The organism is Gramella sp. Hel_I_59, assembly GCF_006714895.1.
In the GTDB taxonomy this organism is placed as follows: domain Bacteria; phylum Bacteroidota; class Bacteroidia; order Flavobacteriales; family Flavobacteriaceae; genus Christiangramia.
This window is the reverse complement of sequence record NZ_VFME01000001.1, coordinates 1,614,804-1,672,474: the sequence shown is the minus strand read 5'-3', so window position 1 is coordinate 1,672,474 and position 57,671 is coordinate 1,614,804. Positions and strand designations below refer to the sequence as shown.

51 protein-coding genes, 2 tRNA genes, 3 rRNA genes, 1 other RNA gene and 1 pseudogene (2 of these 58 cut by a window edge) are annotated in these 57,671 nt (G+C 38.7%); 28 read left to right on the top strand and 30 right to left on the bottom strand.

The features are described from left to right. Positions 1-654, bottom strand: the 5' portion of a protein-coding gene (locus JM79_RS07600; RefSeq protein ID WP_141877571.1) for an alpha/beta fold hydrolase. Its footprint begins 342 nt before the window's first position; 654 of the gene's 996 nt are visible here — the first part of the coding sequence; the start codon lies at positions 652-654; its stop codon lies beyond the left edge, outside the window. 256 nt (positions 655-910) lie between these two features. Here JM79_RS07600 and JM79_RS07595 point away from each other — a divergent pair, with 256 nt between their 5' ends. Further along, positions 911-3,631: a PAS domain S-box protein gene (locus JM79_RS07595; protein ID WP_141877570.1), complete on the top strand. Its 2,721-nt coding sequence runs from the start codon at positions 911-913 to the stop codon at positions 3,629-3,631. Next, positions 3,618-4,019 (top strand): response regulator, encoded by a 402-nt coding sequence (locus tag JM79_RS07590; RefSeq protein WP_141877569.1) that lies wholly within the window; start codon positions 3,618-3,620, stop codon positions 4,017-4,019. The genes JM79_RS07595 and JM79_RS07590 overlap by 14 nt, the downstream gene beginning before the upstream one ends. A 156-nt stretch (positions 4,020-4,175) precedes the next feature. Here the strand turns inward: JM79_RS07590 and rpsA are convergent, their stop codons facing one another. The 4 genes from rpsA to lon form a co-directional block, all read right to left on the bottom strand. Next, entirely contained in the window at positions 4,176-6,026 is a 1,851-nt protein-coding gene (gene rpsA / locus JM79_RS07585) for a 30S ribosomal protein S1 (RefSeq protein ID WP_141877568.1), read from the bottom strand. 176 nt (positions 6,027-6,202) lie between these two features. Next, positions 6,203-7,375 carry an MFS transporter gene (locus JM79_RS07580; RefSeq protein ID WP_141877567.1) on the bottom strand — a complete coding sequence of 391 codons (1,173 nt, stop codon included), beginning with the start codon at positions 7,373-7,375 and terminating at the stop codon, positions 6,203-6,205. Beyond that, positions 7,376-8,068, bottom strand: coding sequence for a (d)CMP kinase (cmk, locus tag JM79_RS07575; RefSeq protein ID WP_141877566.1), 693 nt, complete (start codon positions 8,066-8,068; stop codon positions 7,376-7,378). It lies immediately after the preceding gene. A 91-nt stretch (positions 8,069-8,159) separates the two neighbouring features. Then, positions 8,160-10,610 carry an endopeptidase La gene (gene lon, locus JM79_RS07570; protein ID WP_141877565.1) on the bottom strand — a complete coding sequence of 817 codons (2,451 nt, stop codon included), beginning with the start codon at positions 10,608-10,610 and terminating at the stop codon, positions 8,160-8,162. Between the two features lie 210 nt (positions 10,611-10,820). Here lon and JM79_RS07565 point away from each other — a divergent pair, with 210 nt between their 5' ends. From JM79_RS07565 to JM79_RS07550, 4 genes are read left to right on the top strand one after another with little or no spacing between them, the layout of a single operon-like run. Further along, entirely contained in the window at positions 10,821-11,375 is a 555-nt protein-coding gene (locus tag JM79_RS07565; protein WP_260443396.1) for an RNA polymerase sigma factor, read from the top strand. Next, entirely contained in the window at positions 11,365-11,913 is a 549-nt protein-coding gene (locus tag JM79_RS07560) for a DUF4179 domain-containing protein (RefSeq protein ID WP_141877564.1), read from the top strand. The genes JM79_RS07565 and JM79_RS07560 overlap by 11 nt, the downstream gene beginning before the upstream one ends. Next, positions 11,894-13,015 carry a hypothetical protein gene (locus JM79_RS07555; protein ID WP_141877563.1) on the top strand — a complete coding sequence of 374 codons (1,122 nt, stop codon included), beginning with the start codon at positions 11,894-11,896 and terminating at the stop codon, positions 13,013-13,015. The genes JM79_RS07560 and JM79_RS07555 overlap by 20 nt, the downstream gene beginning before the upstream one ends. 25 nt (positions 13,016-13,040) lie before the next feature. Next, entirely contained in the window at positions 13,041-13,763 is a 723-nt protein-coding gene (locus tag JM79_RS07550; RefSeq protein ID WP_141877562.1) for a head GIN domain-containing protein, read from the top strand. 23 nt (positions 13,764-13,786) lie between these two features. Here JM79_RS07550 and JM79_RS07545 read toward each other — a convergent pair whose 3' ends face one another. Both JM79_RS07545 and JM79_RS07540 read right to left on the bottom strand, forming a co-directional pair. Further along, entirely contained in the window at positions 13,787-15,136 is a 1,350-nt protein-coding gene (locus JM79_RS07545) for an MFS transporter (protein WP_141877561.1), read from the bottom strand. Between the two features lie 61 nt (positions 15,137-15,197). Beyond that, positions 15,198-16,019 carry a M48 family metallopeptidase gene (locus JM79_RS07540; RefSeq protein WP_141877560.1) on the bottom strand — a complete coding sequence of 274 codons (822 nt, stop codon included), beginning with the start codon at positions 16,017-16,019 and terminating at the stop codon, positions 15,198-15,200. A gap of 187 nt (positions 16,020-16,206) precedes the next feature. On the opposite strand from JM79_RS07540, the gene JM79_RS07535 reads away from it, so the two are divergent. From JM79_RS07535 to lpdA, 5 genes are all read left to right on the top strand, one after another. Further along, on the top strand, positions 16,207-17,079 hold the full coding sequence (locus JM79_RS07535) for an alpha/beta hydrolase (protein WP_141877559.1): 873 nt from the start codon (positions 16,207-16,209) through the stop codon (positions 17,077-17,079). A gap of 27 nt (positions 17,080-17,106) precedes the next feature. Beyond that, positions 17,107-17,595 (top strand): peptide-methionine (R)-S-oxide reductase MsrB, encoded by a 489-nt coding sequence (gene msrB, locus JM79_RS07530; RefSeq protein ID WP_141877558.1) that lies wholly within the window; start codon positions 17,107-17,109, stop codon positions 17,593-17,595. 4 nt (positions 17,596-17,599) lie between these two features. Then, complete coding sequence (gene msrB, locus JM79_RS07525; RefSeq protein ID WP_141877557.1) at positions 17,600-17,992, top strand: peptide-methionine (R)-S-oxide reductase MsrB; 393 nt, start codon at positions 17,600-17,602, stop codon at positions 17,990-17,992. A gap of 16 nt (positions 17,993-18,008) precedes the next feature. Further along, positions 18,009-18,530, top strand: a complete 522-nt coding sequence (locus tag JM79_RS07520) for a collagen-like protein (protein ID WP_141877556.1) — start codon at positions 18,009-18,011, stop codon at positions 18,528-18,530. A 137-nt stretch (positions 18,531-18,667) separates the two neighbouring features. Next, positions 18,668-20,059, top strand: coding sequence for a dihydrolipoyl dehydrogenase (lpdA, locus tag JM79_RS07515; RefSeq protein ID WP_141877555.1), 1,392 nt, complete (start codon positions 18,668-18,670; stop codon positions 20,057-20,059). 160 nt (positions 20,060-20,219) lie between these two features. On the opposite strand, the gene JM79_RS07510 is transcribed toward lpdA, so the two are convergent. From JM79_RS07510 to JM79_RS07480, 7 genes and pseudogenes are all read right to left on the bottom strand, one after another. Then, positions 20,220-20,942 (bottom strand): diphthine--ammonia ligase, encoded by a 723-nt coding sequence (locus tag JM79_RS07510; RefSeq protein WP_141877554.1) that lies wholly within the window; start codon positions 20,940-20,942, stop codon positions 20,220-20,222. Next, positions 20,935-21,360, bottom strand: coding sequence for a type II 3-dehydroquinate dehydratase (gene aroQ, locus JM79_RS07505; protein ID WP_141877553.1), 426 nt, complete (start codon positions 21,358-21,360; stop codon positions 20,935-20,937). Before aroQ ends, JM79_RS07510 begins: the two co-directional genes overlap by 8 nt. Before the next feature lie 52 nt (positions 21,361-21,412). Continuing rightward, complete coding sequence (locus tag JM79_RS07500; protein ID WP_141877552.1) at positions 21,413-21,937, bottom strand: hypothetical protein; 525 nt, start codon at positions 21,935-21,937, stop codon at positions 21,413-21,415. A 120-nt stretch (positions 21,938-22,057) separates the two neighbouring features. Then, positions 22,058-22,591, bottom strand: a complete 534-nt coding sequence (locus tag JM79_RS07495; RefSeq protein ID WP_141877551.1) for a porin family protein — start codon at positions 22,589-22,591, stop codon at positions 22,058-22,060. A gap of 140 nt (positions 22,592-22,731) precedes the next feature. Then, positions 22,732-23,016 carry an outer membrane beta-barrel protein gene (locus JM79_RS16310; protein WP_347707206.1) on the bottom strand — a complete coding sequence of 95 codons (285 nt, stop codon included), beginning with the start codon at positions 23,014-23,016 and terminating at the stop codon, positions 22,732-22,734. A 384-nt stretch (positions 23,017-23,400) separates the two neighbouring features. Next, complete coding sequence (locus JM79_RS07485; protein ID WP_141877549.1) at positions 23,401-23,934, bottom strand: porin family protein; 534 nt, start codon at positions 23,932-23,934, stop codon at positions 23,401-23,403. Between the two features lie 130 nt (positions 23,935-24,064). After that, positions 24,065-24,634, bottom strand: a pseudogene (locus JM79_RS07480) (porin family protein). A gap of 146 nt (positions 24,635-24,780) precedes the next feature. On the opposite strand from JM79_RS07480, the gene xerD reads away from it, so the two are divergent. After that, positions 24,781-25,677 (top strand): site-specific tyrosine recombinase XerD, encoded by an 897-nt coding sequence (gene xerD, locus JM79_RS07475; protein ID WP_141877548.1) that lies wholly within the window; start codon positions 24,781-24,783, stop codon positions 25,675-25,677. Between the two features lie 77 nt (positions 25,678-25,754). Then, positions 25,755-26,702: an aldo/keto reductase gene (locus tag JM79_RS07470; RefSeq protein ID WP_141877547.1), complete on the top strand. Its 948-nt coding sequence runs from the start codon at positions 25,755-25,757 to the stop codon at positions 26,700-26,702. 65 nt (positions 26,703-26,767) lie between these two features. Here JM79_RS07470 and rny read toward each other — a convergent pair whose 3' ends face one another. From rny to JM79_RS07450, 4 genes are all read right to left on the bottom strand, one after another. Then, entirely contained in the window at positions 26,768-28,330 is a 1,563-nt protein-coding gene (gene rny, locus JM79_RS07465) for a ribonuclease Y (RefSeq protein WP_141877546.1), read from the bottom strand. A 52-nt stretch (positions 28,331-28,382) separates the two neighbouring features. After that, a non-coding RNA gene (ssrS, locus tag JM79_RS07460) (6S RNA) lies at positions 28,383-28,501 on the bottom strand. A gap of 51 nt (positions 28,502-28,552) precedes the next feature. Next, entirely contained in the window at positions 28,553-28,846 is a 294-nt protein-coding gene (locus tag JM79_RS07455) for a cell division protein ZapA (RefSeq protein WP_141877545.1), read from the bottom strand. A 6-nt stretch (positions 28,847-28,852) separates the two neighbouring features. After that, a complete protein-coding gene (locus JM79_RS07450; RefSeq protein ID WP_141877544.1) occupies positions 28,853-29,143 on the bottom strand; it encodes a hypothetical protein in 291 nt (96 codons plus the stop codon). Positions 29,144-29,328: 185 nt separating this feature from the next. Between JM79_RS07450 and JM79_RS07445 the strand changes: the two genes are divergently transcribed. Next, on the top strand, positions 29,329-31,017 hold the full coding sequence (locus JM79_RS07445) for a M23 family metallopeptidase (protein WP_141877543.1): 1,689 nt from the start codon (positions 29,329-29,331) through the stop codon (positions 31,015-31,017). A 67-nt stretch (positions 31,018-31,084) separates the two neighbouring features. On the opposite strand, the gene JM79_RS07440 is transcribed toward JM79_RS07445, so the two are convergent. Beyond that, positions 31,085-32,233: a cysteine desulfurase family protein gene (locus tag JM79_RS07440; protein WP_141877542.1), complete on the bottom strand. Its 1,149-nt coding sequence runs from the start codon at positions 32,231-32,233 to the stop codon at positions 31,085-31,087. Positions 32,234-32,320: 87 nt separating this feature from the next. On the opposite strand from JM79_RS07440, the gene JM79_RS07435 reads away from it, so the two are divergent. Continuing rightward, positions 32,321-33,346, top strand: a complete 1,026-nt coding sequence (locus tag JM79_RS07435; RefSeq protein ID WP_141877541.1) for a hypothetical protein — start codon at positions 32,321-32,323, stop codon at positions 33,344-33,346. Here the strand turns inward: JM79_RS07435 and JM79_RS07430 are convergent. Both JM79_RS07430 and JM79_RS07425 read right to left on the bottom strand, forming a co-directional pair. Then, entirely contained in the window at positions 33,343-33,891 is a 549-nt protein-coding gene (locus JM79_RS07430; RefSeq protein ID WP_141877540.1) for a Smr/MutS family protein, read from the bottom strand. The two genes, JM79_RS07435 and JM79_RS07430, sit on opposite strands and share 4 nt — an antisense overlap. Next, entirely contained in the window at positions 33,888-34,088 is a 201-nt protein-coding gene (locus JM79_RS07425; RefSeq protein WP_141877539.1) for a hypothetical protein, read from the bottom strand. Before JM79_RS07425 ends, JM79_RS07430 begins: the two co-directional genes overlap by 4 nt. Before the next feature lie 77 nt (positions 34,089-34,165). Between JM79_RS07425 and JM79_RS07420 the strand changes: the two genes are divergently transcribed. Genes JM79_RS07420 through JM79_RS07410 form a run of 3 tightly spaced genes read left to right on the top strand, consistent with a single transcriptional unit; the run spans position 34,166 to position 36,653 of the window. After that, positions 34,166-36,019: a T9SS type A sorting domain-containing protein gene (locus JM79_RS07420; RefSeq protein WP_141877538.1), complete on the top strand. Its 1,854-nt coding sequence runs from the start codon at positions 34,166-34,168 to the stop codon at positions 36,017-36,019. Beyond that, positions 36,016-36,309, top strand: coding sequence for a DUF2752 domain-containing protein (locus tag JM79_RS07415; RefSeq protein WP_347707205.1), 294 nt, complete (start codon positions 36,016-36,018; stop codon positions 36,307-36,309). The genes JM79_RS07420 and JM79_RS07415 overlap by 4 nt, the downstream gene beginning before the upstream one ends. Positions 36,310-36,326: 17 nt before the next feature. Beyond that, a complete protein-coding gene (locus tag JM79_RS07410; protein WP_141877537.1) occupies positions 36,327-36,653 on the top strand; it encodes a CCC motif membrane protein in 327 nt (108 codons plus the stop codon). A gap of 66 nt (positions 36,654-36,719) precedes the next feature. On the opposite strand, the gene rocD is transcribed toward JM79_RS07410, so the two are convergent. Further along, positions 36,720-38,003 (bottom strand): ornithine--oxo-acid transaminase, encoded by a 1,284-nt coding sequence (rocD, locus tag JM79_RS07405; protein ID WP_141877536.1) that lies wholly within the window; start codon positions 38,001-38,003, stop codon positions 36,720-36,722. A 174-nt stretch (positions 38,004-38,177) separates the two neighbouring features. On the opposite strand from rocD, the gene rlmD reads away from it, so the two are divergent. Genes rlmD through JM79_RS07390 form a run of 3 tightly spaced genes read left to right on the top strand, consistent with a single transcriptional unit; the run spans position 38,178 to position 40,840 of the window. Further along, entirely contained in the window at positions 38,178-39,587 is a 1,410-nt protein-coding gene (gene rlmD, locus JM79_RS07400) for a 23S rRNA (uracil(1939)-C(5))-methyltransferase RlmD (protein WP_141877535.1), read from the top strand. A 4-nt stretch (positions 39,588-39,591) separates the two neighbouring features. After that, positions 39,592-40,155 carry a DUF6452 family protein gene (locus JM79_RS07395; RefSeq protein ID WP_141877534.1) on the top strand — a complete coding sequence of 188 codons (564 nt, stop codon included), beginning with the start codon at positions 39,592-39,594 and terminating at the stop codon, positions 40,153-40,155. Next, positions 40,136-40,840: a DUF6048 family protein gene (locus JM79_RS07390; RefSeq protein WP_141877533.1), complete on the top strand. Its 705-nt coding sequence runs from the start codon at positions 40,136-40,138 to the stop codon at positions 40,838-40,840. Before JM79_RS07395 ends, JM79_RS07390 begins: the two co-directional genes overlap by 20 nt. On the opposite strand, the gene JM79_RS07385 is transcribed toward JM79_RS07390, so the two are convergent. After that, positions 40,837-41,994, bottom strand: coding sequence for a class I SAM-dependent RNA methyltransferase (locus tag JM79_RS07385; RefSeq protein WP_141877532.1), 1,158 nt, complete (start codon positions 41,992-41,994; stop codon positions 40,837-40,839). The two genes, JM79_RS07390 and JM79_RS07385, sit on opposite strands and share 4 nt — an antisense overlap. A gap of 107 nt (positions 41,995-42,101) precedes the next feature. On the opposite strand from JM79_RS07385, the gene JM79_RS07380 reads away from it, so the two are divergent. Further along, complete coding sequence (locus JM79_RS07380) at positions 42,102-42,785, top strand: ZIP family metal transporter (protein ID WP_141877531.1); 684 nt, start codon at positions 42,102-42,104, stop codon at positions 42,783-42,785. Position 42,786: 1 nt separating this feature from the next. Next, entirely contained in the window at positions 42,787-43,215 is a 429-nt protein-coding gene (locus JM79_RS07375) for a DUF4268 domain-containing protein (protein ID WP_141877530.1), read from the top strand. Between the two features lie 2 nt (positions 43,216-43,217). Here the strand turns inward: JM79_RS07375 and JM79_RS07370 are convergent, their stop codons facing one another. After that, complete coding sequence (locus JM79_RS07370) at positions 43,218-44,093, bottom strand: AraC family transcriptional regulator (RefSeq protein ID WP_260443395.1); 876 nt, start codon at positions 44,091-44,093, stop codon at positions 43,218-43,220. 242 nt (positions 44,094-44,335) lie between these two features. Here JM79_RS07370 and JM79_RS07365 point away from each other — a divergent pair, with 242 nt between their 5' ends. Next, entirely contained in the window at positions 44,336-45,859 is a 1,524-nt protein-coding gene (locus JM79_RS07365; RefSeq protein ID WP_141877528.1) for an aldehyde dehydrogenase family protein, read from the top strand. A 5-nt stretch (positions 45,860-45,864) separates the two neighbouring features. Then, positions 45,865-46,248: a DUF779 domain-containing protein gene (locus tag JM79_RS07360; protein ID WP_141877527.1), complete on the top strand. Its 384-nt coding sequence runs from the start codon at positions 45,865-45,867 to the stop codon at positions 46,246-46,248. 774 nt (positions 46,249-47,022) lie between these two features. On the opposite strand, the gene rrf is transcribed toward JM79_RS07360, so the two are convergent. From rrf to JM79_RS07330, 6 genes are all read right to left on the bottom strand, one after another. Beyond that, positions 47,023-47,132 (bottom strand): 5S ribosomal RNA (rrf, locus tag JM79_RS07355). Positions 47,133-47,289: 157 nt separating this feature from the next. Then, positions 47,290-50,123 (bottom strand): 23S ribosomal RNA (locus JM79_RS07350). 233 nt (positions 50,124-50,356) lie between these two features. Then, a tRNA-Ala gene (locus tag JM79_RS07345) sits at positions 50,357-50,430 on the bottom strand. Between the two features lie 122 nt (positions 50,431-50,552). Next, positions 50,553-50,626 (bottom strand) — tRNA-Ile (locus JM79_RS07340). 98 nt (positions 50,627-50,724) lie between these two features. After that, positions 50,725-52,254, bottom strand: a 16S ribosomal RNA gene (locus JM79_RS07335). The 16S, 23S and 5S rRNA genes sit together here with 2 tRNA genes alongside, the layout of an rRNA operon. A gap of 771 nt (positions 52,255-53,025) precedes the next feature. After that, positions 53,026-53,787, bottom strand: a complete 762-nt coding sequence (locus JM79_RS07330) for a DUF4294 domain-containing protein (protein ID WP_141877526.1) — start codon at positions 53,785-53,787, stop codon at positions 53,026-53,028. A 69-nt stretch (positions 53,788-53,856) separates the two neighbouring features. Here JM79_RS07330 and JM79_RS07325 point away from each other — a divergent pair, with 69 nt between their 5' ends. The 3 genes from JM79_RS07325 to JM79_RS07315 all read left to right on the top strand — a co-directional run. Further along, positions 53,857-54,945, top strand: a complete 1,089-nt coding sequence (locus JM79_RS07325; protein ID WP_185739468.1) for a M42 family metallopeptidase — start codon at positions 53,857-53,859, stop codon at positions 54,943-54,945. A gap of 127 nt (positions 54,946-55,072) precedes the next feature. Continuing rightward, positions 55,073-56,155: a DNA topoisomerase IB gene (locus JM79_RS07320; protein WP_141877525.1), complete on the top strand. Its 1,083-nt coding sequence runs from the start codon at positions 55,073-55,075 to the stop codon at positions 56,153-56,155. 40 nt (positions 56,156-56,195) lie between these two features. Beyond that, positions 56,196-57,671 carry the 5' portion of a DUF294 nucleotidyltransferase-like domain-containing protein gene (locus JM79_RS07315; RefSeq protein WP_141877524.1) on the top strand. It continues 447 nt past the right edge of the window, so 1,476 of the gene's 1,923 nt are visible here — the first part of the coding sequence; it begins with the start codon at positions 56,196-56,198; the stop codon falls past the right edge of the window.

The following is a 57,671-nucleotide window of genomic DNA, read 5'->3' as shown; positions in this document are numbered from 1 at the left end:
AATTTGTTGCTCATGCTCAATTTTTCTGTTATCCCCAAAACTTATTAAGCTAGCAATCTCGTAACCCCACGGAGTATTAAGCACAAAAGTCCCCGGTTGATCATCCTCAAGGTTTGGTCCCATATTTATAAGAGCATGAACATCTTCTGGGAATTCAGCAGCCAGCTTAAATGCCAGAGTACCTCCCGTAGATGTACTCATTATAATCACCTTTTTACCAATCTGCTTTCCAATGGCTAAAGCCTCCTTAGCGGACTCCCAGGCATTCTCTCCATTAAAATTATCCAGACTTGCCTGAGGCTCCAAACCGTGACCTGCCCAGCGAGCATAGTAAATGTTCGCGTTTAATTTCTTAGCAATATTTTTATTTACCGGATAACCATCCCGGTAACTACCGGCAAAACCATGCAGATAAATGATGCTATATTCTGTTTTGCCAGGTGTTTCTCCATACCATTCTATGCGAGCCTGGTTATCCTTGCGTGTTGGCTTTTTTGATTCTTTATCGTTAATGTAATTATCAAGTTCGGTTAGATTGGAAGCTATCATCGGAAGCTGTAGATCGTATTTCGGTTCCTCGGGCACTGGTCCGGTAAAGTATGTAACCGCCAGAACAAACACAAGAATAAGTACAATCCAGTATCTTTTTTTCATACTTCAATAATACTGAAATTTGACTAACCTCTTCGCTTCTACCTGAGCTAATTCTATACTAAAAATGATCAGTGAGGACTATTGTTCTTTCAAATTCCAGACAGCAAAATGTAATAACAACCTAATTTATGTTTAACATAAATCAACCAATTAATACCAAAATCCATGCATTTTTAAAATTTACTGTTGCTTAAACCGAAGAAAATATCTTAATTGCAGTAATAGTTTCCCCAATCTATTACCAACCTACGACCCTATGCAGAACGTGAGAGAACATGAAATCTCATTAATTATGCAAGAACCTCATGTTTTTGAATTTGTTCAAAAGTATGGCTTGCATGGATTTTTGATATATAAACCGGAAGAACCGGATTACATCTGGCTCAATATTCAAATATTGCGACACCTTGGATTCGCTCCTCCATCTCACATCTTGAAAAAAAGTAAAGCCGAGGAACATCTGAAGTTTTCGAACTGGAAAGAGTTACTTTTCAAAATTAAAAATGATCCCGGAAAGTCCGGTCAGATAAGGCTCAAAACGTCCAGAGGTCACTTCAGAAAATTTTCTTATAAAGTTATTCAGTTGCCTGACGGTGCATTCATCTTTGCTCTGGAAGAACAGAAGCAGAATGTTATTCAGCAATTGTCTGATAGTATAGCTGGTGGAATTAGCAGCGAGGAGATCAGCCAGATGAAAAAAAGGTTTGAACTCAAAAGGTTGTTTATAGAACAGGCTCCTTCTGCAATAGCCATGTTCGATAATGATCTAAAATATATTGCTGTTTCAAAACGCTGGTTAAAGGACTATCATATTGAAAATATCGATGTGGTTGGAAAATCACATTACGAGATCTTTCCTGAAATTGGAGAGGACTGGAAGAAAATACATCAGGAATGTCTTCACGGTTCGATACATAGCATGGATGAAGAATGTTTTGTTCGTGCAGATGGCTCAAAAAACTGGATCACCTGGGAGGTAAGACCCTGGTATAATTCTGAAAATCGAATTGGAGGTATCATCATGCATACCGCAGACATTACTGAAATTAAGAATAGTGAGGCGGAAAATCACCGCAAGCAAGAATTAATGGAGAAAGTGCTGGAGAGTGTTGATGTAGGTATAGTTGCATGTGATGCTAAAGGCAATCTTACTTTATTCAACCAGGCAACTAAAAACTGGCATGGTTTACCAGCTAAGCCGGTTCCCGTCGAAGAGCTATCCAAACACTATGGTTTATACAACGCAGATGGCGATCAAGAACTCAAGGAAAGCGAAATACCGTTAATTAAAACCCTTAATACTGGTGCGATCACGAACGACCTGATGAAGATCAGGCCTGTTTCTGGAGAAGAGGTTACAGTTTCGGTAAATGGTGTTCAGCTTTTCGATCAGGATGGTAAACTTGACGGAGCGGTAGTAGCTATGCACAACATTAATCATAGGCTAACTGCTGAAAAGAAATTACGCATTAGTGAGCAAACATTTCGTGGAAGTTTTGAGCATGCTGCTATTGGAATGGCCATTCTGGACGTTAGCGGCAATTGGCTTAGTGTAAATAAGAGTCTTTGCAATATTATAGGTTATACTGAAAAAGAACTTAGGAAACTAACATTCCAGGATATTACGCATCCAGATGATTTAAATAATGATTTAAACTTACTTGAGGAACTGGTTGCCGGAGATCGGGAGTTCTATCATATGGAGAAAAGATATTTCCATAATAATGGATCGATCGTATTTATCAAACTCGCCGTTTCCCTGGTGAGGGATCACAGGGGCGATCCACTACATTTTGTTTCTCAAATAACAGATATAACTAAAGAAAAGATCGCTGCAGAAAAGCTGAGACAAACTTTAAACAAACTGGAAGGTATCTTTAATGCGAGCACCCACGTTAGTATTATTTCAACAGATTCTGAAGGGCGCATAGAATCTTTTAACAAAGGAGCTGAAAGGATGCTTGGATACACCCAAACTGAAGTCTCTCAGCAATTGAACATTACTTCAATTCATGTATCTAACGAACTTGAATCCTTCTCCAAAAACCTCTTCAATGATCATGAAAACTATGATCTTCCGGAGTTTTTGAAAAAGATTTCAAACAGTAAAAAGTTGAAAAACAAGGACTGGACCTATGTTAGAAAAGATGGTACAGAATTTCCAGTTCAATTAGCCATTACTTCAATATCAGAAAATGATAAGAATATGGGTTACCTTTTTATGGCGATCGATATTACGAATTTAAAGCTAGTGCAGGAAGAACTTTCCAGCGTCATGAATATTACTCAGGAGCAGAATGCGAGACTAAAAAACTTCGCTCATATAGTTTCGCATAATCTAAGATCTCATTCCAGCAATATTGGAATGCTCCTAGATCTATCAATGCGTGATTACCCGGAATTGAAAGAAAATGAAATCTTCAGGCATCTAAATAATGCTTCTGAAAATCTTTCTGAAACCATTGAACATCTAAATGAAGTCACCCTGATAAACACTGCAGTAGAAGAAAACTTAGATGCAGTTAATCTTCATAAGAGTGTTGAAAACATACAGAATTCAATTACAGCGATAGCTGCGAAGCAAAAGGTTGAAATTTGTAATAATATAGAAAGAGATCTGCATGTTTTGGGAGTCCCAGCATACATCGATAGTATCTTTCTGAATTTTATAACCAATGCCGTCAAGTACAGCTCTTCTGAAAGAAATTCTTATGTAAAATTAAGCGCAACTTTAGAGGAAAATGGTTTTGTTAGAATTGACATTGAAGATAATGGTCTTGGTATAGACCTTAAAAAACACCGGAGAAAACTTTTTGGAATGTATAAAACTTTTCATGCACATGAAGATTCCAGAGGGATTGGATTATTTATTACAAAAAATCAAATTGAAGCCCTGCACGGTAATGTTCAGGTAAAAAGTACGCCTGGTCAGGGAACCGTATTTTCAATCTATTTAAAAAATTATGAAGAAAGTTGATATAGCCTGTATTATAGATGACGATCCTATTTTTATTTATGGAACGAAAAGGATCATGGAAATGGCAAATTTCGCTCAGAGTGTAATGGTATTTAAGAATGGTGATGAAGCAATTACCAAATTACGTCCTATCATGAGATCTAATCAGTCGGTTCCAGACATCATTTTACTGGACCTGAATATGCCTATTATGGATGGTTGGCAATTTCTGGAGGAATTTATAAAAGTTCCAAGTTCAAAAAAGGTTATAATTTATATAGTTACTTCTTCAGTAGATCCGGAGGATGTGGAGAGAGCGAAGAGTTATGGCGAAGTGGATAATTATCTGATCAAACCTATTAAAGCTGATCAACTCATGGAATTAATGAATAACTTTCAGAAGAACTGAAACCTTACTAGAATTTTTTTTGGAATAAAATCTTTCAGAAAAGAATGGTTCAGAAAAATTTTTCAGCTTAGATTAATTTCAGTAGAAATGTTTCAGAAAAGAAAAACCTCCTTAGCGAACTAAGGAGGTTTTATATTAAATGACTGAGAGAGTTAACTAGCTCTTCCCTTCCATCTTGTCTTTCAACGCTTGAAGATCAGCATTAACATCACCAATAGTAGTGGCGTTGTCTTTGTTTTGCGAAGCTGATTTCTTAGCAGCCTGCTTAACGATTTTTTGCTCTTCTTCTTTGTGAATTACCATATGAGAAGCTACCACTCTCTTGAATTCTTTGTTGAACTCAATGATCTGGAATTCTGCTTCTTCACCTTGTTTAAGTTTAGAACCGTCTTCTTTCTCCAGATGTCTCTGTGGAACGAATGCAGTAATATCCTCATTAAAGTCGATAGTTGCTCCTTTGTCTACAATCTCAGTGATTGCAGCAGTATGTTTTGTTCCAACTCCAAAGTCAGCTTCATACTTATCCCAAGGATTATCTTCGATCTGCTTATGACCAAGACTTAGTTTTCTACCATCTACATCAAGTTCAAGAACTACAACTTCAAGCTTATCACCTACGTTTGTAAACTCAGATGGGTGCTTGATCTTCTTAGTCCATGAAAGATCAGAGATATAGATAAGTCCGTCGATTCCTTCTTCTAACTCAACAAATACTCCGAAGTTAGTGAAGTTACGAACAATACCTTCATGTCTTGAACCAACAGGATATTTAGTAGTGATATCAGTCCATGGATCCTGGCTCAATTGCTTGATACCAAGAGACATTTTTCTGTCTTCTCTATCTAAAGTAAGGATTTGAGCATCAACCTCATCACCAACATTTACGAAATCCTGAGCTGAACGCAGGTGCGTACTCCAGGACATTTCAGAAACGTGGATAAGACCTTCAACACCTTCAGCAACTTCGATAAATGCACCGTAATCTGCGATTACAACTACTTTACCTTTTACGTTGTCACCAACCTTAAGTTCTTCGCTAAGAGCATCCCATGGGTGCTGGCTAAGTTGCTTAAGACCTAATTGGATTCTAGACTTAGACTCATCAAAGTCAAGAATTACAACGTTAAGTTTTTGATCTAGTTCAACGATCTCATTTGGATGGTTGATTCTAGACCAGCTAAGGTCTGTAATATGAACAAGTCCATCAACACCTCCAAGGTCAACGAATACACCGTAAGAAGTAATGTTCTTAACAGTACCTTCAAGTACCTGACCTTTTTCAAGCTGTCCAATGATCTCTTTCTTCTGCTCTTCAATATCTGCTTCGATAAGCGCTTTGTGAGAAACAACAACGTTCTTAAACTCGTGGTTGATCTTCACTACTTTGAATTCCATGTTCTTACCTACGTAAGCATCGTAATCACGAATTGGCTTCACATCGATCTGAGATCCTGGAAGGAAAGCTTCGATACCAAATACGTCTACGATCATACCACCTTTAGTACGACATTTAATGAATCCATTTACAACAAGACTTTCGTCATGTGCAGTGTTCACTCTTTCCCATGCCTTGATCACTCTCGCCTTACGGTGAGAAAGGATCAACTGACCTGTAGAATCTTCACGAACGTCGATAAGTACTTCTACTTCATCACCTTCTTTAAGATCTGGGTTGTAACGAAATTCGTTTAGAGAAATAACACCTTCACTCTTTGCATTGATATCAATGATTGCATCACGATCTGTAATATTAATTACTTTTCCTGTTACAACCTCGTCATCTAAAGTGTCAACGAAATTTTCAGCTACTAATTTTTCAAATTCTTCCAGCTTCTTATCGTCGATAGGATCAATTCCTTCTTCGTAGTTATGCCAGTTAAATTCTTCTAGAAATTTCTCAGGGTTTGCCTGTTGCGTTTCTGCGTCAGGTTGAGACTCATTTGCCATACCGGCAACGTCTTGTACTTCAATTTCCTGAGATTCTTTGTTTGTGTTTTCTTCAGCCATTACTGACTCCTAAATTTGTATTCTGTGTTTCTTCGGAAATCTTTCAGCAAAACAGAAACTACAGAAGTTGTTTATAGTTTTGATTTTCAACCCTTTTTGGATTCCCGGTATTCTGCCAAAAAGGAGTGCAAAAATACAACTTAATTTATATAATTCAAACCCCTACTCTTCTATTTTTAAGCAGATTCAGTTTTCTTAAAACTGAAGTGAGAAATTAAAATAAGAATCGTGTAGAAAAGACCTAAAGTAGCCACTCCTTCCCAATGGAAAAGTTCCCAGGCATATGCGCCAGTAACCGTTCCCAAGGCGCCACCGGCAAAGTATCCCACCATGTAGATGGTATTTATTCTATTGCGTGCGTCCTGGTTTCTGGAGAAAATGATATTTTGATTTGTGATGTGTAGCGACTGCAAGCCCATATCCACCAAAAGGACCCCTATTACCATTCCTAATGTCGAATTGCCTGAGAATTCGAAGATCACCCAGGCTAATAACATGATGAGCGTGGCTAGAGAGATCAAATTGTTCTTGTTCATACGGTCGCTGAGTTTACCAATGACAGTTGCCGCCAATGCTCCTCCTATTCCCAGTAATCCGAAAGCTCCAGCGATACCGCTTCCATAATTGAAATTATCTTCCATTACAAAGACCAAAGTAGTCCAGAAAGCGCTGAAACCTGCAAATCCAAGTCCTCCTCTCACCGCAGCAAGTCGCACCGGACTTTCAGTTTTGAAATAATGCCAGGTAGATTGCATGAGTTGTTTGTAGGTACCTTTAAAATCGGGTTGCAGTTCTGGTAATTTCAATTTTAGAAGTAACCAAAGTATCAGCATTATTCCGGTTGCACCATAATACATGGCACGCCAGCCAAAATATTCCCCTACGTAACCGCTAATGAATCTACTTCCCAGAATTCCAATAAGCAATCCACTCATTACGATACCAATCGCACTACCCCTGTTTTCTGGATTTGCTAATTGTGCCGCCATAGGCACAAATACTTGAGGCACCACGCAAGAAAAGCCAACCACAAATCCTGACAATATTAGAATTGGTAAACTTGGAGCAATCGCCATAGCGAGAAGGCTAATAATAATGACAATAAAATCGACCATTACCATCTTCTTCCTGGGAAATTTATCTCCTAACGGAATTATAAATAATAACCCAAAAGCATATCCAAGCTGAGTAAATAATGGAACATTACTCACTGCTGCTTCAGAAACACCGAAGTCAATCGCAATTAAATTTAATAAGGGTTGATTGTAGTAATTATTGGCTACTACCAAACCGGCACTGGCAGACATTAAATATAGTACCGATTTGCTTATGCCTCTGTTTTCAGACATTTATTCAGACAATCTGTCTTCTACTATTTTTAATATCTGATCGAATTGCTCTTCAAGATCCAAATCTGAATTATCGAATTCCACAGCATCATCAGCCTTTATAAGCGGTGAATCTTCGCGAGTAGAATCCATAAAATCCCGATCTTTAACATTTTTCAAAACTGCGTCAAATTCTACCTCATCTCCTCTTTCAATAAGCTCATCATATCTGCGTTGAGCTCTTTTTTCAGTAGAAGCTGTCATAAAGATCTTTAGCTCAGCATCTGGAAAAACTACGGTCCCTATATCGCGACCATCCATTACAACACCTTTCTCTTTTCCCATTTCCTGCTGTTGGTCTACGAGCATTTTTCTTACATCAGGTACAGCTGCAACTTTACTCACCTGTTCCGAAACTTCCATATATCGAATTTCCTTCTCGACATTTTCACCATTCAGATACATTTCAGCAAAACCTTTCTTTTCGTTGAATACGAATTTCAAACTCACAAAAGGTAGATGCCTGATAATCGATTCTTCACTAAAATTGGTATCTGAAACGAATAGTTTACGCATCATATATAAGGTCACCGCACGATACATGGCACCAGTATCAACATATACATAATTCAACTTTTTAGCCAGTCCTTTTGCAACAGTGCTTTTACCTGTTGAAGAAAAGCCGTCTATGGCGATCGTTATTTTCTTGCTCATATTCTCTAAACTTCTAATTGCAAAGGTAAATTTTTAAACTTTTTTACCGGGTATATATCCAAAAGAAAAGCCCCTTTTGGGGCTTCTTAATTTATAGTTTCTTAGCGTTTCTTACCGCTTGCTTGGTAATGGCGATATCTATGACATCACTCATGTCCCTTACATAATGAAAAGTTAGACCTTTTAAATATTCGTCCTTGATCTCCTCAATATCACGCTTATTTTCTTCGCAAAGAATCAGTTCCTTGATACGGGCTCTCTTCGCCGCAAGGATCTTCTCTTTGATTCCGCCCACAGGTAGAACCTTTCCTCTTAAGGTGATCTCCCCGGTCATGGCAATACTCTTCTTCACCTTCTTCTGAGTAAATAGTGATACTAGAGAAGTAAGCATGGTGATACCTGCACTTGGACCATCCTTCGGAGTTGCGCCTTCCGGAACATGGATATGTACATTGTATTTTTCAAAAATGGTAGCATCTAATCCAAGATCGTCTGCGTTCGCTTTGATATATTCCATAGCAATGGTGGCCGATTCCTTCATCACTTTCCCAAGGTTTCCGGTAATACTAAGATTTCCTTTACCTTTAGAAAGAATAGATTCGATAAACAAAATATCACCACCTACCTGGGTCCAAGCAAGTCCGGTAACCACACCTGCAACATCATTGTTCTCGTATTTATCCCGCTCCATTTTAGGACTTCCAAGAATTTCAATAATATCTTCATCATTCAATTTGATATTATATTCATCTTCCATCGCAATGTTCTTGGCTGCGTATCTAACCACTTTGGCTATTTGTTTCTCCAGAGATCTAACTCCAGATTCCCGGGTATAACCTTCTACAATTTTCTCAAGTTGCTTTTTACCAACTTTAAGATGTTCTGCATTTAAACCGTGTTCTTCTAATTGCTTCGGAAGTAAATGCCTTTTTGCGATCTCAACTTTCTCCTCAATCGTATAACCTGTCACATTGATAATTTCCATTCGGTCTCTTAGTGCCGGCTGAATTGTATTCAATGAATTACACGTAGCGATAAACATCACCTTGGATAGATCAAATCCCATCTCAAGGAAGTTGTCATGAAATTCTGAATTCTGTTCAGGATCCAGTACTTCGAGTAAAGCTGAAGAAGGGTCTCCTGCATTTCCCATACTTAGTTTATCGATCTCATCCAGAACAAAAACAGGATTGCTGGTTCCAGCTTTCTTTAAACTCTGAATAATTCTACCTGGCATAGCACCAATGTAGGTTTTTCTGTGTCCGCGTATCTCTGCTTCATCTCTTAGACCACCCAGAGAAATCCTGACATATTCTCTACCCAGTGCTTCCGCAACCGACTTTCCAAGCGAAGTTTTACCAACTCCGGGAGGTCCGTAAAGACACAAAATTGGAGATTTCATATCGTTACGCAGTTTTAAAACTGCAAGGTATTCGATGATCCTTCTTTTAACATCATCAAGACCGTAATGATCCCGATCAAGAATTTTCTTGGCTCGCTTTAGATCAAATTTATCTTTACTGAACTCGTTCCATGGAAGATCCAGAAACAGGTCCAGGTAATTTCTTTGAATAGAATATTCTGCAACCTGCGGATTCATACGTTGCATTTTGGAAAGTTCTTTCTCAAAGTGATTCTGAACATCCTCGTCCCATTGCTTGTCTTTTGCGCGATCACGCATTTCCACGATTTCACCTTCATGAGAAACACCACCAAGTTCTTCCTGGATAGTCTTCATTTGCTGGTGAAGGAAATACTCTCTTTGCTGCTGGCTCATATCACTTTGAACCTTGCTCTGAATATCATTTTTGAGCTCCAGTTTCTGGTTCTCAGTATTCATATGCTTCAACGTGGAAAGCGCTCTCTCTTTAAGATCATTCATCTCCAGTAACTTCTGTTTTTCAGAAACAGATAGAGACATATTAGATGAAACAAAATTGATCAGGAAAGAATTACTTTCTATGTTCTTGATCGCAAATGAAGCTTCCGAAGGAATATTTGGACTGCCTTTAATAATTTGAAGCGCAAGATCCTTGATAGATTCTATGATCGCTCCAAATTCAGCATTATCCTGCTCAGGACGATTATCAGGAACCTCAGCAACTGTAGCATTCATATAAGGTTCTTCAGTTACCACTTGAGTGATCTGGAAGCGTTTTTTACCCTGAATAATTACTGTTGTATTCCCATCAGGCATTTTCAACACCCTAAGAATACGTGCAACTACTCCAACCTTATTAATATCCTTTGATGTTGGATTCTCTACTTCCTCATCCTTCTGAGAAACGACACCAATAATCTTACTTCCATTATTTGCTTCGTTAATAAGCTTAATAGATGCATCTCTACCCGCCGTAATAGGAATCACAACTCCTGGAAATAGAACCGTGTTTCTAAGAGGTAGAATTGGTAAGGTTTCCGGGAGATCTTCTTTATTTATTTCTTCTTCATCTTCAGGTGTCATTAAAGGAATCAATTCTGCATCTTCATCTATTCCCTGAAATGACAAACTGTCAATATTCGTAAACTTTGTTTTAGCCATAATTATATTTAAGTCAAACTGTCACCAGATTAAATTTCAGTAATTTGGTGACGTTCGTTAAAAGCCTTGAAATGCAATGCATTGGGGCTTTCTATAGATTTGCAATATCAAATATTCAATTCCTATGCCACGCCTTATTTATAAAATTATTTTCAGAAAGTGTAACAATCTTCAAATAGTTCCATCTTTAGTATAGAAACCAGACATTAATTGACACCAACCATCACACATATTAATGATCTTGTTGCCCGTTGCCGTCAAGGAGAACAACGTGCGCAGATGGAAATCTATGACCGGTATTATAAAGCAATGTACAACACCGCTTATAGAATTACAGGACATTCTGCTGAAGCTGAAGATATTATGCAGGAATCATTTTTAAAGGCTTTTACAAGAATAGATAGTTTTAACGAGGATGCCACCTTTGGAGCCTGGTTGAAACGTATCGTGATCAATCAAAGTATTACTGCTTTGAACAAATCTAAAAAGCTGGCGGAGGTTCCTTATAAGGATGAGCTAAAAAATGAAGAGGACTCTGGTGGTTTGGTCATCGATGCTAACACCAATAGTAAAGTGAAGTTAGTGCTTAATGCATTGAAGAATTTGAAAGAAAACTACAGGATATGTCTAACGCTACATCTTATCGAAGGATATGATCATGAAGAAATTAGTGAGATTATGAAAATCTCTTACGGAAATTGTAGAACGATGATTTCCAGAGCTAAAGAAAGTTTAAGAAAAAAATTGCAGCAACATGAAAGATAATGAACTTGAAGAATTCTTCGAGTCTGCAAATTTTGACATCGAAGAACCGCAAACAGATCATCGCGATAAGTTTGCCCGCAAGCTGGAAAAAGCTAAAAAGTCAGGAAAAGCTGGGAACAACTCAGGAAAGATCTGGATAGGATTATTGAGTATCGCTGCAGTATTAGCCTTAGTGCTGTTATTATCCAATAATTTCAACCAGGCAAATCAGTCAGACCTGGCTAGCATTTCTCCGGAAATGAAGCAGACGCAGCAGTTTTATTCAGGATTAATTGAGAAAGAACTCATTGCGCTAAATGCGGAAGCTACTCCTGAAACTCAGGCAATCATAAAGGATGCCCTTCAGCAATTAAAAAAACTGGAAAAACGATATAAAAGAATGGAGAATGATCTACTAGAAAGTGGAAATGATAAAAGAGTTATACACGCCATGATTCAAAATTTCCAGCAGCGAATAGATCTACTTAGTGAAGTATTAGAACAAATTGAAAACATCAAATCATTAAACAATCAAAATTATGAAAGCAATACTATCTAGCATCCTATTCCTCATGGTGCTCGTTACAAACATGTACCCTGAAAGCAAATGTACAGAGCCTGAAGTTACGACTGAAGCTTCTCTTATTGAAGATGCCAAACATACTAGAAAAAAGACGATCAGGAAAGAATTTAGTGTAAAGGCTAATGGTGATCTTAATATTAACAATAGTTACGGGAACATCGATATTGTGACCTGGAAAGAAGATCGGGTTCTTATTGAGGTTACCATGAAAACCAATGGGAACGATGAGGATGATGTAGAAGACAAACTCGATGATATACGAGTGGAATTTGACCAGAATTCTTCAGGAGTAACGGCAACTACCAAATTTTCTAAGGAAAATAAGTCCTGGTGGAAGAATATTTTCGATGGGTTCGATAATGTGAACATGGAAGTGAATTACGTGATTCGCGCTCCGGAGAATAACAATCTTACTCTCGATAATAATTACGGCGGAATCTACATCGACAAAACTTTTGGGAATACTGATATCAATTGTGACTACGGAAAGATAGATGTAGGCGAATTAAATGGTCGCTCTAATATTCTGAATTTTGATTATAGCAGAAGTAGCCGAATTGGATTTGTTACCAATGCTGAAATTGATGCCGACTATTCAGATTATGAAATTGGAGAAGCCGAAGAATTATTGGTGAATGCAGATTATACCAAATCCCGAATTCGCAAAGTGACCAAACTTGATTTTAACTGTGATTATGGAAGTATTGAGATCAACAAAGTAAAGGTCCTCATTGGGAATGGAGATTACTTAACAACCAAAGTGGATAGAATATTTACCTCTGCAGATATCAATCTTGATTATGGATCCTTGCATATCGAAAAAATAGTAAACGGTACCAAATCTGTAAATATTGACACCGATTATGCCGGTGTGCATTTGGGGTATGATCGTGAAATGGCATTCAGCTTTGACGTAAAGACCAGTTATGGTGGTATTAACGGAACAGATGATCTGGATGTGCGCCGTACCAATGAAAAAAACACTAGTAAATCCATCTCCGGAAACTATGGTTCTGGTTCTGGAGCAAGGATCGATATCTCCACCAGTTATGGAAGCGTAAAATTTAGCAAAGAATAATTAATCATCAATTAAAATACCTATTATGAAAAAAGTACTATTACTATCGGCCTTATTCCTTCTTGCCTTCACCTCTGCCCACGCACAATGGGGTAGCAAAAAAATTCGTGGAAACGGAAATATGGTGACTGAAACCAGGAATACTTCAGATTATGAAAAAATTCATGTGGTTGGATCCATGAACGTAAAATTAGTTTCAGGAACTGAAGGAAATATCAAAGTTGCTGCTGAAAGCAATCTTCAGGAATATATACTTACGGAAGTAAAAAATGGAACGCTTAAAATTTCTACGGAAAAAGGCGTTAATCTTCAAACTAGAAAAGATCTGCTCATTACTGTTCCCGTGAAGAGTGTGAATGACATTTCGCTTACTGGAAGCGGGGATATCTGGACACAGGATCAACTTTCAGAAGACAGATTGAGCGTGAGTGTTACAGGTTCCGGAGATATGGTTCTGGATATACAAACAAATTACTTAAAAGGTCATGTAACCGGGTCGGGAGATATAAAGATCAAAGGTAGTAGTGACAATTTTCAATGTAACGTAACTGGAAGCGGTGATTTCGATGCGTTCGATCTAAGAGCAAAAAATGTGGAAGCAAAAGTCTCAGGTTCCGGGGATGTTATGGTGTACGCTTCTTCAAGTTTGAAAGCAAACGTGAGTGGCTCAGGAGATATCGTATACAAAGGTGATCCGGAAAAGCAAAGTTTTAAAACAAATGGTTCCGGAAGTGTTTCCAGCTACTAATAAGTATTAAAATTGCTGCAATATTAAAACCTGTCTTCTGGCAGGTTTTTTATTTTTGGATGCTTTTTAGGTACACGCATTAATAAAAATACTCCGGCAATAAAGAAGACGACCAGGAAAAGAATTGAACTTCTAATACTGCCGGTAATTTGAGCTACCAGACCATACATAAACATCCCGATCACAATTCCAATCTTTTCAGCTACATCGTAAAAACTAAAATAGCTGGCAGTGTCTACAGCATTCTCGGGTAACATTTTGGAATAAGTAGACCTGGAAAGTGACTGGATCCCTCCCATTACCAAACCTACCGAAGCTGCTGCGACGTAAAATTGTTGCGGAGTTGTGATGAAATAGGCATAACCACAAATTGCTATCCATATCAGGTTGATAAAAATCAGGATCTTTACATCTTCATATTTAATGGCAAGTCGCGAGGTTAGAAAAGCTCCAAGCACCGCTACAAGCTGAATTAGCAGAATACTTATGATCAATCCTGTAGTTGCATCCTGTTCTCCCCATTCCAATTCTTCGATCCCAAAATAGGTCGCGATCAACATAATGGTTTGAACGGCCATACTGTAAACAAAGAACGCTACTAAATAACGCTTCAATTGTTTATTCTGATTGATCTTAAACCAGATACCTTTCAATTCCCTGAACCCGTTAAATAATACATTCTTAGTTAACCGGGCTTTTTTGTTTCCCTTTGGAAGATAGTAATAGGTATACTGACTAAAGGCGATCCACCAGATTCCCGTAAGCACGAAGGAAAGTCGTGTTGGCAAACCTTCATCTTCAAAGCCAAACCATTCGTATTTCAGAATCATAATAAGACAAAGCACAAGTAGTATCACGCTTCCTAAATAGCCAAGAGAAAATCCCTTAGCACTTGCTTTATCCTGTTGATCATTAAAGGCGATATCTGGCAGATATGAGTTATAGAACACCAGGCTGGACCAAAAGCCTATAAGAGCGAGAAAATAGCAAAGCAAGCCGAACCAGAGATTCTCAAGATTGAACCAGAACAACCCTATGCAGGATAAGGCTCCGAGATAACAGAAGAATTTCAGGAAGTTCTTTTTGTTTCCAACATAATCGGCAATACCAGAAAGGAAGGGACTAAGAAAACTAACCACAAGAAATGCAGCGGCAGTAACATAACTAATGAGGGTATCATTATTCCAGTTGAAACCTGAAAAGCTAACCGTATCGCTGATCATATTCCCTTCGGAATCTTTTACGATCGTTAGGGCACCATAAAATATTGGAAATATTGCCGAGGAGATAACCAGGCTATAAACTGAATTGGCCCAATCATAAAAAGCCCATGCATGAATTAGCTTTTTGCTGCCTTTAGGTAATTGCTTCATGCACTAAAAATAGAAAAAGCCACCGAGACCGGTGGCTTTTCAATTTTAATTTTAAGATATCTTATTTAAAACTAGTGGATCCGTATTTTTTTGCTTCAGCAATAGCTTCAGGAGCCCACTGAGTTAAATTGTTAATCCTTGTTGCATTTGAAGGGTGAGTACTCAAAAATTCTGGTGGAGCCTGGCCGCCACTATTAGCCTGCATTCTTTTCCATAATTCAGGAGCTTCTCTAGGATCGTAACCTGCAATTGCCATTAGAGTTAACCCGATTCTATCAGCTTCAGATTCATGACCTCTACTAAAAGGAAGCATTACTCCTACTGTCGTACCTAATCCATATGCCTGAGCAAAGATTTGTTGCGTGCTTTCACTACGACCACTTACAGCTACTGTTCCAGCTACTGCTCCTAATTGTTGTAATTGTGCCGCACTCATTCTTTGAGCACCGTGATCTGCAAGTGCATGGGCGATCTCGTGAGCCATAATAGTCGCCAGACCATTTGTATTTTGTGCTTCGTCAAGTATACCTGTGTAGACCACAACTTTTCCACCAGGCATAGCAAATGCGTTGGCCTGATCATCTTTTACCAGGTTGAACTCCCATTTAAAGTCATTCATAAAACCCTGGTAACCATTTGCGTTTAAATATCTTTCCGCAGCAGTTACGATATCTTCTCCAAGTCTTTTCACCTTTCTGGCTTCTTCCGTATTGTTTACGACTTCGGCTTCATTCAGAAACTGATTGTATTGCTCGAAGGAGGTTGGGAATAATTGATCATTGGAGACAAAGTTCAAGTTTTTCTCTCCCGTAAAAGGATTGGTCTTACACGACACCACCATAAGTAGTACACTTAAACCTAAAAAAGCATTCTTAATTTTCATATCGTTGGTTTTGAATACCTAAAAGTACAAAAGCAGCAAACCTGCTCGAGTTGAATTAAGTATGATTTAACAATAAAAGCAGGTTCAAAAACAATACCATTGTTGATATTTGCAGTATTCACAAGGCTTTCAAAGCATATTACCAATATCGTATGAAAGCCGACTCAAGACCTGAACGTACCCAAAAATGACTCAAAATACTAAAGACAGCATACCGGTTCAAAGACTATTGGTTCCGCAGTATATTCTAACTACATCCCAAATTCTAACAAAAGTAAGTCCGTTTCTGGCCAGCAGGTTTGCAGCGAAGCTATTTCTTACTCCTTTCCGTTATAAACTTCCGGAGAGAGAAAAGGAAATGGATGAAAACACTGAACAGGAAAAGGTGATAGTTCCTTCCATGAACCGCGAGATCGTGACCTACAAGTATGGCGAGTCAGATAAGAAAGTTCTGCTGGTTCATGGTTGGAGCGGCAGAGGAACTCAGCTGGCTAAAATTGCTTCAGCATTAAAAGTAATGGGCTATCAAACGATAAGTTTTGATGCTCCAGGTCACGGAAAAGCCGACGGGAAAATGAGCATGATGCCTTTCTTTATTGAAGCAGTAAAATTTCTGGATGATAAGTATGGTCCTTTTGAAGCTGTTATTGGTCATTCTCTTGGAGGCATGTCTTCTCTTAGAGCTATAAAGGATGGATTAAAAACCAACAAGCTAATATTGATTGGAACAGCAAATAACGTTACCGAGATCACTAAAAACTTTGCTGCTAACATGAAAATGAACGATAAGGTGGCCAGGAAGATGAAAGCTTATCTTGATAATAAATTTAAGCAGGATATGGACGCACTTTCTGGTGCAGAATCTGCCAAAGAAGTGTTCACTCCTACTCTAATTATTCATGACGAACAGGATGTGGATGTCGAAGTGAATTCGGCTTACGAGATTGATGGGGTTCTGGAGAATAGTGAATTGATGATCACAAAGAATTTGGGACACCGCCGGATACTAGGAAATCCTGAGGTAATTAACAAAATTACAAGTTTTATAGCGGCACAATAATTGTAATTTTAAAGAAAAAATTAAAAGATGAAAAAGTTTATAATACTAAGTCTAATGACTACGTTTCTGTTTAGTTGCAATGGAAATGCTCAAAAAGATTCTTCCAAAGAGAATTCCAAATCATACGAAGTAACTAAATCCAAAGAAGAATGGAAAGCAGAATTAACTTCACAGGAATATGCAGTTTTGAGAGAAGCAGCCACAGAAAGACCTTATAGTAGTGATTTACTAGATATCAAGAAACCTGGAACTTTTGTGTGCGCTGCTTGCGGAAATGAGTTATACGAGAATGAGCACAAGTTTGAAAGCGGTACCGGATGGCCAAGTTTTGATCGTGCGATCGATGGTGGTGTGGCTTATGGAAGTGATTCTAAATTAGGATACCAGCGTGATGAAGTACATTGTGCTAAGTGTGGTGGACATCTTGGTCATGTATTTAATGATGGACCAAAGGAAACTACGGGAAAAAGACATTGTATCAACGGAGTCGCTATGGACTTCGAACCAAAAAAATAATTATATGAAAAAGTATAGTATAGAGAAAACTGAAGAGGAATGGAAAGAGAAACTTTCTCCAGAGCAGTATAGGGTTTTAAGAGAAAAAGGAACTGAAGCACCTCATACAGGTGAATATAATCTTCATTTTGAAGATGGTGAATATCAGTGTGCAGCCTGCGGAGAGCAATTATTTGAAAGTGATGCAAAATTTGAAAGTGGATGTGGATGGCCAAGTTTTGACAATGCAATTGATGGAAAAGTAGAATATATTCAGGATAGAACATTTGGAATGATACGTACTGAAATCCTTTGTTCTAACTGCGGAAGCCATCTTGGCCACGTTTTTGATGATGGTCCTACAGAGACCGGCCAGCGCTTTTGCGTGAATTCGGCCAGCATCAACTTTAATCAATAACTAAATCCAATTTATCATGAAAAAATTACTATCACTTATTTTAATAGCAAGTACGATCGTCGCATGTTCTTCAGACGGTGAAGTTGGACCTCCAGGACCTCCGGGACAGGATGGTGTTAATATCGTTGGACAGGCCTTTGAGGTCGAAGCAGATTTTAATGATCCAGATTATTCAGTTTTTGCTGATATTCCTTCTACTATTGAAGTACTGGAATCTGATGTTGTACTGGTTTACTGGCTGGAACTGGTGGACGATGGAACCGATGTTTGGAACCTGATTCCGCAAACAATTTATTTTGAAGACGGAGAATTTCAGTATAACTACAATCATACAGATTTTGACGTGAATATATACCTTCAGGGAAATATCGACCTTGGAACTTTAGGAGAGCGATACACTCAGGATCAGATTTTTAAGATCGTAGTATTACCGGTAGATTATGCTCAGGACAATAATCTTGATGTAAGTGATTACCAGTCGGTAAAAACTTCGCTTGATCTCAATGAATCTAATATCAAGAGATTTGAAGTAAAATAAACTTCAATAATTTATATCGAAAGCCTGCTTGATTCAAGCAGGCTTTTTTCATTTTATAATGGGTCTTCTCAGCTTTTAGTTTAAGCTGAAATTCCTTAAATTCGCAACTTCGTTAACCGAATCAAAATATTCTGAATATGACTAAATATGATATTATAGTTCTAGGTAGTGGCCCAGGTGGATATGTAACTGCCATTCGTGCTTCTCAACTTGGTTTTAAAACCGCTATTGTTGAGAAGGAAAGTCTTGGTGGAGTTTGTCTTAACTGGGGATGTATTCCAACCAAAGCATTATTAAAAAGTGCTGAAGTTTTTGAATACCTGAAACATGCTGAAGACTATGGTTTAAAACTTGAAAATCCAGATAAGGATTTTGATGCGGTAGTAAAACGAAGCAGAGATGTTGCCAATGGAATGAGCAAAGGTGTTCAATTCCTAATGAAGAAGAACAAAATTGATGTTCTTGAAGGTTTTGGTAAACTTAAATCTGGTAAAAAAATAGAGGTTACCGACAGTAAAGACAAGAAAACTGAATACCAGGCAGATAATATCATCATTGCAACTGGAGCAAGATCAAGAGAATTGCCAAATCTTAAGCAAGATGGTAAAACAGTGATCGGTTACCGTGAAGCAATGACTCTTAAAAAGCAGCCAAAGAAAATGATCGTCGTTGGCTCTGGAGCGATTGGTGTGGAATTCGCGCACTTCTATAATTCTATGGGAACAGAAGTAACCGTAGTGGAATATCTTCCTAATGTTGTGCCTTTGGAGGATGAAGAAGTTTCCAAGCAATTTGAAAGAAGCATCAAGAAAGCCGGCATCAAAGTGATGACGAATTCTTCAGTAGAAAGCGTTGAGAAGTCTGGTGATAAAGTAAAAGCTAAAGTAAAGACCAAAAAAGGAGAAGAAACTCTGGAAGCAGACATAGTACTTTCTGCAGTTGGAATTAAAACAAATATTGAAAATATTGGACTTGAAGATCTTGGGATCAAGACAGACAAGGACAAGATTCTCGTGAATGATTTTTATCAAACAAATGTTTCAGGAATTTACGCAATTGGAGATGTAGTAGCCGGACCAGCTCTGGCGCATGTTGCTTCTGCGGAAGGGATTCTTTGTGTTGAAAAGATCAAAGGAATGGATGTAGAACCACTTGACTACGGAAATATTCCTGGATGTACTTATGCTACTCCTGAAATTGCTTCAGTTGGAATGACTGAAAAGCAGGCAAAAGAAGCTGGTTACGAATTGAAAATTGGGAAATTCCCGTTTTCAGCTTCAGGAAAAGCGAGCGCCTCTGGTAAAAAAGATGGTTTCGTAAAGGTAATCTTTGATGCTAAGTATGGTGAATGGTTAGGTTGCCATATGATTGGTGCCGGAGTAACCGATATGATCGCGGAAGCAGTTTTAGGTAGAAAGCTTGAAACTACAGGTCATGAAGTATTAAAAGCAGTTCACCCGCACCCAACGATGAGTGAAGCAGTTATGGAAGCTGTAGCTGCTGCTTACGATGAAGTGATCCACTTGTAATAAGCAAACATATTATATATTAAAACCCGCCTTCAAATGAAGGTGGGTTTTTTATTTTAATGCGATATATGCTAGACTATACAACGAATCACGATGATCATATTTCTAGCTTCTACTGAAGTTCAATTCAGCTTAGCGAAATAGATACTATTTGGAAATTTTACTTCGGAAGAAGATCACAAAAGCAAAATTCAGTGTCCCAGGATTTTTCAGTATCGCTATGACAATCATCTTCATCTTCCGCAGAAGAATAGGATCGCTTTACCTTCTCTCCTATTTCAAATTCAACAGGTTTTTCGAAAATTGGTCCGTCGTAAACAAAGGTGTGAAACTCCCCATTTTCTCCGCAGGGATCAACATTTTCCGGTAGATCAGTTACAAACTCTCTATCGATAAGTCTTCCGCAGAAAGAATCATCGAGCACTTTGGAGTTGGTACAAACTACGATCGCTTTAAAATTGAGATCTATAAACTGCTGAATCAATTCCTTTGTGTTGAGTTTCCATAAAGGAAAGAACGCCTGAATATTAGCTTTTTGTAATTGCTCTTTACGATAGGTTCTTAGATCCTCAAGAAATATATCGCCAAAAATCGCATGAGAATAATCTTCTGATTTTAACTGTTTTGTAGCCTCAGCCATCTTCTGATTATAGGTTTTCATTCCCGCATTGGCAGGAAGATCTATAATTTGTAAATCCATACCGATGCATTGAGCCTGTTGAAGCAGCAATTCTCTACGCACTCCGTGCATGGTAACTCTATCAACATCTGCACTCAGACTCGTTACCAGCTTTCCAACTTGCAGCTCCCTGTTCTTCCGGGCGTAGTAAAAAGCCATTGCAGCATCTTTTCCACTGCTCCAGTTGATATAAGCTTTATTCATTGTCCTTAAGAAAACTTTGAATGGCGAGGTCATAACTTTGCAGACCAAAGCCAACGATAATACCTTTCGAATTAGGTGAAATGTAGGATTTATGCCTGAAATCCTCACGGGAAAAAGTGTTGGAAATATGGACCTCTACCACCGGAATATTAATTGCTGCGACTGCATCACCAATTCCTACCGAAGTATGTGTATAAGCAGCTGCATTGAGGATGATACCATCAAAATCTTCCTGTCCCTTCTGGATCATATCTATAAGCTCCCCTTCAATATTGGTTTGATCGTAAGAAAGCTCAATGTTTCTAAATTTGAACTGAAGTTCTGAAAAGTAATCTTCAAAACTTTTGCTTCCGTAAGTATCAGGCTCCCTGCTTCCCAACAGATTGAGATTAGGCCCGTTTAGTATCAATAATTTCATAAGGTGAAAATAATCAATTCTGAAGAAAAAGATCAGAATAGGCTAAGCTGATCTAGAATGATGTTTTGAATTTGAAATTTAAAGGTTGTAGAGGTATATACTGCACAGGAGAAACCGCCTTCCCCGAACTTAAATTCTGAAAACCAAAAAAGTAATTGGCTTCTAAAGAGGTGTTTTTATTTACTTCGTAATCTATCCCAAGACCTGTGGTAAAATCATAGTCTCTCTTACCGTCAATACTTGAATAGATGATCTCCTGACCGCCCGCCATTATTGAAAAGTCTGAATTCCCTAATTGATATTTTAAATTATATCTCATAATATCTGTCTTACTAGTCGGGTTCTCATACCTTACCTGATGAGGCTGCAATTTCAAACCCGGCAATATTTTACCAAGTTCAAAAGTATCAGCTTCCAGGTTGCTATCATTGTAATATTTCACCTGCACCTGCTGTCCTTCAAAATTGATTTTAGCACGATTTTCTTCAGGTGTTAAAGGAGATTCTTCCCTTTCCTGAGCCACCAGACTGTAAGAACATATAGCAAGGATCAATAAGATATTGAAAGATTTCAGCATAATTGTATATGTTTTAATAGTCGCAAGCGTAATACCAATAATAACGAAATTGATTCAGGTTTATTCTAAAAAAAAAGCGAAGATTTAATCTTCGCTTTAAAATTTAAAGTTTTCAATGTATTAGAATTTGTAGCCGACTCCTATCATCAATGAATTTAATCCTTCTTTAAGGTCATTGGACATATGAAATTCATGATCTTTAAATCTATTCGTGACCTCGAGATAATATTTAGCTTCCAGGAAAAAATGTTCGTTAATATCATATCCAAGTCCGAAACCCAGATCAATACCAAAATCCTGATTGTGTCTAACGCGTTCTTCATCAAAAATTATAGATGCCTGTGGCCCACCCTGAAGATAGAAACCGGAATCAGCTATACTATATTTCAACATGAGGGGAACATACAGCATATTAGAATCATGAGAATTTGAATAATTTACACCGGGCACAAGACTTAATGATTCATTGAGGCTAATATCCAGAAAGGCACCAACATAGTATCCGGATTCACTGAGATTATAGTTATAAACTTCATCTTTTACGGAATAGATTGAATTTAAATAACCAGCTGTAACTCCAAATGAAGTTTCCTGGGCGAAAGATGACAATGAAAGGATTGCAAAACCTGCAATCAAAATGATTTTTTTAAACATTAGATAATAATTTAAATAGGTTAGATGTAAGGTATAGCAAGGAAAACGAAGCTTACTATGAATTATTATTAGCTAACGTTTATAATTAAAAAAACGGAAGAAAATCTCTTCCGTTTCAAGGCTTTACTAATAGAAAAATTTTAGAATTTAAAACCAACTCCAATCATTAATGAATTGAGACCCTGATCCAGATCATCATAGAGATCAAAAGGATCTTCGCCATGCCTGTTGGTTACTTCGTGGTAATATTTTGCTTCGACGAAGAAATTATCATTGAAATCGTACCCGAGACCAACTCCAAGGTCAAGTCCGAATTTATCATATATTCTACTGGATTCCTGTAATAAAACGGTAGCCTGAGGTCCACCCTGTACATATATTCCGGAATCGCCAATATCATATTGTAGCGTCAAAGGAACATACAAAAGGTTAACTTCAGAAACACGGGCATACTGAACTGCCGGAACCAGACTGAAAGATTCATTTAAAGTAATATCTAATAGCGCTCCAACATAAAAGCCAGAGGAGCTATCTGTATAATCAATTTCAGTACCGTTAAGAGTCGATATTGAGTTTAGATAACCAGCTGTAGCTCCGAAAGAAGTTTCCTGGGCGAAAGATCACAAGGAAAGGATTGCAAAACCTGCAATCAACATGATTTTTTTAAACATTAGATAATAATTTAAATAGGTTAGATGTAAGGTATAGCAAGGAAAACGAAGCTCATTCTGAAATATTATCCACTAACGTTTATAAATAAAAAAACCGAAGAGAATCTCTTCGGTTTCAAGACTTTAGAAAATAAAAATCTAGAATTTATAGCCTACTCCAACGGTTAGAGTATTTAAATTCAGCTTGAAATCATCACCTGTCTCTCTGATCCTATCTGTGAATCGGTTGGTGAGTTCAAGTGCGTACTTAGCTTCAACGAAAAAATTCTCATTAATCTCATAACCTACGCCAAAACTTGCATCCACACCTATTGTGTTTGTGTATTCACCTGGATCATCTTCAAGGTTCAATGTCGCTTGTGGCCCGGCCTGAAGGAAGACTCCGGAGCTCGCGATATGGTATTGCGCCATTACGGGAATAAATAATAGATTGGTCTCTTCCACTCTACCATAATTTACTCCGGGAACAAGATGCCATGATTCGTTAAGTTCGAAGTCGGCTAGAACTCCAACATAAAAACCAGATCCGTCATCAGAGAAACTTACAGTCTCTTCACTTACTTTGAACTCGGCATTTAAATACCCCGCGGTAAGACCAAAAGTTGATTCCTGCGCAAAGGAACATAATGATAGCATGGTGAATGCCATCGCACACATAATTGTTTTTAACATTATTTGATTGAATTTGTAGTTAGACCGCCAAAACTAATAATATTATATACTTGTAGAAATTTTCCTTCAAAATTTTTAACATAAAAAAAAGCGGACAACGTCCGCTTTTTAATACTGATTTGTCAATAGACTAGAACTGGTATCCAATACCTGCCTGCCAAACTGAATTGTGAGCATCAGATCCATCAAATACTTCGGTAAAACCGTAAGTATATCTACCCTGGATAAAGAATCCGCTATTAAGCTTGTATTCCAAACCTGCAGCTGCTCCAATTTCGAAATCCTTTACCTGATCTTCAAGCTCGATATCGCCACCGTTCTCTGTTGGAGAGTAATCGATTTCTTCATTCACATTGAAGTTAAAAGAAGGACCAGCCTGAACACTCAATCCATCAGTTACGTATACTTTAGCAAGTACCGGTACCTGGATATAATCTAATTGGTATTCAATGTTGTCATCAATATCGAAAATGTTGTCTTAATCGATTGAAGCAAAATCGTATCCCTGAGCAGAGTATAATACCTCTGGCTGTATGGATAGTCTGTTTGCTACAGGAATTTCAGCAAGAACACCAACATTAAAAGCTGTTCTATGACTTGGATCTTTAAAGTAATCTCCAGTTACAGTAGAAAAGTTTACACCACCCTTCACACCAAAACTCCAACTTTCCTGTGCGAACGAATTAGATACAAATCCCATCAACGCAACGGCTACTAATAAAACTGTTTTTTTCATCATTATTAATTTTTATTTCCGCCAAAAGTAGGATACAACCTGTTAACAAAAAGTTATGCAAGCATAAAGTATTATTAAGACTGATGTCCTGCAATTACTATCTTTAACACATGAAATGGGAGCATGCCTTAAAGGATTATACCAACTACCTTAAGCTTGAACGTGGATTATCAGATAATTCCATTTCCAACTACCAATTGGACGTACGAAAACTTCAGAAGTTTCTTACTGTTAATGAAATTGAAGTAAGTCCCGATCAAATTTCCGAAGAGATCATTCAAAAGTTCATTTATGATGTTTCTTCAAGCCTAAATGCGCGATCTCAATCTAGATTAATTTCCGGTTTGCGAAGCTTTTTTGATTACCTGGTGTTTGAAAATTACCGGGAACAAAATCCTATGGAACTTATTGAATCTCCAAAGACTGGACGAAAACTTCCGGATATTATATCTACGGAAGAAATTGACAGAATTATACGAGTGATAGATCTTGGTAAAGCTGAAGGCGAAAGAAATCGAGCCATTATCGAAACCTTATACGGTTGTGGATTGCGTGTTTCTGAACTTACCGAACTCAAACTGTCTGATCTTTTCTTCGACGAAGGCTTTATTAAAATAACCGGTAAAGGGAATAAACAGCGTTTTGTTCCTATTTCAGAATACACCATTAAATACATCACTCTTTATAAAGATGAAGTTCGTCCACATCAGGCAATTAAAGACGAATACAGCGATACACTTTTCCTGAATCGTAGAGGAAGACAATTAACGCGGGCTATGATCTTCACGATCGTAAGAAAACTCACCAAGGAAGCCGGTATTAGTAAAAAAGTGAGTCCGCATACCTTTCGCCATTCCTTTGCAACCCATCTACTGGAAAATGGAGCAGATCTAAGAGCCATTCAGCAAATGTTAGGACATGAGAGCATCACAACTACTGAAGTCTATGTACATGTAGACAGATCGCATTTGAGAGAAGTCATGGAAAGCTTCCATCCACGCCGATAGATATTAAAGTTCTGCTAAACCAATTTCAAGACTTTTCGCTCCCTCCATAAATCCTTAACTTCATAAAAAATTGAATTATGAAGACTTTAAAATTTAAGAATGGAGACCATATGGATGCCATAGGTCTTGGAACATGGAAATCTGAAAAAGGTGAAGTAGCGAACGCCGTAAAAATCGCCCTGAACAATGGGTATAAACATATTGATTGCGCCGCCACTTACGGTAATGAAGCTGAAGTTGGTGAAGCATTTGCTGAAGTTTTTGGCAAGGGCGATATAAAACGTGAAGATGTATGGGTTACTTCTAAATTATGGAACAACGCCCATAAAAAAGAAGATGTCATACCAGCCCTAAAACAGACTTTAAAAGATTTACAGCTGGAATATCTTGATCTTTATCTCATTCACTGGCCGGTTGCTTTTAAACCTGATGTATCATTTCCTGAAAGAGCGGAAGATTTCTTATCTCTGAAGGAAGTACCACTTATAGAGACCTGGAAAGAAATGATTAAAGCAAAAGAGCAAGGCCTGGTAAAGCATATTGGAGTTTCGAATTTTAGTATTGAAAAACTGGAGGAACTTATGAACGATACCGATCACGCACCTGAAATGAATCAGGTTGAACTTCATCCTTATTTGCAACAGGATAAGCTATTGGAATTCTGTAGTAAAAATGGGATTAATGTGACAGGTTATTCTCCGCTAGGTAGTGGTGATCGTAGCGACGAAATGAAAGCTGACGACGAACCTTCTTTGCTTGAAAATCCTGTGATCAATAAAATTGCTAAGAAACATGGAGCTTCAGCTGGACAGATCTTGATCAAATGGAGCGAGCAACGAGGAACTGCTGTGATACCAAAGTCCACTAACGAAGGTAGGATCAAGGAAAATTTACAAAGTGCCAGTTACCAACTGGATGAAGATGATCTCAAAGAGATTGCAGATCTTGATGATCACTTTAGATATGTTACGGGGAAATTCTTCGAGATGGAGGGAAACTCGTATGAGAATATCTATAATGATTAAGAGTACAGAACTCAAAAAAAAAGGCCGTTCGAAAGAACGGCCTTTTTTTTTGATGCTTCCAACGTTTATTTTGCAACGTTGACTGCTCTAGTTTCCCTGATTACGGTGATCTTCACCTGTCCTGGATACGTCATATCTGTCTGGATCTTCTGGGAGATCTCGAATGATAGGTTCGCAGCTTTATCATCAGACACTTTCTCGCTTTCAACGATCACTCGAAGTTCACGTCCAGCCTGTATCGCGTAAGCTTTCTTCACTCCGCCAAAACCAAAGGCTATCTCCTCAAGGTCCTTTAAACGCTGGATGTAAGAATCAAGCACCTGCCTTCTTGCTCCAGGTCTTGCACCACTAATGGCATCACAAACCTGAACGATTGGTGATAATAATGAATTCATTTCGATCTCATCGTGGTGAGCTCCAATAGCATTACATACTTCCGGCTTTTCACCATGCTTCTCTGCCCATTGCATACCAAGGATCGCGTGAGGCACTTCAGTCTCCGTTTCCGGAACTTTACCAATATCATGCAGTAATCCTGCTCTCTTAGCTAATTTTGGATTTAAACCAAGCTCTGAAGCCATTACACCACAAAGTTTGGCAACTTCCCTAGAGTGTTGCAGTAGGTTCTGTCCATAAGAAGAACGATACTTCATTCTCCCTACCATTTTGATCAATTCTGGCTGCAAACCATGAATACCAAGATCGATCACAGTTCTTTTACCTATATCAATGATCTCTTCTTCGATCTGTTTGCGTGTTTTCTTAACTACTTCTTCAATACGTGCCGGGTGAATTCTACCATCGGTCACTAATTTGTGAAGTGATAATCTTGCAACTTCTCTACGAACAGAATCAAAACAGCTTAAGATGATAGCCTCTGGTGTATCATCAACGATGATCTCAACTCCTGTTGCTGCTTCCAAAGCTCGAATATTACGACCTTCACGACCAATAATTCGTCCTTTAACATCATCACTTTCAAGGTTGAATACTGAAACGCAATTATCAATAGCTTCTTCAGTTCCAATTCGCTGGATAGTATTTATAATAATTTTCTTCGCTTCCTGCTGTGCAGTTAGTTTAGCTTCTTCAACCGTATCCTGAATTAAAGACATGGCATCTGCCTTGGCAGTATCCTTCAGTGATTCTATAAGTTGTGCTTTAGCATCTTCCGCAGAAAGTCCGGAGATAACCTCCAGTTGCTGCACTTTACTATTATGAAGTTTATCGATCTCTTCCTGGCGCTTATCTAAATAATCTACACGATGATTATAATCTGCAAGTTTACCTTCAAGATCTTTGTTTAGCTTTTTATTCTTGCTTAGCTCATTAGAAACATGAGACTCTTTATCCTTGATCCTTTTCTCTGCATCGCCAATCTTCTTATCTCTGGATAAGATCACTTTTTCATGCTCAGACTTTAATTCAATAAACTTTTCTTTCGCCTGAAGAATTTTATCTTTTTTAATGCTCTCCCCTTCTGCTTTGGCTTCCTTCACGATGGAATTTGCCTCTTTCTTAGCACTGGCGATAGTATTAGAAGCCTGTTTCTTTTCAAGCATTTTTGCAATCGCAAAGCCTAACGCGAGGCCTACAACTGCTGCAACAATTATTATCAGTATTTCCATTTATATTGAATTAGATGTAAAAAAAAAGCCTGTATTAGCTGTGTTTTGGATTAAACTCCTTAAAATCAAGTTTAGGGCTAACAAGCTGATCAAGAATCCGCTCTCCCGGTAAAGGGACACGGCACGCTTTTACAACATAGACTTACCCTCTTTAAAGAATTCGTGTTGAGTTTATCAAAAAAGCACTAATACAGGCAGTAACCTTTATTATATTTTATGAACTTATGAGCTTAAATGTTCCTGTAACAGATCGTTAAGTTCCTTCAACTTATCTTCTGCTTCAATCATTTCACTCGACTTATCTATATTCTTCTGCTCTGTTTGAGCCGCAAATTGTAAAGCACACATGGCTAATACATCCTGCTTATCACGCACAGCATAGTTTTGCTCAAACTGTTTGATCATCGCTTCGATCTTTTTCGCTGCCTTACGTAAACCTTCCTCCTGGCTGGGCTGAATGGTTAACGGATACACGCGGTCTGCGATCGATATTTTAATTTTCAGTTTATCTTCCATCGTAAATTATTCAGATAACTGAACGATGCACTGATCGATTTCCCGAATCAGGCTATTTATTTTGAGCTTCGTTTCTGTCTTATGTTCGGTACTGCCAAGCATCGCGTTCGCAGCTTTTAGAGTTTGAATCTGATCCCTGGAAAGTTGTAAATCTCCCTCCAGCTTCTCATACTCAGATCTTACAGAAATTAATTCCTCTTGTAAAGATTCATTGGACTGCCTCACAGATTCATATCTATGAAGGAGCTTACTGATCTTATTCTCCAGGTTATCAACTATTTCTGTCATATCACTCATAATCGCTAAAACCGATGTGAACCCTTACAAAGTTAACATACGCTTTGAAATATCCCAATACTTTTTCAGGTGATTTAAAATAATAATGAACAATGTTAGTAATTCTCTGTAGGCAAGCCATTTAATATTGATAGAACTTTAATTAACTTTACAGCTGCTTTGAAAATGAAAAAGTCCCCAGATCTATGAAGAAAGCCTTATTATTCCTGTTATCCTTTATCTGTATTCAGGTTCACTCCCAACAAGAATTACCTCAGGATTATTTTGAAAATCCGCTTAATGTACCCATCGTTCTGGCTGGAACATTTGGTGAATTAAGGTCTAATCATTTCCATAGCGGACTCGATATTAAAACCCAGCAGCGTGAAGGTCTTGAGGTGAATGCTTCTGCGGAAGGATATATTAGCCGAATCAATATTCAGCATTATGGCTACGGAAAAGCTCTTTACATCCAGCATCCAAATGGTTATACTACAGTGTACGGACATCTTCAGAAGTTATCACCAAAGCTGAAGGATTATCTGCGGAAGCAGCAATATGCTAAGGAATCTTACGAAATAGAACTTTTCCCAGAACCTGGTGAACTCAAAGTTGAAAAAGGAGAGTTGATAGCCTATAGTGGAAATACCGGTGGTAGCGGAGGCCCGCATCTGCATTTCGAAATTAGGGATGGAAGCCAGCGCCCCATGAATGCACAATTATTTGGTCTGGATGTTGCCGACTCAAAACCGCCTGTGATTCAGGGAATTTTTGCCTATCCTCTTGGTGAAGATGCACATGTAAATAATTCTCAAAACCGACAAAAATTAAAATTGATCCCTCAAAATGACGGAACATTTGCTGTTCCAGAAGTTGAAGCTTGTGGTGAAATAGGCTTTGGTATTACCACTGTAGATCAACAAGATGGCGCTTACAATCAGAATGGTGTTTTTAAAATAGAATCAAATCTGAATGGAGAAGAAGTTTTCGAAATAAACTTTGAAAAGTTTTCTTTTGCTGAAACCAGGCATCTTAATCAATTGATCGATTACGAATATTACGCCACCAATAGAAGTAGAATACAACGCCTTTATAAAACCCCAAGTAATCCTTTAAGTATCTATGGAAATATGCAGAACGAGGGATTGCTTAATATTAAAGATAGTCTCGATTATCAATATACTATAAGAGTAACAGATCTTAAAGGCAATGAAAAGCTTATCCGCATTCCAATTAAAGGACAGATTAGTGATAAGATCGTTAAAAGAGAAAAATTGGAAACGGAATACCTGGCTTCCAGTGAAAATGGACTATCTGCTAAAGGAGGAAAAATGGATGTATATATTCCTGGTGGTAGTTTATATAATGATACCTTTCTTGACATCAACTTCAGTGATGATGTAGTAACGGTACATCGCGATGAAATCCCTTTGCATAAAAATTTCACCATAGGTTTTGATGTAAGTGAACTTTCCGAAGAAGATAAAGCGAAAACCTTTATTACACGTGTATCAGATAATGGCAGGTTGAACTACTCGACAACTTATAAAAAAGGAAATCGCTTTACGACAGGAACCAGAACATTTGGTAATTATCGATTAGCTCAGGATACGAATGCCCCGAGCGTTAGACCAGTTAATTTTTACGATGGTCAATGGATCTCAGGCAATGAAAATTTGAAGGTAAAGATATCAGATGATCTTTCTGGAATTCAGGATTTCAGAGCAACGGTAAATGGGAAGTTCATTTTAATGGAATATGAGTACAAAAATAATACACTCACACATTACTTTTCAGATGATATAGTAACCGAAACTGAAAATGATCTAAAGATTATCGTAAATGATAACGTGGGTAACACAACGACTTATACCGCAAAGTTCTTCAGAAAATAAACCAGGCATATAAAACAGAAAAAGCCCGAATCTATGATCCGGGCTTTTTATATTATTATACTGTAGTTTAGCTTTCTATAAAATCTTTTAAAGTAGATACTACAAAATCAATTTCTTTTTTAGTATTGTATCGGGAAAATGAAAAACGCAAGGATGGTTTTTTCAAATCCTCTTCAGAACAAAATGCATTTAGCACGTGACTACCCGTGTCACTACCGCTCTGGCAGGCACTCCCTTTAGAACAGGCAATACCTTTAAGGTCCAGTTGAAATAATAGCATTAGAGCCTTCTCCTGGGTTACAGGCAGACAAACGTTCAATAAAGTATATGTACTTTGAGTATGATCTTCACAGGCACCATTAAAACTTACACCAGGAATCTCCTGCTTCAGCTTATCTATAAAATGTTGTTTTAGACCTTTTACATAAGCCTGTTCTTTCTCCAGATCCTGATAGGCAAGTTTTAAAGCCTCTTCCAGACCCACAATATTGTGCACACCTTCAGTTCCTGCACGGTGACCTCGCTCCTGCTCCCCACCAAAAATTAACGGTTTCAAACCAGAGTTGCGACGCACATAAGCAAAGCCAACACCTTTTGGTCCATGAAATTTATGAGCACTTACCGCGGTAAAGTCGACAGGGATTTCTTCGAAATCAAGCTCAAAATGACCCACAGATTGTACGGTATCTGAATGAAAAAGTGCGTTATATGATTTTACGAGTTGCGCGGTTTTTTTGAGATCCAGCATATTACCAATCTCATTATTCACGTGCATCAGGCTTACCAATGTCTTGGAATCTGAAGATTTTAATCGTTCTTCAAGATCTTTGAGATCCACATGACCTTTGGAATCCAGGGAAACATATTCTACCTCGATATCAAAACAGTCCTGTAGTTGATTAACAGTATAAAGTACCGCATGATGTTCGATTTTGGAAGTAATGATCCTTCGAACACCCAGATCCCTTACGGCAGAATTTAAAGCAAGATTATCTGCTTCAGTCCCTCCGGAAGTAAATACGATCTCAGATGCTTTTACATTAAGGATCTTAGCAACAGATTTTCTGGCCTGCTCGATCAGGGTTTTGGAAGATCTTCCGAAGCTATGCGTGGAAGATGGATTTCCATAGTTTTCTTTTAAAACGCTGGTCATTTTATCGACCACTTCATCCCGAATCTGGGTGGTAGCTGCAGAATCAAAATAGACATTTTTCATGGCCGCAAAATTAATGGAAATAAAATAACTTCCTACATCTCTTCCTCATATCTTTGATTCCTGTATTTTTGTTTAAAAAGCAATAGAATGAAACGTTTTTTGATCGCGATTGCGCTGCTAGGCCTGCTTACTTCCTGTGATGATGGAGATATCATTGTAACCGACTTTGATTTTGAGGACAGTACACTTCAGTTTTGTGATGGCCCGAATAAGTTTGTGATCTACGCTACCAATAATGATGATGTAAACGAATCCATCTCTCTGGAATTCACCAATAGCAATATTACTACCGATGATTCTGGAAAGTTTATTACCAACACTTCTGAAAACATTACCTTCTCTTTAAATACATCAAACAAGGTTGTTTATCGTATATATAATGGACAGATTGATGGTAGTGACTATTTCTGCCAGGTAGTTCCTCCAAGTGAACCGGTGCCAACAACAGAGTATGAGAGTGGCTCTGATGGAACTGTTACTATAGCTACCAGATTTACAGACGAAACCGGAGATGCAGATCCAGATGACGATGATCTCTCTAATTTACAGGAAGGTTGGGATCCAGATGGATTAAATCATCAGGATACTGACGGTGATAGTATACCAGATTACCTGGACGTAGATGATGATGGTGATAACGTACTTACTGAAAGAGAACGTGCTATCAACGAAGATTCCATATTGGATGATAATGGAGAGGTTGATACGGACAAAGATGGTATCCCTAACTATCTGGATGATGATGATGATGAAGATGGTGTGGAAACAAGACTGGAAGTAAGCGAGGAAGACGGACTTACTAATCCTGAATTATTTAGCAGCACCGGGGATGGTCTAGAAAATTATCTAAATGATCAGCAAACTGAATTCATCCAGCATAATGAATATATTCCACACAATATCACAAGGAATTACGGTTATCAAGTGACGCTACGTAATTTCAACCTTGAAAGACAAGATGATGGATCTGGGGAAACCATTGGCTTTAGTTCCTACCAGTTAGGTTCGCTGAATGAGAATGGCGTTCCTTTTTTACAATGTCCTGAAGATGTCCCAAATTGTAACGAAGAAGAAGAAGAAACAGAAGAAACTGATGAAGAAACTTCTAATTAAGCATTCTGAAAGACATATACTTCTGTAGCACCGAGGCCATATTTCTGATAATCTGCATCGTAAAATTTTACGTTCGAGTATCTTCCTAAAAGATACTCCAGTTCCATCTTAAGAACACCTTCGCCCTTGCCGTGTATGAATACGATCTTAGGTATACGCTTTTGAATGGCAAATTCGAGTTTGTGACGGGCATGATCCAGCTGTAAATTCAGCATTTCATGGTTAGACATATGTCGGCTGGATCTTACCAGTTGATGAATGTGTAAATCTACTTCCATAGGAGGTGCACTACGTTCCTTTGGTTTGATTCGTTCAGATCTTCTTGGCTTATCAGGTGTTTTTTGTTTGATCACCTGCTCCATATCGAAATCTGACACCTCTTCAATGGCGAGTGAATCCTCGATCTTTACAAGTTCCTGCGCTTCAAAGTTCATTAAGAATCCGTCTTCAGTCTTTATAGTAATACTATTATTCTGAACATCCTGAACTACACCAGCAAGGGCATCATCGATCACCTCTACTCTATCTCCTTTTTTCAGCATCATTTATCACTTTCATTTTGCCCTTCGTGATCATCTTTAGTCGCAACCCAGAAGTTAGTCGCACGGTAAAGCCCAAGCATAATAATGACAAGTCCTACAATTTTGAAGTATGGACTTACATCATCAACAGAGATTGCATAAAGAAGCAGCGCACCACCAAGAAATATCAGTATTGTATTTAGAACCTGAGAATTATTCATTTTCAAACAATTAAATCATATTACAGAATTCGACGAATTCGATTTATGATTACATTTATTGCAAATTTATAGCTTTCGTGAAGCACACCTTGCTTTTTCTGCTGATTTTTAGTGCGGGCTCTGTATTTGCACAATTATCTGTCACATCTTCTGCGGAAGCAGAGCACTACCTCTATATTGAGAACAGGCTACTGTATGTGGAGAAGGAAATAAATATAGATCAGATGGATCCTGGATCTAAAGCTGGTATTTACCTTCGTGACAATGCCGGACTGCTGCAGGGAGAAAGCGATTCTAATGAGAATACGGGTACTGGAAAGCTTTCAGTGTATCAACGTGGCACCTCTTCTGGTTATGATTATAACTACTGGAGTTTACCTGTAGCCGTTAGAAGTACAGAGCAAAGTTTAGTCGAATACATATTCGCACCAAAAGATGTATTAAACTCGGAGGAAACATCCCTCACATCCGATCTTAACGGTAAATCTGATCCATTGCAAATATCGAATAGATGGCTATATGCATTCTCCGGAACCGGTTACTCGAACTGGCAATATCTGGGAAATCAGTTCGATCTTTTACCAGGCGAAGGTTTCAGCATGAAAGGCGTAAATGGTCTTGACTTAAACGTAATTAATTCTGAAGCAGTTAATCCCGGGAATGCTCAGCTCTACGATTTTAGAGGCACTCCCAATAATGGTTTGATTGAAATACCTATCAAGAAAGATCAGATTCTGCTTATAGGAAACCCTTATCCCTCGTTGTTCGATCTGGATCGATTTTTACTTGAAAATAAAGCAACTACAGGAATTGCTTATTTCTGGGATTCAAAAGCTGAAGTTAATTCTCACTACCTATCAGATTATATAGGAGGCTATGGTACATATTCTCCTGGTTTAAGACAATACGCACCACCAATTTTCAGAAATAGCGCTGATGTAGAGCTGTTTCGTGGAGCAGAAGTCAATAGGAGTCCGTCGCCAATTGGCCAGGGATTTATGGTTATTGGAAAACAGGATGGAATTATACGCTTCACAAATAGTCACAGGATCTATATGCGTGAAAATCAGATCCCGATCTTCAAGACTTCACAGGAGCAAGAGAGCACTACTCTAACTTTAAAAGTTACCTTTAATTCTTTACACGAAAAAAATCTGATACTTGGCTTCGATGAAAGGTCTACAGATCAGGTCGATCATGGTATGGACGCTAAAAGTATGGAGCAGAAATCCAATGACATTTTCTGGGACCAAAACGATATCAACTACGTTATTAATGTTCAGCCGAAAATTGATGAGAAATTGATTCCGCTCCTACTTCAGCTGAAGGAGAATACAGATGTTCAATTTAGCATTTCAGATCTACAAAATTTTGATCCAGATCGAGTCTTTATTTATGATGCTGAACAGGATCTTTATTTCGGAATACGATCTGGTAGTTTAAGCTTCAGCCTTTCCGCAGGACTGTACAAAAATAGATTCTTCCTGAGTTTCATTGAAAGATTACCTCCTCAAGAAGAAGAAGAAGAAGAAGAAGAAGAAGAAAATGCTGAGCAGACTAATGAAAATGAAAATAATGAAGAACAGGAATCGGCGGCAGAAGAATCTAATGAAGGTAATAATACTCAGGATCCTGAGACAGAAGATTTAAAAGTATTCGACTCAAAACCACCACGCGTCCTCCTTAATTCTATAGAAATATTTCAGAATAATAAGCAGGAGCAACTTGAAATAAAACTATTTTATAAAAGCTGGATCACACAGGTAAGCATGTATGATCTACAGGGAAAGCAGGTATACCAACAGGTTCTGCAAAACAGGGAAAAAGAATTTTTATATCCTACCGGTAATTTGAGTAATGCTATTTATATTGTGAAGGTGAAAACTAATGATCAAATAGAGATCAGCAAAAAAGTAAGAATTAATAATTGAGTTCGATAGAAGAATACATGCTGCCCTGCCTGAACAAAAGCGTCTTTGGTATTGATTGTACCGGATGCGGAGCTCAGCGTTCTATAGCTTTGTTGCTTCAAGGTAATTTCGAAGGTGCATTTCACATGTATCCAGCCATCTATAGCATCATTGTATTACTAGTTTTTGTCATCTTTAATCTGTTTTTTAAATTCCGGCATGACCATACTATTAAAATTGGTCTTATAATTTTTAACGGGGTCATCATCGCCGGAGCTTACCTGTACAAAATGTTTTATATATTTAATTAACCAATAACTAACTACCAATGGAACAAAGAGAATTACCAAATTCAACCCTAATCCTCGTCTTCGGAATTTTATCAGTCGTAGGTTGCTGCTGCTATGGAATTGCTGGATTGATTTTCGGGATTATCGCATTAGTGATGTCCAAGCGTGCAATGGAAATTTACAATACAGACCCTTACTTATATACGGGATACAAGAACGTGAAGATTGGGAAAATCCTTGCAATTATAGGTCTTATACTTAGTGGGATTTATATTATAACAATCATTGTAGGTTTAATTGCCTTCGGTGGTATGGAAGGTGTAGAAGAAATGCAAAGAGAGATTTTAAGAGAATATGGTGGATAAATCCACGATGAGCATAAATAAAAAAACCCGCTATTAAGCGGGTTTTTTTATGTATTGTAATGGAATTTACTTTTCGAATCGCTTTAGAGTTTTGACAATAATATTGACACAGTCTCTTAATTGTTCTTCATTCATCACTAATGGTGGAGCAAAACGAATAATATTACCATGCGTTGGTTTAGCCAGTAAACCGTTTTCTTTAAGCGCCATACAAATATCCCAGGCAGTTGTACTATCTGGAGAATCGTTAATTACGATAGCGTTTAGCAGTCCGCGTCCTCTTACAAGTTCCACAATATTGCTTTCCTTAATATAATCATCCAGCAGTTGTCTGAACAAATTACCTAGCTTTCTAGCATTCTGAATAAGGTTTTCATCTTTAACCACATCCAGAGCTGCAACAGCGACTGCAGCGGCAACCGGGTTACCTCCAAATGTAGAACCATGCTGTCCTGGTTTAATAACTTCCATCACTTCATCATCTGCAAGTACTGCAGATACCGGGTAATTCCCACCAGAAAGTGCTTTACCTAAAATAAGAATATCAGGTTTACTATAAGTTTCTTCCTGTCTTTCACAGTGATTTTCACAGGTACAGTGTCCACAAACAGCCAAAAGACCACCAGTTCTGGCAATCCCTGTTTGTATCTCATCTGCCATAAATAATACATTATTCTTGTTACAGATCTCTTTCACTCTTCTCATGTAGTCATCTGTAGGCGTATAAACACCTGCTTCACCCTGGATTGGTTCAATAAGGAAACCGGCGATATTAGAATTATTTTCTATTGCCTCTTCCAAAGCATCTACATCATCATAATTAATCTTAATAAAACCCGGTGTATAAGGACCAAAATTCTTTCTAGCTCCCTCATCATTCGAAAAAGAAATGATTGTAGTGGTTCTTCCGTGGAAATTATTTTCAGCAACGATAATCTGGGCTTCTGTTTCTTTCACGCCTTTTTTCTCATAAGCCCACTTACGAGCAATCTTGATAGCCGTTTCCACAGCCTCAGCCCCGGTGTTCATTGGTAAGATCTTGTCAAAACCGAAATACTCTGTAGCATATTTTTCGTAAGCTCCAAGAACATCGTTATGAAAAGCTCTTGAAGTAAGAGCCAGTTTGGACGCCTGTTCGTACATTGCACCAACGATTTTTGGATGACAATGCCCCTGATTTACTGCGGAATAAGCCGATAGAAAATCATAATATTTTTTGCCTTCAACATCCCAGACATGAACACCCTCTCCCTTACTTAATACTGCAGGTAATGGATGGTAATTATGGGCTCCATGTTGATCTTCCAGTTGTATCGCTTCATCTGAAGAATTGACTTTAGGTAATGGCATGTTAGTTCTTAATTTTTTGAATTAGTGTTTGGTTATTCCTACTTTTCCGCTTGAATTAGCGCTATTTGGAGAGAAATCATCCCGTAAATTCGAATTGCTGCAAATTACTAAATGTTTGCTGAAAATTTCAACTGGCCTCTCTTTAAATCTTGTTAATTATCCTATTTTTGCGCTATGGCAAGAAGAAACAAGAACAAGATATTTACTGAAATTGAAGTGGTAGATGCCGGAGCCAAAGGTAAGGCAATTGGTAAATCTCCAGATGGAAGAGTGATCTTTATAGACAATGCCGTTCCTGGCGATGTTGCAGATATTCAAACCACCAGAAAAAGAAAATCATATTACCAGGGAACTGCAGTTGAGTTCCATAAACTTTCAGATAAAAGAACAGAACCTGTTTGCCAGCATTTTGGAACCTGTGGAGGTTGTAAATGGCAGAATATGGAGTATAAGTTTCAGCTTGAATACAAACAGAATGAGGTGATAAATAATCTTCAACGCCTTGGTAAAATTGAATTGCCTAAGGTAACACCAATTCTAGGAAGCGAAGACATCTATTTTTACCGCAATAAAATGGAGTTCTCCTTCAGTGATAGTAGATGGCTTACCATAGATGAAATTCAAAGTGGTGAGAATATTGAAGACCGTAATGCCCTTGGATTCCATATTCCAGGAATGTGGGATAAAATACTCGACATCAAAAAATGTCATTTACAAGCTGATCCAAGTAATGCCATTCGAAATTTCACCAGAGATTTCGCTACTAATAATGATATCCCTTTCTTTAATACAAGAAACCAGGAAGGTTTATTGCGTACCCTTATGATTAGAACCACTTCCACCGGTGAAATTATGGTACTTATTCAATTCTATGCAGAAGATAAAGTAAAGAGAGAACTACTCCTTAATGCTTTAAGCATCGAATTTCCTGAGATCACTTCATTACAATATGTGATCAATAATAAAGGAAATGACACTATTTATGATCAGGAAGTTATCTGTTTTAAAGGTCGTGACCATATTTTTGAAGAGATGGAAGGTCTTAAATTCAAGATCAATGCTAAATCTTTTTACCAGACCAATTCTGAACAGGCTTACAATCTTTACAAGATCACACGGGAATATGCAGATCTTAAAGGTGACGAACTGGTGTATGATCTTTATACTGGGACCGGTACCATCGCCCAATTCGTAGCCAAAAATGCGAAAAAAGTAATTGGTGTGGAAGCTGTTCCTGAAGCGATCAAAGATGCACGGGAAAATGCTGAACGCAACAATATTGAAAATACGGAGTTCTATGTTGGAGATATGCGTAAAGTTTTCACTGAAAGTTTTATCGCAAAACATGGTAAACCTGACGTGATCATTACAGATCCACCACGTGATGGAATGCACAAAGATGTTGTGGCCCAGATTCTGGGAATAATGCCTGAAAAAATTGTGTATGTTAGCTGTAATTCTGCTACACAGGCCAGAGACCTTTCTTTAATGGATGAACATTATAAAGTTACCAAAACAAGAGCTGTGGATATGTTCCCACAAACTCACCATGTGGAAAATGTTGTCCTTCTGGAAAAACGATAAAATAATGAACACCAGGTTTTTACTTTTTGGTTTACTCACTTTGGTTTTTATGTCAGGATGCCAGAGAGATGATATTTGCCCGGAATCGGCAGATATCACTCCATTTCTGATCCTTCGATTTTATGATATTGAAGATCAGCAATTAGCCAAAGCACCTCAGAATTTAAGTATTCGAGAAGTTGGAGACGATACCACTTTTGTGAGTATTAGAAGTAATAGCAGCACCCTAACGTATTTTAGATATTCACAGGATAGTATTGCGATCCCATTGCGAACAGATTCTGGTGAAACGAACCTTGAGTTTATACTAAATACTGCGGAAGCTCTGGAAGAAGGAGAAGATCCTGATGAAGAGGAAGACGGGGAAAATGCGCAAAACACAGATATTCTACGTTTTTCCTATACCGTCCAGGAGGAATATTTAAATCGCGCCTGCGCTTACAAAGCTAATTACGTTGGGCTGAAGGTGAATTTAGAAGGTGGTGAAGAATCCTGGATACAAAACATACAGATTCTGGAAACTAATATTGACGATCAAAATAATGCCCATGTTTCGATATTTTTCTAGTTTCATTCTAATATTTTGCACCTCACTCCTTTCAAGCGCTCAGGAACAATCCAGCACAAAGGATACCGTAAATTATAATGAGAAGTACGGGATTCGGGTTGGAGTCGATATTAGTAAACCCATAAGAAGTGTCTTTGATGATAATTATAGCGGAATTGAATTAGTTGGAGACTATCGTTTCTACGACAATTTTTATGTTTCTGCAGAACTCGGGAATGAAAAAATAACTTTCGAAGGGGATAATATTCAAACTCTATCCAATGGTAGTTATATAAAGCTGGGTGGAGACTACAATGCCTATGAGAATTGGCTGGATATGCAAAATGTCATTTTTGTGGGTGTTCGTTATGGTTTCGCCACTTTTTCACAAACACTTGAAGAATATACCATTTATACTTCGACAGATTATTATGGTGTAAATACCAATACTGAAGAAATTGAATCTACCGGACTTACGGCAAGCTGGGCTGAAGTTATGGTAGGTATAAAGGTAGAGATCATTAATAATCTATACTTATCTGCAAACGTACAGCTCAAGAGAAGAATTAGTCAGAGTGAACCAAATAATCTGGACAATCTTGCGATTCCCGGTTTTGGAAGAACTTATGATGCCAGCGAGTTTGGAGCTGGTTTTGGCTATTCTATTAGTTACATGATCCCATTCTACAAAAAAGCCAGGAATTAATCCTCCTGCTTACTCTTCTTCTTCGAACCTTCGTAAAGTACATATTTCAGAAGACGTCCTTCAAGCGGTCCGTTATAGAGTTTTATCTTTCTGGAAGCTCTTAGCCCAACACTTTTTATCGCATCAAAATTAGTAGCAATAAACCAGGCATGGGTACCAGGATATCCTTGTTTTAAGGTGTCCCCTATTTTTCCGTAGAAATCTTCAATATCGATCTCAAGTCGCTCACCGTACGGTGGATTAAAAAGCATATGAAGATAACCCTCATTTTGCTTTACACTTTCGAAAAAGCTCTTCTGTTCAATTTCAATAAAATCGCCCAGATTGGCGTTTGTTACGTTATCCTTAGCTTTCATTACTGCGGAAGGAGCTTTATCATAACCTCTAATCTTGAAATGGAAATCACGCACCTTCTTCATTGCTGAAGCTTCAATCTTTTCATAAAGATCTTCATCCCAGTCATTCCATTTTTCGAATGCAAATTCCTTTCGGTTTAGGTTTGGCGGAATATTACACGCGATCATAGCAGCCTCGATTGGGATTGTTCCACTACCGCACATTGGATCCAGAAAATCACATTGTCCATCCCATCCAGACATTAGCAACATTCCCGCGGCCAGCACTTCGTTAATAGGCGCAATATTTGTTGCAGTTCTATAACCGCGTTTGTGAAGACTATCACCTGAACTGTCAAAAGATACATTACAGAAGTTATTCTCGATATGAATGTTAATTCTTAGATCTGGAAAATCGAGATCTACATCTGGTCTTTTACCAAATTTCTCCCTGAATCTGTCTACGATTGCGTCCTTGGATTTTAATGCTACATACTGCGAATGGGTGAATATTTCAGAATGAACAGCAGAGTCTATAGCAAGACTACCTTCAACATCTAAAAATTTCTCCCATGGTAGCTTTTTAATATTATCGTAAAGTTCCTGTTCAGAATTTGCGGTGAAGCTCTCGTATGGCTTCAAAACTTTAATAGCGGTACGAAGACATAAATTGGCTTTGTACATAAAGCCTTTATCGCCAACAAAACTCACCATTCGATTACCCTCCTTGATATCCATTGCACCAAGATCCAAAAGTTCTTTTGCCAATATCGATTCGAAGCCAAACAAAGTCTTGGCGATCATTCTGTAGTTATCCATAGTACTGCTTTAAAGAACCACAAAAATAAAGTAATTTTGTCCCATACGATAATATTTACAGGATACTTCAGTCTAAACCGCAGTTCCTGTCCTAATTGAATTTCAAGTTGCCGGAAAGCTTATATATTTACTTGTTACCCATCCTGGCTGTCATCGCTGGTTATATCATTTCAGTATTTTTAAAACCAGGAAGTTCTTCAGGTTTTAAATTATTACTGGCATTTAGTGGAGCGTATCTTCTGGCAGTAACTGTACTGGAATTACTTCCAGAAGTTTATGGTTCTTCAAATGAGGATATTGGTGTATTCATCATGCTGGGACTTCTATTGCAGATCGTGCTGGAATTTTTGTCTAAAGGCGCCGAACATGGTCACATGCACCATAATAAAGATTCTGCAGCATTTCCAATTACACTCCTTATCAGCTTGAGCATACATTCTCTGCTTGAAGGTTTTCCTATGGATCATGATAATCATCTTCTACATGGTGTTGTAATCCACAAAATACCCGTTGCAGCAATTCTATCAGTATTCCTGGTACAGAGTAAACTCAGCAAACCAAAAGTTTTTTTATTCCTGGCTTTATTCGCTGCCATGACGCCCCTTGGAAACTGGCTTAAAAACAATATTCCTGAAATTGCCCGATATGCTGATGAGATCAACGGAGTAGTTATTGGTATTTTTCTTCATGTATCTACTACGATCCTATTTGAATCCTCAAAAAATCATTCCTTTAATGCTTCTAAACTGGGAGTTATAATATTAGGGGTTTTACTCGCTTATTTTATCTGAAATGTTTTCCCACGAAGAATCAAAAAAGATCAGACAGGAATTCTGGACCAGTTTCGGTAAAGAATTTCCGCATAAATGGCTGTTGTATAATACCAAAATGAAGGAGGTTCAATTAAAATTTTCCTTTACTCGAAAATTTGCAATGGTGTCGCTAGATATCGTGGACCAGGATGAATTTATAAGAAGTTACTATTTCGAAAAACTGGAATCCTTAAAAACGGTGCTAAAAGAATCTTATCTTCCCGAAATCCATTATGAGAAGGATTACGAATTACCTGAAGGTAAAACAATCTCAAGAATATTTGTAATGAAGGAAGGTGTGAATATTCATCGTCAGAAGGACTGGCCTGCCGTCAAAGAATTTCTTGGGAAAAACATGTTGAAGCTGGAAGAGTTCTTTGAAGATTTCAGTGATTATATTAAGAGTTAATTCTAAGCGTCAAATTGTAATCTGGATTGATAATCTCCAGGAGCCATGTTTTTTCTTGATTTAAAGACCCGGTTAAAATACGAGCGGCTCTCAAAACCACATTCCCGATATATTTCCTTGATACTTCTCTTTTTGTCTTGTAAAAGGCTTACTGCAAGTTTAATTCTCTCGTTATTTATAAAATCAATAGGTGAAACTCCTAATTCATTCTTAAACACACGATAGAAATTGGATTCACTCATACAAGCCTTCCTGCTCAAATCACTTATAGAAATATTAGAACTTAAATTAGACCTTATAAATGTTACAACATACGCTAGCCGGTTGCTGGTCGCTAAACCAAGACTTTTCTCAGTATAGATCTTCTTTGAGTTTGTTTGAAGAATTCGGATAATTAGTTCTTCCAGCATATTATCAACGAAAAGATCTTTGGAAGGATGCTCTTCGGTAAACAAGAACATCAATCTTTGTAAAATCTGGTAGATCCCAAGATCGTTGGTAAAATGGAAATTATAATCCAGAAGACTCCATTCAAGATTATCAACCTTAGGCATTTGCTCATTCATTCTGCATAGCACACTTTTAATTTTTTCTTCGGAAATAGCCATGGCAAGACATTGCGTAGGTTTATTCGACCTTGCCTCAGGGAAATCTATGCACATAACTTCCCGTGACGGGAGGATAAGAGACTCCCCAGGCAGAAAGTCAAAAGCTTGCTTATCTTTTAAATGCATAATCTTTTTACCTTTTAGCATACTGGCAAGAACCGGTTGACCGAACTCAAGAATTACCTTTTCAGCTTGAGCATGAGTCTCGAAAATATGTAACGCGGCATTATTGAGAGTATAAGAGGTTTGGTTTTCTACTAGGCTTTGCAACTTTCGATTACGAAAAAACTTGTTAGACAATTCCATACAAATAAACTATTGACAATATTTTCTAAGTGGATGTATTAAATATACAATTTTACGGAGTGTTTTTTATTGATATATCAGTTTATTACAGAATAGTTCAGCATATCGATAGAATAGTTCAGGGATATAATATAACTACTATATAACTTTGAGAAGCGACATATTATCATCGTTTGCCAGTTTATTATAACCTTAAAATTCAGATCATGAGCACAACACAAACCACGGAAAAGAAAGGAATCCAAAAACCAGAATTTAAAGACACTTACGATAACTTCATTGGAGGAAAATGGACCGCTCCGGTAAAAGGTGAGTACTTTGAAAGTATTTCTCCAGTAGACGGGAATAGTTTTACAAAGGTAGCGAGATCCACAGAAGACGACGTTAATAAAGCGATAGATGCAGCCTGGGACGCCGCAAAAGAATGGAATAAATCTGCAGCAGCTTATAGAAGTAACCTATTGTTGAAAATAGCAGATGTAATGGAAAACAACCTCGAAGATCTGGCCAGAGCAGAAACCTGGGATAATGGAAAGGCAGTTCGGGAGACCCTGGCAGCAGATCTTCCTCTGGCAGTAGATCATTTTAGATATTTCGCTGGAGTTATTCGTGCAGAAGAAGGTTCGGTTGCTGAACTGGATTCTAATACAGTTTGTGTGAATGTTACAGAACCCCTTGGTGTAGTTGGACAGATAATCCCATGGAATTTCCCTATTCTAATGGCTGCATGGAAACTAGCACCTGCATTAGCTGCTGGTAATTGTGTAGTATTAAAACCTGCGGAACAAACGCCAGTTGGAATTATGGTCTGGATGGAATTGATTCAGGATATACTACCAGCAGGTGTGCTGAATATTGTGAATGGATTCGGTGCAGAAGCAGGAAAACCACTGGCTTCAAGTCCGAGGATCGATAAAGTTGCATTCACTGGCGAAACAACAACCGGCCAACTTATCATGCAATATGCCTCTAAGAATATAACTCCGGTAACCTTGGAGTTAGGAGGAAAATCACCAAATGTATTTTTTGAAAGCATCATGGAAGCAGACGATGATTTTTTCGATAAATGTATAGAAGGAGCTGTTATGTTTGCTTTAAATCAGGGTGAAGTTTGTACATGCCCATCAAGATTGCTGGTTCAGGAAAGTATTTATGACCAATTTATTGAACGGGTAATTGAACGTACTAAGGCAATTAAATTAGGCCACCCGTTAGATCCAGAAACCATGATGGGTGCACAGGCCTCCAACGACCAGTATGAAAAAATTTTAAACTACATCAAAATTGGGAAAGAAGAAGGTTGTGAAGTACTAACAGGTGGAGATGCAGCTTACAATGAAGGACTGGATGGTGGATATTACGTGCAGCCTACCATACTTAAAGGAAACAACAAGATGAGGGTTTTTCAGGAGGAGATTTTTGGACCTGTACTTTGCGTTACGACCTTTAAAGATGAAGCTGAAGCTATAGAAATTTCTAATGATACTTTATATGGTTTAGGAGCAGGTGTGTGGACAAGAGATATGCACCAGGCCTATCAAATTTCAAGAGCGATTCAAGCTGGTCGCGTCTGGGTTAATAACTATCATAATTATCCTGCTCACGCTCCTTTTGGAGGCTATAAGAAATCTGGTATTGGCAGAGAAAACCATAAGATGATGCTTAATCATTACAGGCAAACTAAAAATATGCTAATCTCCTATGATAAAAAAGCAATGGGATTTTTCTAAGTCATATGATAAATCGGGTAGATATAACAGAAGAAGCTATTAGTGTCATCGATAAATTGAAAGAGCGATACGGAGACTTGATGTTTCACCAAAGCGGAGGATGTTGCGATGGTTCCTCTCCTATGTGTCTGGAAAAAGGAGATCTGCTTCTTAATGAAAATGATGTCTGGTTAGGTACCGTACATGGATGTGAATTCTTTATGGGCAAAGATCAATTTGAATATTGGAAACATACGCATCTTACTGTTGATGTCACGAAAGGCAGAGGCTCCAGTTTTTCACTAGAAATTCCTTTAGGCTTGAGATTTATAATTAAATCCAGATTGTTCAGAGAAGATGAAGTTTCAAATCTACGTGAGATCAAATTCGGAGAAGATTTTATTGCCTAGGGACTAGTCCGATATATAAGTAAACCACCACCTTATTTTGGTGGTGGTTTTTTTTGGTATGGTCTCTAACCTGAAGGTTTATTGATTAACAGATGAGAAATGTAATACAGAAGTAAACCTAGTGAACGTAATACTAATAGTTAATTGAAGAGTAATAAATCTCGCATCTGCGCTCCGGAATATTATAAGAATAATAGTCAGTCATTCAGTAATAAGACAAGTAATAATTAAGGTTTGAGCTGAAAAATGTCTCATATTGTGATATTATGATTGATATGTAAAGCATTATAAGCAAATTATCATTGTCTTTGGAGTATAGTCTAAAACATGGAAATAGATGATATTCTTAGATATAAACGAGCTCAAATTTGCTAAGATCTAATAAGTATGAGGATACTGAAAGTGAACTCCTATAGACTTTAGTCAACAGATCCCAGATTATTTCCAACCTAGTTCCGACACTATAAGGATTCTATCTTGTTAATAATTTAGTATTATTAAGCTCAAAGGAATTGTATCAAAATGTGAGCTTAAAAAATTAACTCGTAGGGATTTAATTGTAGGTTCAAAATAATATTATACTAAATGAAATATTTATTTGGAAAAGCTACCAACTATATACTAAACTGTAAGATCAAAAAAATTGATCTTTTAGCTAATATTTTCCTGAATATAATTGCAAGCTCATATGAAGAGAAAGTTTTAAGTGCTATTCACTCCTTGACTTTATTGCATAAAAAAACCCTTCATCTTTATGATGAAGGGTTTTAAAGAAGAAGGCGACGACATACTCTCCCACAATACAGCAGTACCATCTGCGCTAACGGGCTTAACTACTCTGTTCGGGATGGGAAGAGGTGAGCCCCGTTGCTATAGCCACCTTAAAAGGTAAGTTATAAGCTTCGAGCTTAAAACTGTTCTGATTTCTCAGAACTAATATCGTTGACATAATTAAAGAAACAAAAAAGTTACAAGTACCTGTACTACACTTATAAAATAAGCATTTGGCGGCTCTGAGGTTTTGCGGCCTCAGAGCCATCGCGCATCAAGCTTTACGGATTATTAGTACTACTCGGCTATGACATTACTGCCTTTACACCTATAGCCTATCAACGTGGTAGTCTCCCACGGTCCTTTAAAGAAATCTCATCTTGTGGTGGGTTTCGCGCTTATATGCTTTCAGCGCTTATCCCTTCCGAACGTAGCTACTCTGCAGTGCTCCTGGCGGAACAACAGATACACCAGAGGTTCGTCCAATCCGGTCCTCTCGTACTAGGATCAGGTCCACTCAAATTTCTAACGCCCACTGTAGATAGAGACCGAACTGTCTCACGACGTTCTGAACCCAGCTCGCGTGCCACTTTAATGGGCGAACAGCCCAACCCTTGGGACCTTCTCCAGCCCCAGGATGTGACGAGCCGACATCGAGGTGCCAAACCCCCCCGTCGATGTGAGCTCTTGGGGGAGATCAGCCTGTTATCCCCGGCGTACCTTTTATCCTTTGAGCGATGACCCTTCCATGCGGTGTCACCGGATCACTATGCTCTACTTTCGTACCTGATCGACCTGTATGTCTCTCAGTCAAGCTCCCTTTTGCCATTGCACTCTACGCACGGTTACCAAGCGTGCTGAGGGAACCTTTAGAAGCCTCCGTTACTCTTTTGGAGGCGACCACCCCAGTCAAACTACCCACCAAGCACTGTCCTTCCATTGGAAGTTAGGCTCTAAACAAGTAAAGGGTAGTATTTCAACAACGACTCCACCACACCTGGCGATGCAGCTTCAAAGTCTCCTACCTATCCTACACATCACTTGTTCAAAGTCAATACTAAGCTATAGTAAAGGTGCACGGGGTCTTTTCGTCCCACAGCGGGTAATCGGCATCTTCACCGATACTACAATTTCACCGAGCTCATGGCTGAGACAGTATCCAGATCGTTGCACCATTCGTGCAGGTCGGAACTTACCCGACAAGGAATTTCGCTACCTTAGGACCGTTATAGTTACGGCCGCCGTTTACTGGGGCTTCAGTTCAATGCTTCGCCGAAGCTAACATCTCCCCTTAACCTTCCAGCACCGGGCAGGTGTCAGGCCCTATACGTCATCTTTCGATTTAGCAGAGCCCTGTGTTTTTGATAAACAGTCGCCTGGATCTTTTCACTGCGGCCCCCCCATAAGGGGGGCGACCCTTCTCCCGAAGTTACGGGCCAATTTTGCCTAGTTCCTTAGCCATGAATCTCTCGAGCACCTTAGAATTCTCATCCCAACTACCTGTGTCGGTTTAGGGTACGGGTTGCCTCCACTCGCTTTTCTTGGAAGTCGCTCCTCTGGATTATCACGCTGGCCGTAGCTTTTGTGTACTATCGGGGTGTTACCACTCCCTTCAACGTACTATTCCGTCAGTACGCACCAAATTTACGCCTCCGTCCGCTTTAACGTGGGGCAAGTAGCAGAATATTAACTGCTTGTCCATCGACTACCCCTTTCGGGTTCGCCTTAGGTCCCGACTAACCCTCAGCTGATTAGCATAGCTGAGGAAACCTTAGTCTTTCGGTGTGCGGGTTTCTCGCCCGCATTATCGTTACTTATGCCTACATTTTCTTTTGTAACCGATCCAGCAAGCCTCGCGACTCACCTTCATCTCTGTTACAATGCTCCCCTACCACTATAGTAAACTATAGTCCATAGCTTCGGTAATATGTTTATGCCCGATTATTATCCATGCCGAACCGCTCGACTAGTGAGCTGTTACGCACTCTTTAAATGAATGGCTGCTTCCAAGCCAACATCCTAGCTGTCTGGGCAGTTCAACCGCGTTTCTTCAACTTAACATATATTTTGGGACCTTAGCTGATGGTCTGGGTTCTTTCCCTCTCGGACATGGACCTTAGCACCCATGCCCTCACTGATATGAATCATTTTATAGCATTCGGAGTTTGTCAGGAATTGGTAGGCGGTGAAGCCCCCGCATCCAATCAGTAGCTCTACCTCTATAAAACTATCTATATCGCTGCACCTAAATGCATTTCGGGGAGTACGAGCTATTTCCGAGTTTGATTGGCCTTTCACCCCTACCCTCAGGTCATCCCAAGACTTTTCAACGTCAACGGGTTCGGTCCTCCACTATGTGTTACCACAGCTTCAACCTGCCCAAGGGTAGATCACACGGTTTCGCGTCTACCACTACCAACTAAAGCGCCCTATTCAGACTCGCTTTCGCTACGGCTCCACAGCTGAACTGCTTAACCTTGCTGGCAACGGTAACTCGTAGGCTCATTATGCAAAAGGCACGCCGTCACCCCACTAAAGGGCTCCGACCGCTTGTAAGCGTATGGTTTCAGGATCTATTTCACTCCCTTATTCAGGGTTCTTTTCACCTTTCCCTCACGGTACTGGTTCACTATCGGTCTCTCAGGAGTATTTAGCCTTGGCGGATGGTCCCGCCGGATTCATACAGGGTTTCACGTGCCCCGCACTACTCAGGATACTGCTATGCTTTATATCAACTTTCCTATACCGGGCTATCACCGTCTTTGGCCAAGCTTTCCAACTTGTTCTAATTCATTGTACAAACAATGTTGCAGTCCTACAACCCCAATAAGTCCGTAAACTCATTGGTTTGGGCTTCTGCGCGTTCGCTCGCCGCTACTAGCGCAATCACTATTGTTTTCTCTTCCTCCGGGTACTTAGATGTTTCAGTTCTCCGGGTTCGCCTCCTTGCGGATACTATATCTTCAATATAGTGGGTTGCCCCATTCGGATATTCGCGGATCAATTTGTATGTGCCAATCCCCACGACTTTTCGCAGCTTATCACGTCCTTCTTCGCCTCTGAGAGCCTAGGCATTCCCCATACGCCCTTATCTAGCTTGTATGCGCTTTGCTTAATGCTCTAATCTATTCTAACTTGCGCTAGAACAGAAGTATTATAATGTATTACTTATATTAAATATTTCTATCTAATAGTGTTCTCGTATTCTTTGTTTCTTCAATATGTCAATGAACTTTTTTCCCGTAATAACGATAGAGTCTCGATGATCTTACAAACTAAAAACATATGTTTCCTGGTTGTTTGTAAAAACTATAACCCTCTCTATCTCTAGGAATTGTGGAGAATATCGGAGTCGAACCGATGACCTCCTGCGTGCAAGGCAGGCGCTCTAGCCAGCTGAGCTAATCCCCCATTATTTTAGTATCCAGCTAACCAGTTATTAGTTAACAGTACTTATAACGGCTACTCAACGTCTAAAATTTCCTTTCAATGTTTCAAATGAACTTATAAACCTGATGGCTTACTCTCTCAAGTAGTCTCAGGCAGACTCGAACTGCCGACCTCTACATTATCAGTGTAGCGCTCTAACCAGCTGAGCTATGAGACTGTCCATAATAATCGAATTGACATAAGAATCAAGACCAAATTGGTCTCTGAACTTCCCTTTACTAATTGTCGCTTGCATGTAAACATGCAAAGCTCTAGAAAGGAGGTGTTCCAGCCGCACCTTCCGGTACGGCTACCTTGTTACGACTTAGCCCCAGTTACCAGTTTTACCCTAGGCCGCTCCTTACGGTGACGGACTTCAGGTACCCCCGGCTTCCATGGCTTGACGGGCGGTGTGTACAAGGCCCGGGAACGTATTCACCGCATCATGGCTGATATGCGATTACTAGCGATTCCAGCTTCACGCAGTCGAGTTGCAGACTGCGATCCGAACTGTGATAGGGTTTGAAGATTCGCATCCCCTCGCGGGGTAGCTGCCCTCTGTCCCTACCATTGTAGCACGTGTGTGGCCCAGGACGTAAGGGCCGTGATGATTTGACGTCATCCCCACCTTCCTCACAGTTTGCACTGGCAGTCTGGCTAGAGTTCCCGACATGACTCGCTGGCAACTAACCACAGGGGTTGCGCTCGTTATAGGACTTAACCTGACACCTCACGGCACGAGCTGACGACAACCATGCAGCACCTTGCAATTAGTCCGAAGAAGGGTCTGTTTCCAGACCTGTCCAACTGCATTTAAGCCCTGGTAAGGTTCCTCGCGTATCATCGAATTAAACCACATGCTCCACCGCTTGTGCGGGCCCCCGTCAATTCCTTTGAGTTTCATTCTTGCGAACGTACTCCCCAGGTGGGTTACTTATCACTTTCGCTTAACCACTCAGCTCTCAATCGAGCCGAACAGCTAGTAACCATCGTTTACGGCGTAGACTACCAGGGTATCTAATCCTGTTCGCTACCTACGCTTTCGTCCCTCAGCGTCAATATATTATTAGTGATCTGCCTTCGCAATAGGTGTTCTGAGTAATATCTATGCATTTCACCGCTACACTACTCATTCCAACCACTTCATAATAATTCAAGAACAACAGTATCAATGGCAATTCTACAGTTGAGCTGCAGACTTTCACCACTGACTTATTATCCCGCCTACGGACCCTTTAAACCCAATGATTCCGGATAACGCTTGGACCCTCCGTATTACCGCGGCTGCTGGCACGGAGTTAGCCGGTCCTTATTCATACGGTACCGTCAAGCATCTACACGTAGATGTGGTTCTTCCCGTATAAAAGCAGTTTACAACCCATAGGGCCGTCTTCCTGCACGCGGCATGGCTGGATCAGAGTTGCCTCCATTGTCCAATATTCCTCACTGCTGCCTCCCGTAGGAGTCTGGTCCGTGTCTCAGTACCAGTGTGGGGGATCTCCCTCTCAGGACCCCTACCTATCGCCGTCTTGGTAAGCCGTTACCTTACCAACTAACTAATAGGACGCATACTCATCTTTAAGCCATAAATGTTTACTATAATCTCCAGGTGAAGTTTATAGACTATGGGGTATTAATCCACGTTTCCATGGGCTATTCCCCGCTTAAAGGCAGATTGTATACGCGTTACGCACCCGTGCGCCACTCGTCAGCGGATTAGCAAGCTAATCCCTGTTACCGTTCGACTTGCATGTGTTAGGCCTGCCGCTAGCGTTCATCCTGAGCCAGGATCAAACTCTTCATCGTTAAATCTTAAATATATTCAACAACTACTAAAGAAATTGCTCAGTATGACTTTTCTAGTCTTAATTCTTATACACTTGATTCTATCTAATAAAAGATAAAACCCTTTGTCAATTCAATATATCAATGAACTTTAATTGGTCTCCCAATCTGTCTTGTTAAAACCTAAGGAATCGAACCTTATTCTCTCACCCCATCCGGTGGTTTTCAGTAATTTTCAATCTGTAATTTTTGAACGTTTGCTTGCTCTCAAAGCGGGTGCAAATATACAACGCTTTTTCTTTATCAACCAAAACTTTTTTAATAAAATTTTTAGTTTCTTTCTCTAAAGCTTTCCTACCTTTAAACTCTGCCAACCTTCCTATGAACGTCGCTTCGTTTTCAAAGCGGGTGCAAATATAAAACTAGTTTTGCTCTCCAGCCAAATAAAATTTAAAGAAATTTAATTTTTATTTTCAAGCCTTAGACCAGCAATAGCCTACCCTTTACATACCTTTCAGTGAACGCTCGCCTTGCTCTCAAAGCGGCTGCAAATATACACTAACTTTTTCCTTTCTACCAAACTAAAATTTGATAAATTTTAATTTAATTTTCTAAAGCCAGATCCTTTCACATTACCCACCATCACTACTCTCAACGAACATACGCCTTGCTCCCAAAGCGGCTGCAAATATACACCCCAATTTTAATTACACAATGACTTTCTCAAGAAAAATATAAAATAAATATAAGATTTATTATAAGTGGTTGAAGATCAAATACTGGTCTATAAAATTAATTTGAAGCGTTTCTTAAATTCTGCTTTTTATTCCACTTGTCACTAAGATCCAGGTATTCAAAATCCAATGCAGAGGATTGTCTTTCCAAAATATTATCTCTGAATGATCTTTGTAATATATCTTCTATCAGGAAATCTTCCTGGTTATTTTTTGGGTCATATTCCTCCTTTAAAGAGATATCAAACATACTGGCAGTTGTATTATACCAGAATGCTCTCCACCCACTCTTCAGGTCTTTTACGAGTTCAAAAGCTGTTGTTCCAGTTTGACGGTGAATAAGCTTTACTAGAATCTGACCTTCAGTTCTGGTTAATTTCTTTAATTCAGCAGAAAATTCATCTTCAATATAATCCTGAACGATCTTGGTATACTTCTTACGGGCACGTCTTGACTTTATATCATCCAACCTGGAATTGAGCGTAAGCAATCTTTCCGAAGCCATTTTAGCATAAGGATACACTTTTCTGGTTTTTCTCCTTAATATAAGGTAACGCTTTCTATCTGCATTACTATCAAACTTCAATCGTCGTAATAGCACCACTTCTTCAAGGTCAATAAGTTCTCTGGGAATAGAATCTCCTGCAATGATCATATACTGTGTGGTCATGGACGTATCTACTTCCGTAGAATCCATAGGCCTTGATAAAGTATCAGATTGAGCTACCACTGTAGCTGAAGTAAGTAAAAGTAAGATGGAAAATATGCGAATCACTATAAATATCAATTTTGGATCATCAATTCTTTTTGCTAAAACCATTCCAAAATTAGTCAATAGCCACTTCTCTCCAATCTAAATTTTTTAAATTCGTGAAAATTTAAAGAAACTATGGATAAAACTGAAGTACTGGATAAGAAATCCCTCGAATTTCTAGAGAAATACCTTAATAATGCAGCTCCCACAGGATATGAGTCTGAAGGCCAGAAATTATGGATGGAATATCTGAAACCTTACGTGGATGAATTCATTACTGATACTTATGGTACTGCAGTTGGTGTCATAAATCCAGAAGCTAAATATAAGGTAGTTATAGAAGGTCATGCTGATGAAATTTCATGGTATGTAAATTATATCTCAGACGAGGGTCTTATATATGTAGTTAGAAACGGTGGTAGTGATCACCAGATTGCTGCTTCTAAACGTGTAAACATTCACACTAAGAATGGTATTGTTAAAGGAGTTTTTGGATGGCCGGCGATCCATACCCGCGATAAGGAAAAGGAACAGTCCCCGAAAATGGACAATATCTGTATAGATGTTGGATGTACAAATAAAGAGGAAGTTGAAGCTTTAGGTGTTCATGTAGGATGTGTCATTACTTATCCTGATGAATTCTTTATTCTGAACAAGGATAAATTTGTATGTCGCGCCCTGGATAATAGAATTGGTGGATTTATGATTGCACAGGTTGCCAGATTATTGAAAGAAAAAGGCGAGAAATTACCTTTCGGACTTTATATCACTAATTCAGTTCAGGAAGAGATTGGTCTTCGTGGTGCAGAAATGATCACACACCGTATTCAGCCAAACGTGGCTATCGTGACTGATGTTACTCATGACACCACTACTCCAATGATCGAAAAGAAAACTAACGGACTTAATAGGATTGGTGACGGACCAGTGATTTCTTATGCTCCGGCGGTACAAAATAAACTAAGAGAGTTGATCATTGATACTGCGGAAGAAAAGAAGATTCCTTTCCAGAGACATGCTTCATCAAGATTCACAGGAACAGATACCGATGCTTTTGCTTATAGCAATGGAGGTGTCCCTTCGGCATTGATCTCTTTGCCTTTGCGTTATATGCATACGACCGTTGAAATGGTGCACAAGAATGATGTTGAAAATGTGATCAAGCTTATATATGAATCATTATTGAAAATTAAGGATGGTGATACTTTTAGTTACTTTGACTAATTGAACACTTCTCAAGATGTTGTTAAACTCCCTGTAATCAGGGAGTTTTTAATTTTATAGCAGTAAACTTTCACTTTTCTTTAATTCTGAAGTGCTCAATTTCATCCTATATTTAAACAAAAAAATAATGACGCTATCGCCTGATGATGTAGAAGTAATGATGAGTGATACTCATGAAGCCGTAAAACTTGCGAATCTTAGATATGTAAATGAAAACTTACTTTCAATAAGCAGAAAGAAAGTAGGACGTGGTTTTGCGTATTATCGTAAGGACGAAAAAGTTACCGATACGAAAACTATCGAGCGTATAAAAAGTCTTGTCATTCCACCAGCCTGGAAAAATGTCAGGATTACGCATCTACATAATGGACATCTTCAAGTAGTAGGAAGAGATGAAAAGGAGCGCAAGCAATATATGTACCACCCAACCTGGTCCAAAGTTCGAAACCAGACCAAGTTTTTCAAGATGACTGCCTTTGGAAAGATGCTACCAAAGATAAGGAAGCAGGTGGATGAAGATCTCAATCTTAAAGGAATGCCCAAGCGCAAGGTACTTGCATTGATCATTAGACTTATGGAGGAAACCCATATCAGGATCGGTAATGAATATTATGCGAAGAATAATAAGACTTATGGTCTGTCTACTTTTCGTACCAAGCATGTTAAAACTATGGATGACGGACTAAAATTCGAATTCATAGGTAAAAAAGGGAAAGAACATTCTATTTCAGTTGAAGATAAGCGACTCATTAAATTGATCAATCAATGTGAGGAAATTCCTGGATGGGAGCTTTTCAAATTCTACAATGAGAATGGTGTTAAGCAAACCATAGACAGTGGAATGATCAATGATTATATCCATGAAATTAGCGGAGATATGTACTCGGCTAAGGACTTTAGAACCTGGTCTGCCACCAAGATATTTTTTGAAACTCTGCACGAATTAGGGTATACGGAAGAAGAAAAGCAGAATAAAAAGAATATCCTTATTGGTTTTGATGCTGCTGCTGAAGGCCTTGGCAACACACGTTCTGTTTGCAGAAGTTACTATGTGCATCCAAAAGTGATTGAAACTTACGAAAGTGGCGAGATAGATTCCTATTTCAAAAAAGTAAAGGACGATATAAAACCAGAATACATTCAACTTTCAGAAACAGAAAAAGCGATTTATAAGCTTATCAAGGATTACGAAATAGAAATTGCTGACTAATCTAGGGGCGAATTGTCGAATTTTCAGATAAATTTGAAATATGACAAATTCAATTGCCGCTCGTATCGCCGATTTCCTTGAGAATTATCCGCCATTTTCACTTCTGGAAAAATCTGAATTATTAAAGATTTCTGAATCGATTACGGTTTTCTATTTCGAGGCTGGTAAAATGATCTTCAGAAAAGATGAACAAGTTCACGATCAATTCTACATCGTTCAAAAAGGAGCGGTAGACCTTCAGAAAATTGAAGAATCCAAAGAACCTGAAACCATTGATAAATGTGATGAAGGTGATATTTTTGAATTGCGTCCACTGTTTGCAAAAGAAAATTACCAGATCAACGCCATGACGGATGAAGAAAGTGTCATCTATGGAATTCCGTTGAACCTTTTCAAGCCTTATGCGATCAACAATCCTGAAGTAGGGGATTTCCTTATGGAAAGCTTTGCTTCAAACACCCGTAACCCCTATTCTGAAAAACATCGCGGGAGACTATTTACAGATGAAGAGGATATTCAGCTAAATAAAGATCCTCTATTTGAGCTTCAGCCTATCCCGATTGTCAAGAAAATGGTGACAGTATCCAGGAACACCAGCATTCAAAAAGCTGCTACCCTTATGAGTGAGCGCAGGGTTGGGTCTGTTATCGTAGTGGAAGATAAAAAGCCTGTTGGAATCGTTACCGATGTGGATTTTAGAGAACTGGTTGCTACCGGAATTTTGCCTATTACCAGTGACATTTCTGAAGTTATGAATTCTCCGGTGATATGTTATTCTAAAAACCTTACAGTAGCACAGGCGCAGCTTGCGATGATGAAACATAAGATTAATCATATCTGCATTACCAAGGATGGCACTCCAAATACAAAAGTAAAAGGAATCGTTTCTGAACATGATATTATCGTTTCTCAAGGTAACAATCCTGCTGTATTGATGAAAGCTATAAATAGAGCGAATTCCACCAAAAAGCTGAAAAAGATTCGAACAAAGATTATGCTATTGCTCGATGGATATATTAAAAGCAATATTCCGGTATCCCATATCAGTACCATTATTTTCGAATTAAATGATGCAACCATTAAAAGGACAATTTCTCGTTGCATCGATAAAATGGAAGAACCTCTACCCTGTAACTTTAGCTGGATGTCTCTGGGAAGTCAAGGAAGGAAGGAACAGTTATTACTCACAGATCAGGACAATGCGCTGGTGTTCGAAAATGTAGAGGAAGACAAACTAGAAGAAGTCAGAGCATATTTTCTTAAGCTAGCCAGAAAAGTCACTAAGAGACTTAATATCATTGGTTATCAGTTTTGTCCAGCGGAGATGATGGCCAGAAATGAAAAGTACTGTCTGTCTTTATCTGAATGGAAGGACCAATTTTCAAATTGGGTTACTACTTCAGGAAATGATGAAATTCTACTCTGCCAAATCTTTTTTGACTATGACATAAGTTATGGTGATTCAAGGCTAACGAATGAACTTTCTGACCATGTATATGACATTCTAAAAGGTAAT

What these genes read in the sequence shown, in the direction of transcription:
- JM79_RS07550 (WP_141877562.1), top strand. Translation starts at nt 13,041, where the DNA reads ATGAAAAAAGTACTATTACTATCGGCCTTATTCCTTCTTGCCTTCACC.
- JM79_RS07495 (WP_141877551.1), bottom strand. Translation starts at nt 22,591, where the DNA reads ATGTTTAAAAAAATCATTTTGATTGCAGGTTTTGCAATCCTTTCATTG.
- JM79_RS07545 (WP_141877561.1), bottom strand. Translation starts at nt 15,136, where the DNA reads ATGAAGCAATTACCTAAAGGCAGCAAAAAGCTAATTCATGCATGGGCT.
- JM79_RS07410 (WP_141877537.1), top strand. Translation starts at nt 36,327, where the DNA reads ATGGAACAAAGAGAATTACCAAATTCAACCCTAATCCTCGTCTTCGGA.
- JM79_RS07590 (WP_141877569.1), top strand. Translation starts at nt 3,618, where the DNA reads ATGAAGAAAGTTGATATAGCCTGTATTATAGATGACGATCCTATTTTT.
- JM79_RS07455 (WP_141877545.1), bottom strand. Translation starts at nt 28,846, where the DNA reads ATGGAAGATAAACTGAAAATTAAAATATCGATCGCAGACCGCGTGTAT.
- JM79_RS07560 (WP_141877564.1), top strand. Translation starts at nt 11,365, where the DNA reads ATGAAAGATAATGAACTTGAAGAATTCTTCGAGTCTGCAAATTTTGAC.
- JM79_RS07430 (WP_141877540.1), bottom strand. Translation starts at nt 33,891, where the DNA reads ATGATGCTGAAAAAAGGAGATAGAGTAGAGGTGATCGATGATGCCCTT.
- JM79_RS07470 (WP_141877547.1), top strand. Translation starts at nt 25,755, where the DNA reads ATGAAGACTTTAAAATTTAAGAATGGAGACCATATGGATGCCATAGGT.
- JM79_RS07535 (WP_141877559.1), top strand. Translation starts at nt 16,207, where the DNA reads ATGACTCAAAATACTAAAGACAGCATACCGGTTCAAAGACTATTGGTT.
- JM79_RS07485 (WP_141877549.1), bottom strand. Translation starts at nt 23,934, where the DNA reads ATGTTAAAAACAATTATGTGTGCGATGGCATTCACCATGCTATCATTA.
- JM79_RS07440 (WP_141877542.1), bottom strand. Translation starts at nt 32,233, where the DNA reads ATGAAAAATGTCTATTTTGATTCTGCAGCTACCACCCAGATTCGGGAT.
- rlmD (WP_141877535.1), top strand. Translation starts at nt 38,178, where the DNA reads ATGGCAAGAAGAAACAAGAACAAGATATTTACTGAAATTGAAGTGGTA.
- JM79_RS07595 (WP_141877570.1), top strand. Translation starts at nt 911, where the DNA reads ATGCAGAACGTGAGAGAACATGAAATCTCATTAATTATGCAAGAACCT.
- JM79_RS07385 (WP_141877532.1), bottom strand. Translation starts at nt 41,994, where the DNA reads ATGGATAACTACAGAATGATCGCCAAGACTTTGTTTGGCTTCGAATCG.
- JM79_RS07325 (WP_185739468.1), top strand. Translation starts at nt 53,857, where the DNA reads ATGGATAAAACTGAAGTACTGGATAAGAAATCCCTCGAATTTCTAGAG.
- JM79_RS07580 (WP_141877567.1), bottom strand. Translation starts at nt 7,375, where the DNA reads ATGTCTGAAAACAGAGGCATAAGCAAATCGGTACTATATTTAATGTCT.
- rocD (WP_141877536.1), bottom strand. Translation starts at nt 38,003, where the DNA reads ATGCCATTACCTAAAGTCAATTCTTCAGATGAAGCGATACAACTGGAA.
- msrB (WP_141877558.1), top strand. Translation starts at nt 17,107, where the DNA reads ATGAAAAAGTTTATAATACTAAGTCTAATGACTACGTTTCTGTTTAGT.
- aroQ (WP_141877553.1), bottom strand. Translation starts at nt 21,360, where the DNA reads ATGAAATTATTGATACTAAACGGGCCTAATCTCAATCTGTTGGGAAGC.
- lpdA (WP_141877555.1), top strand. Translation starts at nt 18,668, where the DNA reads ATGACTAAATATGATATTATAGTTCTAGGTAGTGGCCCAGGTGGATAT.
- msrB (WP_141877557.1), top strand. Translation starts at nt 17,600, where the DNA reads ATGAAAAAGTATAGTATAGAGAAAACTGAAGAGGAATGGAAAGAGAAA.
- JM79_RS07500 (WP_141877552.1), bottom strand. Translation starts at nt 21,937, where the DNA reads ATGCTGAAATCTTTCAATATCTTATTGATCCTTGCTATATGTTCTTAC.
- JM79_RS07375 (WP_141877530.1), top strand. Translation starts at nt 42,787, where the DNA reads ATGTTTTCCCACGAAGAATCAAAAAAGATCAGACAGGAATTCTGGACC.
- JM79_RS07425 (WP_141877539.1), bottom strand. Translation starts at nt 34,088, where the DNA reads ATGAATAATTCTCAGGTTCTAAATACAATACTGATATTTCTTGGTGGT.
- JM79_RS07360 (WP_141877527.1), top strand. Translation starts at nt 45,865, where the DNA reads ATGATAAATCGGGTAGATATAACAGAAGAAGCTATTAGTGTCATCGAT.
- JM79_RS07330 (WP_141877526.1), bottom strand. Translation starts at nt 53,787, where the DNA reads ATGGTTTTAGCAAAAAGAATTGATGATCCAAAATTGATATTTATAGTG.
- JM79_RS07450 (WP_141877544.1), bottom strand. Translation starts at nt 29,143, where the DNA reads ATGAGTGATATGACAGAAATAGTTGATAACCTGGAGAATAAGATCAGT.
- rny (WP_141877546.1), bottom strand. Translation starts at nt 28,330, where the DNA reads ATGGAAATACTGATAATAATTGTTGCAGCAGTTGTAGGCCTCGCGTTA.
- xerD (WP_141877548.1), top strand. Translation starts at nt 24,781, where the DNA reads ATGAAATGGGAGCATGCCTTAAAGGATTATACCAACTACCTTAAGCTT.
- JM79_RS07365 (WP_141877528.1), top strand. Translation starts at nt 44,336, where the DNA reads ATGAGCACAACACAAACCACGGAAAAGAAAGGAATCCAAAAACCAGAA.
- JM79_RS07540 (WP_141877560.1), bottom strand. Translation starts at nt 16,019, where the DNA reads ATGAAAATTAAGAATGCTTTTTTAGGTTTAAGTGTACTACTTATGGTG.
- JM79_RS07320 (WP_141877525.1), top strand. Translation starts at nt 55,073, where the DNA reads ATGACGCTATCGCCTGATGATGTAGAAGTAATGATGAGTGATACTCAT.
- JM79_RS07555 (WP_141877563.1), top strand. Translation starts at nt 11,894, where the DNA reads ATGAAAGCAATACTATCTAGCATCCTATTCCTCATGGTGCTCGTTACA.
- lon (WP_141877565.1), bottom strand. Translation starts at nt 10,610, where the DNA reads ATGGCTAAAACAAAGTTTACGAATATTGACAGTTTGTCATTTCAGGGA.
- JM79_RS07395 (WP_141877534.1), top strand. Translation starts at nt 39,592, where the DNA reads ATGAACACCAGGTTTTTACTTTTTGGTTTACTCACTTTGGTTTTTATG.
- JM79_RS07390 (WP_141877533.1), top strand. Translation starts at nt 40,136, where the DNA reads ATGTTTCGATATTTTTCTAGTTTCATTCTAATATTTTGCACCTCACTC.
- JM79_RS07445 (WP_141877543.1), top strand. Translation starts at nt 29,329, where the DNA reads ATGAAGAAAGCCTTATTATTCCTGTTATCCTTTATCTGTATTCAGGTT.
- JM79_RS07435 (WP_141877541.1), top strand. Translation starts at nt 32,321, where the DNA reads ATGAAACGTTTTTTGATCGCGATTGCGCTGCTAGGCCTGCTTACTTCC.
- rpsA (WP_141877568.1), bottom strand. Translation starts at nt 6,026, where the DNA reads ATGGCTGAAGAAAACACAAACAAAGAATCTCAGGAAATTGAAGTACAA.
- JM79_RS07510 (WP_141877554.1), bottom strand. Translation starts at nt 20,942, where the DNA reads ATGAATAAAGCTTATATCAACTGGAGCAGTGGAAAAGATGCTGCAATG.
- JM79_RS07520 (WP_141877556.1), top strand. Translation starts at nt 18,009, where the DNA reads ATGAAAAAATTACTATCACTTATTTTAATAGCAAGTACGATCGTCGCA.
- cmk (WP_141877566.1), bottom strand. Translation starts at nt 8,068, where the DNA reads ATGAGCAAGAAAATAACGATCGCCATAGACGGCTTTTCTTCAACAGGT.